The organism is Stenotrophomonas rhizophila, assembly GCF_020857975.1.
Classification (GTDB): domain Bacteria; phylum Pseudomonadota; class Gammaproteobacteria; order Xanthomonadales; family Xanthomonadaceae; genus Stenotrophomonas; species Stenotrophomonas rhizophila_C.
The window spans coordinates 282,285-339,955 of record NZ_JACWUO010000001.1; the positions used below are offsets into that span (position 1 = coordinate 282,285).

44 protein-coding genes and 1 pseudogene (2 of these 45 cut by a window edge) are annotated in these 57,671 nt (G+C 66.8%); 6 read left to right on the forward strand and 39 right to left on the reverse strand.

Going from position 1 to position 57,671, the window contains the following annotated elements:
• The 5 genes from plsB to IC535_RS01285 form a co-directional block, all read right to left on the reverse strand.
• On the reverse strand, positions 1 to 322 hold the 5' end (the start) of the coding sequence (plsB, locus tag IC535_RS01265; protein WP_228884751.1) for a glycerol-3-phosphate 1-O-acyltransferase PlsB. 2,405 nt of this gene lie to the left of the window's left edge; the window shows 322 of its 2,727 coding nt (coding positions 1-322); its start codon is at positions 320 to 322; its stop codon lies off the left edge, out of view.
• Positions 322 to 1,275 (reverse strand): hypothetical protein, encoded by a 954-nt coding sequence (locus IC535_RS01270; protein WP_228958642.1) that lies wholly within the window; start codon positions 1,273 to 1,275, stop codon positions 322 to 324. Before IC535_RS01270 ends, plsB begins: the two co-directional genes overlap by 1 nt.
• Before the next feature lie 399 nt (positions 1,276 to 1,674).
• Positions 1,675 to 2,505: a serine protease gene (locus tag IC535_RS01275; RefSeq protein WP_267472905.1), complete on the reverse strand. Its 831-nt coding sequence runs from the start codon at positions 2,503 to 2,505 to the stop codon at positions 1,675 to 1,677.
• A gap of 202 nt (positions 2,506 to 2,707) precedes the next feature.
• Positions 2,708 to 3,433: an orotidine-5'-phosphate decarboxylase gene (gene pyrF / locus IC535_RS01280; RefSeq protein WP_228884754.1), complete on the reverse strand. Its 726-nt coding sequence runs from the start codon at positions 3,431 to 3,433 to the stop codon at positions 2,708 to 2,710.
• Positions 3,430 to 4,353, reverse strand: a complete 924-nt coding sequence (locus IC535_RS01285) for a 5'-nucleotidase, lipoprotein e(P4) family (protein WP_228884755.1) — start codon at positions 4,351 to 4,353, stop codon at positions 3,430 to 3,432. The genes pyrF and IC535_RS01285 overlap by 4 nt, the downstream gene beginning before the upstream one ends.
• Before the next feature lie 111 nt (positions 4,354 to 4,464).
• Here IC535_RS01285 and IC535_RS01290 point away from each other — a divergent pair, with 111 nt between their 5' ends.
• A complete protein-coding gene (locus IC535_RS01290; RefSeq protein WP_228884756.1) occupies positions 4,465 to 5,130 on the forward strand; it encodes a YceH family protein in 666 nt (221 codons plus the stop codon).
• Positions 5,131 to 5,161: 31 nt separating this feature from the next.
• On the opposite strand, the gene IC535_RS01295 is transcribed toward IC535_RS01290, so the two are convergent.
• Both IC535_RS01295 and IC535_RS01300 read right to left on the reverse strand, forming a co-directional pair.
• Positions 5,162 to 5,692: a GNAT family N-acetyltransferase gene (locus tag IC535_RS01295; RefSeq protein ID WP_228884757.1), complete on the reverse strand. Its 531-nt coding sequence runs from the start codon at positions 5,690 to 5,692 to the stop codon at positions 5,162 to 5,164.
• Positions 5,693 to 5,806: 114 nt separating this feature from the next.
• Positions 5,807 to 7,783 (reverse strand): UvrD-helicase domain-containing protein, encoded by a 1,977-nt coding sequence (locus tag IC535_RS01300; RefSeq protein WP_228884758.1) that lies wholly within the window; start codon positions 7,781 to 7,783, stop codon positions 5,807 to 5,809.
• A gap of 130 nt (positions 7,784 to 7,913) precedes the next feature.
• Here IC535_RS01300 and IC535_RS01305 point away from each other — a divergent pair, with 130 nt between their 5' ends.
• Positions 7,914 to 8,525 (forward strand): thymidine kinase, encoded by a 612-nt coding sequence (locus tag IC535_RS01305; RefSeq protein WP_228884759.1) that lies wholly within the window; start codon positions 7,914 to 7,916, stop codon positions 8,523 to 8,525.
• Between the two features lie 167 nt (positions 8,526 to 8,692).
• On the opposite strand, the gene IC535_RS01310 is transcribed toward IC535_RS01305, so the two are convergent.
• The 16 genes and pseudogenes from IC535_RS01310 to IC535_RS01385 all read right to left on the reverse strand — a co-directional run bounded on the left by IC535_RS01310 (position 8,693) and on the right by IC535_RS01385 (position 35,930).
• On the reverse strand, positions 8,693 to 10,294 hold the full coding sequence (locus IC535_RS01310; protein WP_228884760.1) for a glucan biosynthesis protein: 1,602 nt from the start codon (positions 10,292 to 10,294) through the stop codon (positions 8,693 to 8,695).
• Positions 10,295 to 10,373: 79 nt separating this feature from the next.
• Positions 10,374 to 12,845, reverse strand: a complete 2,472-nt coding sequence (locus IC535_RS01315) for a protein kinase domain-containing protein (RefSeq protein WP_228884761.1) — start codon at positions 12,843 to 12,845, stop codon at positions 10,374 to 10,376.
• 67 nt (positions 12,846 to 12,912) lie between these two features.
• On the reverse strand, positions 12,913 to 13,479 hold the full coding sequence (locus IC535_RS01320) for an ECF-type sigma factor (protein ID WP_228884762.1): 567 nt from the start codon (positions 13,477 to 13,479) through the stop codon (positions 12,913 to 12,915).
• 65 nt (positions 13,480 to 13,544) lie between these two features.
• Positions 13,545 to 14,357 carry a bifunctional DNA-formamidopyrimidine glycosylase/DNA-(apurinic or apyrimidinic site) lyase gene (mutM, locus tag IC535_RS01325; RefSeq protein ID WP_228884763.1) on the reverse strand — a complete coding sequence of 271 codons (813 nt, stop codon included), beginning with the start codon at positions 14,355 to 14,357 and terminating at the stop codon, positions 13,545 to 13,547.
• Between the two features lie 131 nt (positions 14,358 to 14,488).
• Positions 14,489 to 14,746, reverse strand: coding sequence for a hypothetical protein (locus IC535_RS01330; protein ID WP_228884764.1), 258 nt, complete (start codon positions 14,744 to 14,746; stop codon positions 14,489 to 14,491).
• Between the two features lie 510 nt (positions 14,747 to 15,256).
• Positions 15,257 to 15,352: pseudogene (locus tag IC535_RS01335) on the reverse strand (DNA-formamidopyrimidine glycosylase); the annotation flags it as partial.
• Between the two features lie 184 nt (positions 15,353 to 15,536).
• Positions 15,537 to 16,169 (reverse strand): hypothetical protein, encoded by a 633-nt coding sequence (locus tag IC535_RS01340; RefSeq protein WP_228884765.1) that lies wholly within the window; start codon positions 16,167 to 16,169, stop codon positions 15,537 to 15,539.
• A gap of 60 nt (positions 16,170 to 16,229) precedes the next feature.
• Positions 16,230 to 16,922 carry a hypothetical protein gene (locus IC535_RS01345; RefSeq protein WP_228884766.1) on the reverse strand — a complete coding sequence of 231 codons (693 nt, stop codon included), beginning with the start codon at positions 16,920 to 16,922 and terminating at the stop codon, positions 16,230 to 16,232.
• 672 nt (positions 16,923 to 17,594) lie between these two features.
• Positions 17,595 to 17,744: a hypothetical protein gene (locus IC535_RS01350; RefSeq protein WP_228884767.1), complete on the reverse strand. Its 150-nt coding sequence runs from the start codon at positions 17,742 to 17,744 to the stop codon at positions 17,595 to 17,597.
• A gap of 130 nt (positions 17,745 to 17,874) precedes the next feature.
• Positions 17,875 to 18,627: a hypothetical protein gene (locus IC535_RS01355; protein ID WP_228884768.1), complete on the reverse strand. Its 753-nt coding sequence runs from the start codon at positions 18,625 to 18,627 to the stop codon at positions 17,875 to 17,877.
• 377 nt (positions 18,628 to 19,004) lie between these two features.
• On the reverse strand, positions 19,005 to 19,736 hold the full coding sequence (locus tag IC535_RS01360) for a hypothetical protein (protein ID WP_228884769.1): 732 nt from the start codon (positions 19,734 to 19,736) through the stop codon (positions 19,005 to 19,007).
• A gap of 322 nt (positions 19,737 to 20,058) precedes the next feature.
• Positions 20,059 to 20,580, reverse strand: coding sequence for a hypothetical protein (locus IC535_RS01365; RefSeq protein ID WP_228884770.1), 522 nt, complete (start codon positions 20,578 to 20,580; stop codon positions 20,059 to 20,061).
• Between the two features lie 2 nt (positions 20,581 to 20,582).
• Positions 20,583 to 32,189, reverse strand: coding sequence for a hemagglutinin repeat-containing protein (locus tag IC535_RS01370; RefSeq protein ID WP_228884771.1), 11,607 nt, complete (start codon positions 32,187 to 32,189; stop codon positions 20,583 to 20,585).
• A gap of 92 nt (positions 32,190 to 32,281) precedes the next feature.
• On the reverse strand, positions 32,282 to 34,006 hold the full coding sequence (locus IC535_RS01375) for a ShlB/FhaC/HecB family hemolysin secretion/activation protein (RefSeq protein WP_228884772.1): 1,725 nt from the start codon (positions 34,004 to 34,006) through the stop codon (positions 32,282 to 32,284).
• A gap of 346 nt (positions 34,007 to 34,352) precedes the next feature.
• Complete coding sequence (locus IC535_RS01380; RefSeq protein WP_228884898.1) at positions 34,353 to 34,664, reverse strand: EF-hand domain-containing protein; 312 nt, start codon at positions 34,662 to 34,664, stop codon at positions 34,353 to 34,355.
• Between the two features lie 63 nt (positions 34,665 to 34,727).
• Complete coding sequence (locus IC535_RS01385) at positions 34,728 to 35,930, reverse strand: DesA family fatty acid desaturase (protein ID WP_228884773.1); 1,203 nt, start codon at positions 35,928 to 35,930, stop codon at positions 34,728 to 34,730.
• Between the two features lie 150 nt (positions 35,931 to 36,080).
• Here IC535_RS01385 and IC535_RS01390 point away from each other — a divergent pair, with 150 nt between their 5' ends.
• Entirely contained in the window at positions 36,081 to 36,911 is an 831-nt protein-coding gene (locus IC535_RS01390) for an ABC transporter ATP-binding protein (RefSeq protein ID WP_228884774.1), read from the forward strand.
• A 43-nt stretch (positions 36,912 to 36,954) separates the two neighbouring features.
• Here the strand turns inward: IC535_RS01390 and IC535_RS01395 are convergent, their stop codons facing one another.
• A complete protein-coding gene (locus IC535_RS01395) occupies positions 36,955 to 38,163 on the reverse strand; it encodes a DUF4785 family protein (RefSeq protein WP_228884775.1) in 1,209 nt (402 codons plus the stop codon).
• A gap of 10 nt (positions 38,164 to 38,173) precedes the next feature.
• Positions 38,174 to 39,058, reverse strand: a complete 885-nt coding sequence (locus IC535_RS01400; RefSeq protein WP_429000317.1) for a hypothetical protein — start codon at positions 39,056 to 39,058, stop codon at positions 38,174 to 38,176.
• 265 nt (positions 39,059 to 39,323) lie between these two features.
• Between IC535_RS01400 and IC535_RS01405 the strand changes: the two genes are divergently transcribed.
• Positions 39,324 to 40,172: an acid phosphatase gene (locus IC535_RS01405; protein ID WP_228884776.1), complete on the forward strand. Its 849-nt coding sequence runs from the start codon at positions 39,324 to 39,326 to the stop codon at positions 40,170 to 40,172.
• A 104-nt stretch (positions 40,173 to 40,276) separates the two neighbouring features.
• Here IC535_RS01405 and IC535_RS01410 read toward each other — a convergent pair whose 3' ends face one another.
• Genes IC535_RS01410 through IC535_RS01420 form a run of 3 tightly spaced genes read right to left on the reverse strand, consistent with a single transcriptional unit; the run spans position 40,277 to position 43,851 of the window.
• Complete coding sequence (locus IC535_RS01410; protein ID WP_228884777.1) at positions 40,277 to 40,729, reverse strand: hypothetical protein; 453 nt, start codon at positions 40,727 to 40,729, stop codon at positions 40,277 to 40,279.
• 14 nt (positions 40,730 to 40,743) lie between these two features.
• Entirely contained in the window at positions 40,744 to 41,553 is an 810-nt protein-coding gene (locus tag IC535_RS01415) for a hypothetical protein (RefSeq protein WP_228884778.1), read from the reverse strand.
• Between the two features lie 30 nt (positions 41,554 to 41,583).
• Positions 41,584 to 43,851, reverse strand: a complete 2,268-nt coding sequence (locus IC535_RS01420; RefSeq protein ID WP_228884779.1) for a TonB-dependent receptor — start codon at positions 43,849 to 43,851, stop codon at positions 41,584 to 41,586.
• A gap of 245 nt (positions 43,852 to 44,096) precedes the next feature.
• On the opposite strand from IC535_RS01420, the gene IC535_RS01425 reads away from it, so the two are divergent.
• Positions 44,097 to 45,092: a patatin-like phospholipase family protein gene (locus IC535_RS01425; RefSeq protein WP_228884780.1), complete on the forward strand. Its 996-nt coding sequence runs from the start codon at positions 44,097 to 44,099 to the stop codon at positions 45,090 to 45,092.
• 44 nt (positions 45,093 to 45,136) lie between these two features.
• Here IC535_RS01425 and IC535_RS01430 read toward each other — a convergent pair whose 3' ends face one another.
• The 3 genes from IC535_RS01430 to IC535_RS01440 all read right to left on the reverse strand — a co-directional run bounded on the left by IC535_RS01430 (position 45,137) and on the right by IC535_RS01440 (position 47,955).
• Entirely contained in the window at positions 45,137 to 46,480 is a 1,344-nt protein-coding gene (locus tag IC535_RS01430) for an XVIPCD domain-containing protein (RefSeq protein WP_228884781.1), read from the reverse strand.
• Positions 46,480 to 47,340 (reverse strand): hypothetical protein, encoded by an 861-nt coding sequence (locus IC535_RS01435; RefSeq protein ID WP_228884782.1) that lies wholly within the window; start codon positions 47,338 to 47,340, stop codon positions 46,480 to 46,482. The genes IC535_RS01430 and IC535_RS01435 overlap by 1 nt, the downstream gene beginning before the upstream one ends.
• Before the next feature lie 132 nt (positions 47,341 to 47,472).
• Positions 47,473 to 47,955, reverse strand: coding sequence for an Lrp/AsnC family transcriptional regulator (locus IC535_RS01440; RefSeq protein WP_228884783.1), 483 nt, complete (start codon positions 47,953 to 47,955; stop codon positions 47,473 to 47,475).
• A gap of 127 nt (positions 47,956 to 48,082) precedes the next feature.
• Between IC535_RS01440 and phhA the strand changes: the two genes are divergently transcribed.
• Entirely contained in the window at positions 48,083 to 48,979 is an 897-nt protein-coding gene (gene phhA, locus IC535_RS01445) for a phenylalanine 4-monooxygenase (protein ID WP_228884903.1), read from the forward strand.
• 53 nt (positions 48,980 to 49,032) lie between these two features.
• On the opposite strand, the gene IC535_RS01450 is transcribed toward phhA, so the two are convergent.
• The 8 genes from IC535_RS01450 to IC535_RS01485 form a co-directional block, all read right to left on the reverse strand.
• Positions 49,033 to 50,136 (reverse strand): GDSL-type esterase/lipase family protein, encoded by a 1,104-nt coding sequence (locus IC535_RS01450; RefSeq protein WP_228884784.1) that lies wholly within the window; start codon positions 50,134 to 50,136, stop codon positions 49,033 to 49,035.
• Positions 50,137 to 50,314: 178 nt separating this feature from the next.
• Complete coding sequence (gene kduD / locus IC535_RS01455) at positions 50,315 to 51,070, reverse strand: 2-dehydro-3-deoxy-D-gluconate 5-dehydrogenase KduD (protein ID WP_228884785.1); 756 nt, start codon at positions 51,068 to 51,070, stop codon at positions 50,315 to 50,317.
• Between the two features lie 66 nt (positions 51,071 to 51,136).
• Positions 51,137 to 51,985, reverse strand: coding sequence for a 5-dehydro-4-deoxy-D-glucuronate isomerase (gene kduI, locus IC535_RS01460; RefSeq protein ID WP_228884786.1), 849 nt, complete (start codon positions 51,983 to 51,985; stop codon positions 51,137 to 51,139).
• Between the two features lie 225 nt (positions 51,986 to 52,210).
• Positions 52,211 to 53,272: a LacI family DNA-binding transcriptional regulator gene (locus IC535_RS01465; protein WP_429000318.1), complete on the reverse strand. Its 1,062-nt coding sequence runs from the start codon at positions 53,270 to 53,272 to the stop codon at positions 52,211 to 52,213.
• Positions 53,273 to 53,314: 42 nt separating this feature from the next.
• Entirely contained in the window at positions 53,315 to 54,892 is a 1,578-nt protein-coding gene (locus IC535_RS01470) for a family 43 glycosylhydrolase (protein WP_228884787.1), read from the reverse strand.
• An 85-nt stretch (positions 54,893 to 54,977) separates the two neighbouring features.
• Positions 54,978 to 56,261 carry a TRAP transporter large permease gene (locus tag IC535_RS01475; RefSeq protein ID WP_228884788.1) on the reverse strand — a complete coding sequence of 428 codons (1,284 nt, stop codon included), beginning with the start codon at positions 56,259 to 56,261 and terminating at the stop codon, positions 54,978 to 54,980.
• A 3-nt stretch (positions 56,262 to 56,264) separates the two neighbouring features.
• The gene (locus tag IC535_RS01480; protein ID WP_228884789.1) at positions 56,265 to 56,801 is read right to left on the reverse strand and encodes a TRAP transporter small permease; all 537 of its coding nucleotides are present in this window, start codon (positions 56,799 to 56,801) and stop codon (positions 56,265 to 56,267) included.
• A 12-nt stretch (positions 56,802 to 56,813) separates the two neighbouring features.
• Positions 56,814 to 57,671, reverse strand: partial view of a TRAP transporter substrate-binding protein gene (locus tag IC535_RS01485; RefSeq protein WP_228884790.1) — the 3' portion only. Its footprint extends 147 nt past the window's final position; 858 of the gene's 1,005 nt are visible here — the last part of the coding sequence; its start codon lies beyond the right edge, outside the window; it ends in the stop codon at positions 56,814 to 56,816.

Genomic DNA, 57,671 nt, shown 5'->3' on the forward strand with positions numbered 1-57,671 from the left:
TGTACTGGCCGGGGTGTTCGGGTTCGATCTTCAGCGACAGCCACGGCTCGACCAGCCGGCCCAGCAGGCGCGCCCACCACGGGCGGCGGCCCACCGGCGCACGCATGCCCGGCACGATCGCCGCCGGCGCAGCGGCGGCCGGTCCGGGGCTGGCAGGCGCGCTGTCGACGGCCTGGCCGGCCACCGGCGGCGCCTCGGCCGGGGTGCCGGCCGCGGCCGCGGTGTCAGGCGCAGTGTCGGGCGACGCGGACGGTGCGTCCGGCGTCTTGGGCGGCTCTTCGCCGGGGAAAGGCAGGGGATTCTGGTTCGGCATCGGCTTCATTATGGCTTAGCCGGTGCAGCAGCAGCGTCCTTGACCTCGACGGCGGCCTCTGCTTCAGCCGCCTGCCGGGCGTCGTGTTCAGCTTGCGCGGCGTCGGCCGCCTGCAGCAGCGCGTCGGTGTCTTCCAGGGTGCGGGCCACATACCAGCGGCCATCACGGCGGGTCATGCGCACCTGCGCCTCGATCTGCTCGCCGGCCAGCGGGTACTGCACCCGTACCACCGCGTCATTGCCCAGCTCGGACACCACTTCGCCGCGCAGGTCGGCCAGGGCGACATCCACCGACAGCCCGTAGCTGGCCAGCGCGGTCTTGAACGCCTTGAAGAACGGGCCCAGCCGGCGCAGCGATTCCTCCATGCCGGCCTCCTGCAGCTGGGTATCGGTGGACAGCCCGGTGGTGCGCGCGGTGGCGGTCAGCAGGGTGATGGTGGTCCTGGCCCGCTGTTTGTCGGTCAGCGGCGCGGCCGCGGCCCAGCGGCTGAGCGCATTGACCACCTGGGTGTAGTGGGCCCGCTCGCTGTCGCTGTACCCGTTCTGGTTGCGCAGGTACTGCGCGCCGAACACCCCGATGAAGTTCGCGGCCTGGCGCATCCCGCTGGCCTGGCCGGCAAGCTGGGTGTCGAACGCGCGTTGCAGGCGCTGCGGCGCGTCCGGCTGCGACAGCGCGGCCAGCATCGGCAGCCACTGGTCCTGCAGCGGCAGTTCGGTCAACGGCCAGCGGCTGTGGCCCTGCGCCCACGCTACCTGCAGCCGCTCGTACTGCGCCGGCGGCACCGAGGCACGGGCATAACCGAGCAGGTCGTTGTCGGCCGCATGGCGGGCCAGCTGCCGCAGCGCGGCGACCGGTTCGGGGGCCGGCGCATCCGGATCGATCCGGTCGCGCTGGCAGCCGCCCAGCAGCACCAGGCCACACAGCGACAGCGACAACACCCACTGGCGGCTACGCCCTGTCATCAACGGCATGCACATGAATTCGGACTCCCCGGGCCGGTCCGCATCTTGCGGCCTGCACCGGGAAGCGGCAAGCGGGCCCCGGCCGCGCGCGCCCCATATCCATTCAACACATTGAAATATATGGAAACATCACCTCACCAACGGGATGACGCTCCAGCCCGCCACACCGCCAACGTCGGCCGTCGCGAGCGGCCGCATGGCATCCAGGGCCAGGACCATCGCGCTGTTCGGCTGTCGCCTGCCACCTGCCACTTGCCCCCACCACCACTCAAAGCCAGCGGGGTCAGGATGCGGGGGTGGCCTGGGCATGCCAGACACGGCCGGCGGTGCGCCTGCGCCACCGGCGGAAACGACGGCACGCCGCCGGCAGCCCGGGCCCACCTGGCCGGCCAGGCCGGGTCAGTCGCGCGTCCAGGTCGTGCCGATGAAATCGCGGATGTAGCCATCGGACAGCCGCGCGTACACGCCCGGGTAGCCGGCCTGCGCGCATCCGATCCCCCAGCTGACCACCCCCAGCACGGTCCACTGGCCACGCCGCTGCACCATCAGCGGGCCGCCGGAATCGCCCTGGCAGCTGTCGATGCCCTCCTCGCCAGCGCAGAACATGTTGCCCTGTTGCAGGTCGGGGTAGGCCTGGCGGCACGTCCGGAACGCGACAAACGGGGTCTGCACGGTCTGCAGCCGGGTCGGATAGGTGGGGTCGCCCACCGCACTGGTATTGCCCCAACCGGCCACCGTGAAGCGGCGCCCGGGGCGCAGCCACGCCCCATCCCCACCCTCGAGCAACGCGATCGTGGCCACATCGACAATCGGCTCAGCCAACTGGATCAGCGCCACGTCATAGCCGTACCCGATGGAGGTATAGGCCGGGTGCACGTGGATCGCTTTTATGTTGGACGCGCGCGAGGCAGCCGTGGTGCTCAGCGTAGTCACCCCGCTGAGCACGGCATAGCCCTCCGGACGGGCACCGTCCACGCAATGCGCCGCCGTCAGCACCCAGGACGCCGACAGCAGGCTGCCGCCGCACCAGTGGCGGCCGTGGTCGGAATCACCCAGGTCCAACCGCTGCAGGCTGACGAGGAATGGATATTGCCCCGGCATGGCATCGATGCCGCCGATGATGCGGGGGGTTTGCCCATCCAATGGGGGCGGTATTGGCGCAGCGTCGGTCCGCGCGGACATTGTCAGCGCCACCAGGACGGCGGCCAGGGTTTTCCAGATGACAGACATGTTGCACCTCGCTTGGCGTGATGGGAGTCGGGCCGGCGTCATGACCTTCCAGGTCGGATGCTAGGCCCGCCAATTCCATCGCGGCGGGGCAACAGGTACTGCTTGCCAACGCACACTTCCAGTGCAATGGGGAGTTTCCCGATACGCAGACGCGGCGTAGACGCCGCTTCCTGCCATCGCCCCGCCGGGGCGGGGCCAATGCTCAGCGCGCCTGCAGCGCCGCGGCGATTTCCTGCTGGATCGCCTGGGCGGCGGCGCGCGGGTCGGTGGCCAGCCGGATCGGGCGGCCGACCACGATGGCGTCGGCGCCATCGGCAAAGGCCTGCGCCACCCCGACGGTGCGCTTCTGGTCATCGCCGACCGGGCCGCCCGGGCGGATCCCCGGGCACACGATCGAGAAGCCGGCGCCGGTGGCGGCACGGATCGGCGCGGCCTCCTGGCCGGAGGCGATCACCCCGTCGATGCCGGCGGCCTGGGCGGCCAGCGCGCGCTCGACCACCACCTCCACCGGTGCGCGGTCGATGCCCATGCCACGCAGGTCATCGTGGCCCATCGAGGTCAGTACGGTCACCGCCAGCAGGCGCATGTCGCTGCCGTTGGCGGCCGCGCAGGCCTCCATCATCGCCGGGTGCCAGCCATGGATGGTGGCGTAGCTGACCGGCCACTGCGACAGGCGCCTGATCACCGCCGCGGCGGTGGCCGGGATGTCGAAGAACTTCAGGTCGACAAACACGCGCTTGTCGCGCGCGGCCAGGGCATCGAGCACATGGAAGTAATCGCCCGACGCCAGCAGCTCCATGCCGATCTTGTAGAACGACACCGCATCGCCGAGCCGGTCCACCCAGGCCAGCGCGTCTTCGCGCGCGGGCACGTCGAGCGCGAAGATCAGCCGTTCGTCATCGCGCAGCGGCAGCGGCGCGCGGCTCACGGCGCGTAATCCAGCGCGGCACGCTTGGCGTCGTGGCGGGCCTGGCGCGACTGGCTGTAGTCGTTGTTGAACTGCGCCGGCTCGAAGCCGCCGTAGGTCGGGTTGGGCAGCATCCACCAGCGTTCGCCGAACCAGTCGTGGTACTGCTGAAGCAATGCATCGCGGCCGTCGTTGGTATTGGCGGTGACTTCCACGAAGTCGCCCAGCTGGTCGCCGAACTGCATCAGCACGCGGTACTTCTGCCCAGCCAGGAGGCGGCGGCAGTTCTTCTCGCTGCCGGCCTGCTCGCAGCCTTCCACCACCGTGCCCAGGCCCAGGAACACGCTGTCGTCGGCCACCGGCAGGCCTTCGGCGCGCAGGTTGGCCAGGGTGGCATCCTTCAGGTGCACGGCGCGGTTGGAGATGTACAACAGGGTCACGCCACGGGCGTTGGCGGCCTTGGCGAAGTCGACCACGCCGGGGATGGCCTTGGCCTTCTTCTCGGCTACCCACTGGTCCCAGGTCATCTCGTCGTATTCCTTGCCGTCGCGCACCAGGCGCGCCTGGTAGGGCGAGTTGTCCAGCACCGTCTCATCCACGTCCAGCACCACCGCCGGCTTCAGGCCCTTGGCGGCGTTGCCGCGCTCTTCGGGCACCAGCGCATCCCAGTTGGCTTCCTTCAATGCCTTGTCCAGGTGGTCGGCGGCCGCGCGGTAGGTCTGTTCGGTAACCGCCCGGTATTCCTGCGAGCGCTGCACCCACAGCACTGCGTTGAGGTTGTCGTTGGCCGCTACGGCGGCGTCGCCGCTGGCCGCCGGGGCGCTCGCAGCGGCAGCGGCCGCCGGCGGGGCCGCATCGGCCGGGGTTTCGGTGCGCTTGCAGGCACTGAGCGCCATTACGGCGCAGGCAAGCACGGACAGGGAAACAGCACTACGACGCATGGTATTCACCGGCAACAGATTCGCGCCAGTTTACCGGCTTGTCCGGCGGCATTCATGCGCCAGGCGGGGCTCGGCTATGCTGCACGCCCCTGAAACACCCCGGAGCGCCCCATGACCGACGACACCCAGACCCCTGCCCTGCCCGTGCTGAATGCAGCCCAGGCCCGTGCCCTGGGCTGCCTGATCGAGAAGGAGGCGACCACGCCGGACGCCTACCCGCTGACGGTCAACGCCGCCCAGGTGGCGGCCAACCAGAAGACCGCGCGCGAGCCGGTGATGGCGCTGTCCACCGGCGATGTGCACCACGCGCTGCGCCAGCTGGAGAGCCTGGGCCTGGCGCGCCAGCAGTTCTCCTCGCGCGCCGAACGTTACGAACACCGCGCCGGCGCCGCGCTGGACCTGACCCGGCAGCAGCTGGCGCTGCTGGGCCTGCTGCTGCTGCGCGGCCCGCAGACCCTGGGTGAACTGCTGACCCGCAGCGAGCGCCTGGTCAGCTTCCAGGACACCGAGGAACTGCGCCACCACCTGGAGCGGATGATCCAGCGCGGGCTGGCGGTGCAGCTGCCGCGCGCCAGTGGCCAGCGCGAAGACCGCTACATGCACCTGCTGGCCGGCCCGGTCGATGTGCAGGCCCTGGCCGAGCAGTACCGGTCGGCCCCATCCGCCGGCGGCGGGGCCGGCAACCCGGCGCTGGAGGCACGTGTGCAGCAGCTGGAAACCACCGTGGCCGAACTGCAGGAACAGCTGGCCGAGCTGCGCGCGCAACTGGGCGGGTGAAGCAGCCGCCGAGCATGGCTCGGCGCTACCTTCAGGGCGCCGGTGCGCCCGGCGTGGCAAACAGCAGCACCACGTCCTCGCGCGGCGGCGGCAGGCGCAGGTCGCCGCGGTCTTCCATGCCCAGCTTGCGCAGCAGCGCGGCCGAACGCAGGTTGTCCGGCGAAACGATGCCGTACAGGTCGGTGTAGCCCAGCACATCGCGGGCGTAATGCAGCACCCCGCGCGCGGCTTCGAACGCGTAGCCGTTGCCTTCGTACTGCGCCAGCAGCGCATAGCCGATATCCGGCGCGGGCAGGCCATCGCGGCGCACCAGCCCGGCATTGCCCAGCCAGGCCCCGTCCTCGCGGCGGATGATGGCGTACATGCCAAAGCCGTTGAGCGTATAGCTGCCCAGTACGCGCTCGGCGGTGTAGTCGCGGGCCTGGGCCAGGGTGCGCACGCCGCGGTCGGCGATATTGCGGATGAAACCCGGCTCGTTGAGCAGGGCCAGCATGTCGGCCGCATCGTGGTCGGGGTCGATCAGGCGCAGGTGCAGGCGGTCGGTCTGGATCAGGGCGGACATGCGGGTACCGGTGGGTGGCGATACCGCGATTGTGCCGTAACGGCGATGGGTAGATCCGACCCATGGTCGGATAGTGCCGGTGGGCATCCGACCATGGGTCGGATCTACCGATGCTCAGTCGAACAATGCCTGGATCGCCGCCAGCCCGGCGCTGGCACGCTCTTTCTTGCGCGCCGCGTCGGCGACCGGGTCGGCGCCGTCGCGCTGCATTTCCTCGGCCGGGATTTCATCGAAGAAGCGGCTGGGCTTGAGCCGCACGTGCTCGCCGAACTTGCGGGTGAGCTTGCTGTAGCTCATCCACAGCTGCACCTTGGCGCGGGTGATGCCCACGTACAGCAGGCGGCGTTCTTCCTGCAGGTTGCCCTCGTCCAGGCTGACCTGGTGCGGCAGCACGCCGTCCTCGCAGCCGATGATGAACACATAGGGGAATTCCAGACCCTTGGAGGCGTGCATGGTCATCATCCGTACCTGGTTGCCGCCATCGTCCTTGTCGTTGCGCGACAACAACGCCAGCTGCGCGGCCAGGTCGGCGGTGGAGGCGCCGCGCGGGCCGCCTTCGAACCACTGCGCCAGTTCCTCCAGGTTGCCCAGCCGGCGCTGGTACACCGATTCTTCCTTGCACGACGCACGCAGGTCCGAGACCAGCCCGGAATCCTTCACCAGCTTGCGCACCAGGTCGCCGGAGCTGAGCTTGGGCATTTCCGCGCGCAGGTCGCGCAGGATGTCGGTGAAGCGGCTCAGGCCGTTGGCCGCGCGCGGCGGCAGCTGCGACAACGCGCCGATCGCTTCGGCGGCATGCGCCATCGGCAGTTCTTTTTCCGAGGCCAGTTCGGCCAGCTTGGCCAGGGTGCCGGCGCCGACTTCGCGCTTGGGCGACTGCACCGCACGCATGAACGCGGTGTCATCGTCCGGGTTCACCAGCAGGCGCAGCCACGACAGCGTGTCCTTGACCTCCTGGCGTTCCAGGAAGGCGGTGCCGCCGGTGATGTGGTACGGCACGCGCACCAGCTGCAGGGCCTTTTCCAGCGGCCGCGACTGGAAGTTGCCGCGGAACAGGATGCAGAAATCGCTCCACGGAATCTGCTTGGAGGTGGCCAGGTAGGCGATCTCGGCGGCCACCTTCTCCGCCTCGTGCTCGCTGTTGCGGCACTCCCAGACGCGGATGCGCTCGCCGTCGGCCTGGTCGCTCCACAGCTTCTTCAGGTGTTCGTGCGGGTTGTTGGCGATCAGCGCGTTGGCCGCGCGCAGCACCCGGTTGGAGCAGCGGTAGTTCTGCTCCAGCTTGATGATTTCCAGCGCGGGATAATCGCGCGCCATCTGCTGCAGGTTTTCCGGATTCGCACCCCGCCAGGCGTAGATCGACTGATCGTCATCGCCCACGCAGGTGAAGTTGCCCTTGCTGCCGGCCAGCTGCTTGAGCAGCCGGTACTGCGCATCGTTGGTGTCCTGGCATTCGTCGACCAGCAGATACCCGATGCGTTCGCGCCAGGCGATGGCGATCTCGGGATTCTCTTCCAGCACCTGCACCGGCAGCCGGATCAGGTCATCGAAATCGACCGCATTGAACGCGGTCAGGCGCAGCTGGTAGCGCTCGTAGACGCTGGCCGCTTCCTTCTCGCGCGTGCTGCGCGCGGCCGCCATCGCCTGCTCGGGCGAGAGGCCGGCATTCTTGGCGCGCGAGATCAGGTTCTTCACGTCCTCGATGTCGTCCGGCTTGGCCCCGTACATCAGGTCCTTGACCTGCGCGGTCGAATCGTCGGCATCGAAGATCGAGAACCCGCGCTTGAGCCCCACCGCGGCGTGCTCGATCTGCAGGAACTTCAGGCCCAGCGCGTGGAAGGTACAGATCGTCACTTCATCGGCATCGTCACCGCGCAGGCGCTTGGCCACGCGCTCGCGCATTTCCTTGGCCGACTTGTTGGTGAAGGTGATCGCCGCGATCCGCCGCGCCGGGTAGCGCTTGCTGGCGATCAGCTGGCCGATCTTCTCCACGATCACGCGCGTCTTGCCGCTGCCCGCGCCCGCGAGCACCAGCAGAGGACCTTCGCAGTGCATCACTGCCGCGTGTTGGGGGGGGTTGAGACCGTGCATGCCATCTCCGGGGGAGGGGCATTGTAGCCGGCCGCCCGGCCGGGCCACAGGGTCGCCCGGGGACGGACAGCGCTGTCCGCCGGGAGCGGCCGCCAGCGACGGAAGCCGGCCGGGCGTCTAGAATTGGCCGATGGCCAAGCTCTATTTCTATTATTCGGCGATGAACGCCGGCAAGACCACCACCCTGCTGCAGTCGGCGCACAACTACCGCGAGCGCGGCATGCGCGTGGCCATCCTGACCCCGCGCCTGGACGACCGCGCCGGGCGCGGCGTGGTCGCCTCGCGGATCGGGCTGAAGGCCGACGGGGTGGCCTTCGACCGCGATACCGACCTGCAGCGGCTGATCGCCGGGGACCTCGATGCCCACGGCAAGCTCGGCTGCGTGCTGGTCGACGAGGCGCAGTTCCTGAGCCGCAGCCAGGTCTGGCAGCTCAGCGAGGTGGTCGACCAGCTGCGCATCCCGGTGCTGTGCTACGGCCTGCGCACCGACTTCCGCGGCGAACTGTTCGAAGGCAGCCAGTACCTGCTGGCCTGGGCCGACGAGATGCAGGAGATCAAGACCATCTGCCACAGCGGCAAGAAGGCCACCATGACCGTGCGCGTGGACGAACACGGCCACGCGGTACAGGACGGCCCGCAGGTGGAGATCGGCGGCAACGAGCGCTATGTGTCGGTCAGCCGCGCCGAGTTCAAGAAGATCACCCGCGGCGAAGGAAAGATCGACCCCGCCCAAGCGGTTTGAACCCGCATTCGCGTGTTCACCCCACGATTTGCGTTGCAAATCGTGGGCCCCGCCTCACCATCATCCTTATCCCCGCGCCTGTCGGCGCGCCCCCTTGAACAACAAGGGGGCTTGTTCCATCCGGAGGATGTCAGCCCGGATAATATGAGTCGGCGGTTGCCAGCGCCTTAATACAACGTGCGTTCCGGCGCGCCCTTCGGCGGCGGACTGTACTGGTACAGCCAGGTTTCGGTCAGGGTCTTGCCGCCACTGCGCAGGTACAGGCGGATGTCGATCTGCTCGGTGGAATCTTCCGGCGGCACCAGGTCGAACATGGCGCGGTAGCCCTTGATCTCGCGCAGCGGGCGCGCCGAGACTATTTCGACCCGGCCGCGGCTGGCCTGCACCACCGCTTCGACCTCGCCCTTGTCGATCAGCGCGGCCAGTTCGCCGCCTTCGAAATCGACCGCAAAGCGCCAGGAGAAATACCCGCGCTTCTTGCCGATCACACCCCCCAGGCCGGTGCGGCTGGCCACGCACTGCGCCAGCGGCGGGCGCGCCGGGGGCTGGGCGCCCCAGTACAGGCGGTAGCCGAGCAGTACTTCCTGGCCCGGCTGCGGCTTGGCCTCGGGGTTCCAGAACGCCACGATGTTGTCGAAGGTCTCATCCACGGTGGGAATCTCGACCAGCTGCACCGAGCCCTTGCCCCACTGCCCCTTCGGTTCCACCCACAGGCACGGGCGCTTCTCGTAGAACACCCCGTCGTCCTGGTAATGGTCGAAGTTGCGGTCGCGCTGCAGCAGGCCGAAGCCGCGCGGGTTGTTGTCCACGAACATGTTGAAGCGCAGGTTGTGCGGGTTGCACAACGGGCGCCAGATCCATTCGCCGCTGCCGGTCCACATCGACAGGCCGTCGGTATCGTGGATTTCCGGGCGCCAGTCCCAGGCCATGCGGCGGTCGTTCTCGCCGACCTGGTACATGCTGGTGCACGGGGCGATGCCCAGCCGTTCGATCGCCTTGCGCGGGTAAAGCGCGCAGTCGATGTCCATCAGCAGCACATCGCCGTTGGTGATGGCGAACCGGTAGGCGCCGGCCACGCTGGGCGAGTCCAGCAGCGCATACACCACCAGGGTGTTGGAATCGGCCGCCGGCTGTTCCAGGTAATAGGCGATGAAGTCCGGGAATTCCTCCGGGCGGCCCATCCCGGTGTCGATCGCCAGGCCGCGCGCGGACTGGCCGTACTGGCCTTCCTTGCCGACCGCGCGGAAATAGCTGGCGCCCAGGAACGCGGCGAAATCGCGGTTGGTGTCCTGGCGGGTGTTGAGGCGGAACCCGGCAAAGCCCAGGTCGGCCGGCAGGTGGCTGCCCTTCAGGCCGCTCTTGCCGTAGTCGAAGGCGGCCGGGTCGTAGGCCAGTTCCTGCGCGGTGCCGTCGACCACGTCGTACATGCGCACCGGGGAATGGAAGTACAGCCCCAGGTGGAAGAACTTGGCCTGGTACTTGCCGGGCTTGTCGGCCCACAGCGCGTGGTCCTGGCGGTAGCCGATGGATTGGTACTGGTCCCAGTCCAACGCCTCCAGCGGACCGGGCAGGGTGCGCTTGTGGCTCTGGTAGGCGGCCTGCGACAGCGCGCGCGCCTGGCCCTTGAGGGTGGCGAAATCGAACGGCTGCGGCTGGCCGAGCCGGCGCAGGCCGACCTGGGTGCCCTGTGCGGCACAGGCCGGCAAGGCGGGCAGGCCGATCGCGGCCAGGGCCAGGGAAGCAGTACGGATGAAGTCGCGTCGTTGCATGCAGGCGGCGGTGGCAGGAAAGGGCCGGCCATCATAGGCAGGTCAACGTTAAATCGCCGAGGTGGTGGCGGCGCGTCGTTCAGAAAGGCGCCGGCTGCGCCTCGCGGTAGGCCTTGTCGACCTCGGCGATCCGGCGGTCGGCCTGCTGCACCGCCGGATCCCGGTCGCCGCGCTGTGCGGCCTGCCACTGGCGCCCTTCGTGCAAGGCCGCCAGCGCCTCCTGCCAGCGCCCTTGCTGTGCCAGCGCGTTGCCGTAGTCGTACAGGCCCTGCGGCAGCAGGCCGATGCAGTCCGGCTGGCGCCAGATCGCCACGGCGCGCTGGAAGTCGGCCACGGCCTGGTGGCTGTCGCCACGCTGCAGCGCCAGCCGGCCCAGCGCATGCCAGCTGGAACCGGTGTCGCGGTGCTGCTCGCCCAGGGCTTGGCGGGTGCGCTGGTGGACCTGGTGCAGCATCGTCCCGGCCTGGGCCAGTTCGCCGCGCTGCAGGGCCAGTACGCCGCGCAGGCGCTGGATCGTTACGGTCTCCGGATGGTCCGGGCCATACAGGCGCTCGGCATCGGCCCAGGCGCTGTGCAGGGCCTGCCCGGCCCCCACCAGGTCGCCGTGCGCGGCCAGGGCCTGGCCCAGCTGGCGGTGCAGCGCGATGCGCTGCGGGCGGTACTCGGCGGCGCGGCCCTGCAGCAGCTGCAGGGCCTGCCGGTAGGCGGCCAGCGCGGCCTGCGGGCGGCCGTCGTCGCTGTCCAGCGCGGCCAGATCGGCCAGGCTTTCGGCGGTGCCGGGCAGGTCGTGGGCGAGGTCGCGGCGCAACGCCAGGGCCAGCGCGAACGCCGCGCGCGCATCACTGCGGTAGCCCAGGGCCTGCTGGCAACGGCCGAGCTGGGCCTGGTATTGGGCCACCAGGCCGGGCAAGGCCCCCTGCTGCCGGCCGGCCAGGGCCTGCATCGGCGCCATGTGGGCCACGCAGTCGCGCGAGCGGCCCAGCATGCGCAGCGCGCGGCCGCGCTGGGTGACCGCCTCCAACTGCAGCGCGGGCGGCACCTGGCCGACCTGTTCGAGCAGCGCGCGCTGGTGGTCCAGGGTCTGCAGCGCCAGCTGGTAGTCGCCCATGCCGATCCGCAGCCGCCCGATCACGCCTTCCAGCTCGGCCAGCGCCAACGGCTGGTCGGCCAGTTCGGCCTCGCCACGCTGCTGGCCGGTGGCCAACAGCTGGCGCATGTCGAAGCTGCCATGGCGTACCCCGGCAGCGCGATCGAACAGCCCCACGGTGAAATCCTGCATGGCCTGCGCGCGCGCGACCTCGCGCCGCGCCTGTTGCATCTGCCACAGCGCCACCGCCGCCAGCGCGGCCAGGGCCAGTACCGCCAGTGCGCCCAGCGCCACGCCCCAGCGATGCCGGCCGATGTAGCAGCGCAGGCGGTACAGGCTGTGCTGCGGCCGGGCCTGGATCGTGCGTCCTTCGAGGAAGCGCTGCAGGTCCTGGGACAGTGCCTCGACCGAAGCGTAGCGCTGCGCCGGCGGCTTCTCCAGCGCCTTGCGCAGCACGATGTCCAGGTCGCCGCGCAGCCGTCGCGCCAGCCGCCGGGTGGCCGCGTCGGGTGCCGCCGCCGGGCCGTCGGCGCGCAGCACCGCGGCGGACGCGCGCGGCACCTCGGCCTCCTGCACCGCACGTTCCCATTCGGCATCGCTGTCGCGGCGCAGGCGGTACGGCTTGCGGCCGGTCACCACTTCAAACAGCACCACGCCCAGCGAATACACATCGGTCAAGGTGGTGACCGGTTCGCCGCGCACCTGTTCCGGAGCGGCGTAGTGCAGGGTGAAGGCGCGCACATCCGCCGGTGGATGCAACAGGCTGCCCTGTGCGGTGTCGTCGTCGAGCAGCTTGGCGATGCCGAAATCCAGCAGCTTCACCTCGCCCTGCGCGGTGACCAGGATGTTGGACGGCTTCAGATCACGGTGCACGACCAGGTTGGCATGGGCGTGGCTGACCACCGCGCATACCTGCCGCATCAACTGCAGGCGCCGCTCCAGCGGCAGTTGCAGGCGTTGGCAGTAGGCGGTGATCGGCTCGCCTTCGACATAGGCCAGGGCCAGGTAGGGCTGGCCCTGCTGGTCCACCCCGGCATCCAGCAGCTGGGCCAGGTGGGGGTGCTCCAGGCGCGCCAGGATCTCGCGTTCGCGGCTGAAGCGCTGGCGCAGCCCCGGGTCGGCGTAGCCGCTGCGCAGCAGCTTCAGCGCGACCTGGCGCTGGTACAGGCCATCGGCGCGTTCGGCCAGCCAGACCTCGCCCATGCCGCCTTCGCCCAGCGCGCGCAGCAGCCGGTAGGGGCCGACCACGCTGCCGACCCGGCTGTCCTGCGGTGCGGCGGTCCACAGCGGTTGGGCCAGGAACTCCTCGCTGGCGCGCTCCTGCGCAAGCAGCCGCTGCACCTGCCCGGCCAGGTCCGGATCGGCGGCGCGCAGCTGCGCCAACCGCAGCTCGCGCTGCGCTGCCGGCAGTTCCAGCATCTGGTCCAGCAGCCGGGACAACTGCTGCCAGCGCACTGCTTCCATCGACCCGCTCCCCGAACGATGTACCGCCGCCCACGCCGCCACGCAGGGCCCTTGAACCGCCCCCGGATCAGTCCTCGCGCACCGACGCCAGCAGGAACATGCGTGCCTTCTGCCAGTCGCGGCGGATGCTGCGCTCGGAGCGATGGCACAACTCGGCGATTTCCTGCTCGGACAACCCGGCGAAATAACGCAGTTCGACCACCTTGGCCAGGTGCCCGTCCACGGCCTGCAGCCGCGCCAGCGCGGTATCCAGCGCCAGCAGGTCTTCGTCCAGACGTACCCCGCTGCTGCTGTTCTCCGGAATCTCGGCGACCCGCTTGAGATCGCCGCCGCGCTTGCGCGCCAGCCGGTTGCGCGCGTAATCCACCACCACGCTGCGCATCGCCGAGGCGGCGTAGGCGAAGAAGTGGGCGCGGTCTTCGAAGCGGGCGCTACCGCGGGCACCGAGCAGTTTCAGATAGGACTCGTGCACCAGCGAGGTGGCATCCAGGGTACGGCCCTGCTGCCCGGCCAGCTGGCGCCGGGCCATGGTATGCAGTTCCTGGTAGAGCAGGGTCAGCACCCGGTCCAGCGCGGCGCGGTCGCCCGCACGGGCCGAATCCAGCCATACGGTGATATCCGGGCCATCGTCCATCGCACACCCCTGCCGGTGACGTTGGGCGGACTATACCGCCGGCAGGGCGACGGGCGTGCGACGGTTCAGCGCTGGCAGTGCCCGCACCAGACGCTGGCGCGCTGGCCGATGGTGGCGTGCCGCAGTGGCCGGCCGCATTGCCGGCAGGGCTGGCCTTCACGCCCGTAGACCAGCAGTTCCTGCTCGAAGTAGCCCGGCGCCCCGTCGGGACTGATGAAATCGCGCAGGGTGGTGCCGCCGCGGGTGATGGCGTGGCCGAGGATCTGCTTCACCGCCGCGGCCAGCCGCAGGTACCGCCCGCGCGAGATCCTGCCGGCCTCGCGCAGCGGGTTGATTCCGGCCATGAACAGGCTTTCGGCCGCATAGATGTTGCCCACCCCGACCACGATGCCCTGGTCCATCAGGAAGGTCTTCACCGAGGCGCTGCGGCCGCGGCTGCGGGCGAACAGGTAGTCGCCGTCGAAGTCGTCATCCAGCGGCTCCGGGCCCAGCCCGGCCAGCAGCTCATGGGTTGCCCCGGCCGGCTGCCAGAGCAGGCTGCCGAACCGGCGAGGATCGTTGAAGCGCAGCAGGCGGCCGTTGTCCAGGCTGATGTCGACGTGGTCGTGGGCACGCACCGGGGTATCGCCGGGCAGCACCCGCAGGCTGCCGGACATGCCCAGGTGCAGCAGCGCGCTGCCGATGGCGGTATCCAGCAGCAGGTACTTGGCACGGCGGCGCACGCCCTGGATCGCCTGGCCGGGCAGCAGCGCGCCGATCTCGTCGGGAATCGGCCAGCGCAGGTCCGGCCGGCGCAGGATCACGCCATGCACGCGGCGGCCTTCCAGGTGCGGGGCCAGGCCACGGCGGGTGGTTTCTACTTCGGGGAGTTCGGGCATGGGGAGATTCTAAGGCGTCGCCTGATGAATCGCGTAGAGCGGGGCTCTGCCCCGCTGCACGGACATCAGGCAGCGGGGCAGAGCCCCGCTCTACGCCTGTGGCGAGAGCCGCGCCCCTCCGCAATCCCGCGTCACTTCGCTGCCTTGCAGGTGTACGGACTTTCCGAGCGGAGCTCTTCACCCGTCTGCAGGTCCTTGATGTGCACCACGGCACCAGGGTGGGCCGAGCACAGCGCGTTCCGCGCGGTGTAGATGCGGCTGCCATCGGCCGTCATGCGCAGGTTGGACGACAGATCTCGACCCTCGGCATCGGTGGCCGATACGACATAGGTACCGGTCAACGTAACGCAGCCGGACAGACCACAGAGGGCCATGGCAGCGATGGCCATGCGTATGCAGCGATCTGGACGGACAATTGGCACCAGGGAACTCCTTGATTTACGGGAATGGGCGCGGATCGGGGGCTCGGCGAATCATACTCGGCGTGCCGATCAGGGGGCACATGCCCTCGACTTGGGGTACTTCTTGCAGTAGCCGCCGTTCAACCGCCTTTGGGGATCGGGTGCCGGAATATCTCTACCCAACAGGCACGCATCTGTCGACTTCCAGCCACTGATGCGACAAATCGGAGTGTCACGTCCTCCATAGGAATGGATATAGCCGAGCTGCTCCATGCAGATCATGGTCCCTGCAAGCTGGCTGAGCGTTCTTGACACGTCAACCTCCACCCGCGCGCCGCTGAAGGGGCTGTCATAGCCGCAGTCCAGCATGTCCTTCCATAGCACCACGTCTTCGGCACCTGGCTTCTTCCACATCTCCCAGTCGTCAGGCGGCGGCGCGAATGCGTTTTTTGGCAGGCATCCCGCCGTGACCAGTAGTGTAAGAGCCAATAGAGCGATCAAGTTGGGGCTGCGCAGGATCACGCCTTGCACGCGGCGGCCTTCAAGGAGCGAGGCCAGATCGCGGCGGGTGGTTTCTTCGGGGAGTTCGGGCATAAGGGAATTCTAAGACGTTCGTCGATAAAGTGCGGTAGAGCGGGCTCTTCCCCCTGCAAGGTGCGTGCAGCGGGCAGAGCCCCATCCAGGAGTGTCCGACTTCCTGGTACAGCACTCGCGCGCCCAATCGATGGACGGCATTTCGACCTGATCGAGGAGAGTCGGCGCACGCTAGATGAAGCCATCACCACTGGGCGAGGCGCGCCATCAAGAGTTCTTCTTCCGTCAGGACAGATTGTCCACCCAGGCGCCAAAGGTCGAAGTAGATCGAAAAATCCAGCGACAATTCGATCAGTGGCTGCAGCACGTACCAGGCAAGATAGTAGTCGGCCGCAATTCCGTAAAGGGCTTCTGACAATCCATATATGCTCGGAGATGTGATGGTGTAGGCATCGCGCACTTCGTCGCCGATTAGCTCAGCCAACCATGAATTCGGGACGTCGCCCAGCAATGCGTGGTGCAGCTCCTCGCGGGATACAGAGACAACCTTCGCCCTCGTTGCGATCTGGTAGAGCTCGTCGTTGCCAACCTCTTTGCAAAATTGCGCCTGCGCCTGAAGCCATGCGCTTGCTGCGGAGACAACCTCTTCGTCACTTCCACGTTCCCGCGGCAGAACATAGAAATGGTTGCCCAAAGTTCCTGCTTCGAGCACACGCGTTACACGGGCCTGAATTTCCGCGGCTGCAGGGAGGTGCTTGAGCACCAAACTGAGTTCTTGCGAGCTCAACCCAGACTTGAAGAGCCCAAGGAAATGCGAGGGGTCCGCTTCAGACTTTCCTGTGCAGTACTCGTGCCACTCCTCAAGAATGTTGGTCATTGGCCAACTAGTTCAACGTCGGAAGGGGAGGCAGTAGGTTGGGATCAATCTTCTACCGGCTCACGGCTCAGGCTTCAGGTGGGTCGCTGCATCCACAGGATAGCCATGCTGGTCTACTGCCCCCCCATCACTCTCCACAAGTAGCACTAAGGCATCTTCCGTCAGCACTGGTCGGGCGCCTTGACTCCAGAGGGAGAAGTACGGATCAAAGTTCAGCGAAAGCGGAATCATGGGCATCATTACGTACCAACAGAGATAGTAGTCAGCCGCAATTCCGTAAAGCGCCTCCATAAGACCATCAATTACTGTATCTACATCCCCAAGAGCATAATCAACTTCATCGCCTACAAATGAGAGCATCCATCCGGCTGGCGTGTCCGAACTTGTAGGCATCTGGAATGATTTACGATCCTGGACGACAACACGTGAGCCTGCCACGATCCCGTGAAGCTTTGCATTCCGCCGTTCGACGCAGAACCTGGATAGCTCCTCCAACCATGTCTTGGCGGCAGACACCATAAGTAGACGATCGCCGTCGCTCTTGGGCTGGAAGTAGAGGTTGTTGCCCAGACCGGAAGCATCCAGAACACTCTTGGTTCTCTGGCGCAGCCTTTCCCCAGATGGGATACCAGCGAAGACAGAATGCAACTGTTCTTCATCAAGCTGATTCTTGAGCAATCCAAGGAAGTGCGACTTTTCGAAGTCGCGCTCCCCTTTGGAAAATAGAATCCAATCTTCCAGCACATCGTTCATCTCAGGCACCGGTTTCAATCAACACTCCAGCTCCGCAACCCGTCAAATCCAAAGTGCCGCGCGAAGTCCAGATCGGCTATCACTATTGGCGGTATATGCCAGGCCAGATTGGACTCATCACACTCGCTGTTTGGCAAGCAAAGTTCAACCTGCCGGACTTCACTCAGTTTTGATCACACAAGCCGCAAGTTGAAATACTGACCCATCCGATACAACGAATCTATCTCCTTCAATCTTGCCAAGCAGGATGCCAATTTCGCGCGTACTGCTAACAATATCGTCTCGCCAACCATCAACGTCGCCGTGATACGAGGCCGCACGGAACAACCTTCCATCGGGCACAACGATGGTACACGGGTCTGACATCAGCCCTCCGCTCTTAGCGCTGGGCGTGCGTACGCCGTCCAACAGCATCCAGAACAGCTTTCGCGCTGTAGTTCTTCCCTCATCCTGGTAGTAGACGATCTCAAGCCCCTCCCTGGGGCTGAGACCGGGGATATCGCGCTCCCCCTTCCGAGTGAGTCGCCCGCCCAGTGCCTTCTCGAGATCGCTATGTTCGCTTGTCATGCCTAGAACGGTGGTAATTGCTTTGGGACAGATGCAACGCTGCGCGCTTTGCCCTGCTGCTATTGATCCGTCCGTGGTCGGAGTCAAGAAGTCAGAATAGCCGCGCTACTGGTCGTGCGCCACGATTGGAAGTCGCTCTGCCAGGGCCGAGTAGACCTTTCCGCCGGCTGCATCGATCTCACCGACCGCTCTTCCCAGCTCGACCTGCTTGAGCGCGTAGGCGATCTGCGCTTCGGTAGATCGTGACCTGTTCATCGCGAGAATCCTCCTTGCCACGGCAGTCTATATGGGCGAGATGTCCACTTTATGCTGCACCGGTTTTCAGGGGGTGGGTCACTTCCGTCAGCTCCCATGCGCACGCTGGAGGCGATTCGGCAGGCACCTTCTACATTGAGCCGTCAAGCGCAGGCTCTTCTTCGATGCGGAAAAGGCCTTTTCTATACATCGCCTTCAGCTTTGCTCGACGAAGCGAGAATCCTGCGAAGTTCGTTTCCAGATCTTGTAGATCATCAGTGACCTTCACCATATAACCGTTGGCGAAATCGTCCACCCTGTACCCTGCGTCCCGGAGCTCCTCCCGGTTGCCCTCGATGGCGAACTCGTCGCCGAAGTAGGTAGCCCAGGCAAGATTGGGAAGCTGGGGCGATAGAGATGCCCCTAACGATCCAGCCTCAAACGACGCCCAAGCCGCACTCTTCACGCTTTCCGGTGCCGTGAAAAGGTGGAGCATGGCAAGTTGCGCCGGGAACAACGTCAGAATGGAGCGGAACAAGCGCTCCCATGCGACTGACTTGTTCCAGGGAGCAGTGATGACAATCGCCGCAGGCACCTGCGTTCCAGCATCGTTGACGATGCCGTGCCGCACGTATCCGCTTGACTTGACTACCGTCCTTCTCCGCCATGCGAATCTCCGGGGCGATTGGTATGTGCGCCCTCGTGCGCTGATGGTTGCCATCTCCGCCCAGTGCGCGGCGATGCTTGCCTCTCCATCAAAGCTCTCTGCGAATCGATCGGAACTGTGAGACACCTGTTGAGGAGCCATGCCTTCAGCGGCAAGGGCAGAGATCAACGCCCTACCCTGTGCCAGATTAGTTGTTTCCGCGCGAGAGCGGATGGCTATTACAACGAACTTTCTCATTCGAACTCCGTAAGAACTCCAGTCTTTGGATCGTAACGGTGGATCTTGCCTCCAGTGTTCTCGACAGCTCCTTGAGCGCCTTTGACACAGTCCGATTAGTGCTATCGCCGTAACCGGACAGGGTAGGCCTAGCACAACGCGTTTCGCGCGGTGTAGATGCGGCTTCCATCGCCGGTCATGCGCAGGTTGGGAGACAGATCTCGACCCTCAGCATCGATGCGCGCACGACCTTGCTCCCTCGCGATATGCATAACCAAGTCGCTCCATGCAGACCATGGAGCCGACGAACTCATCAATGGCGCGCTGCTCGCCCTCGAACCCATGGGTCATCATTTCATCTCGCCGTTCCGCCAGCCGCACATCATGTTGCGCGGGCGTCAGCCCCCACTGGGCTCTTCGTCTATCCTAAACATGCCGGGCCTGTACAAGCTTTTGAGCATGGCTCTTCTGGTCGAAAAATTCTCAAAGTCCTTGCCTACATCTCCAAGCTCACCGGTCAACTCAATCAGATATCCATCAAGGAGCTCATCAACCTTGAATCCGGCATCTCGAATCTGATCACGGTTACCCTCTTTCGAAAACTTCTCCCCGAAGAACATTGACCAAGCAAGGTTGGGGGGCTGGGGATCGAGAGCCGCTCCAAAAGAGCCGATCTCAAAGGATGACCAGGGGCCACGTCTTCCAAGCTCCGAACTTGTGAAAAGGTGAAGCATCGCGATCTGTGGGGGAAAGATGTTGATTAGCTCTCGAAAGACAGACCGCCAATCGACGCGACTGTCCCACTGCGCAGTGACACCAACATCCGCGGGTACCAACTCGCCAGCATCATTCAAAACCCTATGCGTAACATAACCGCTTGACTTGACGACCTTCTTCCTTCGCCAAGCGAAGGACATCGGTGATTCATATGTCCTGCCACGAGACCTGACGGTGGCCATAGCGGCCCACCATTTTTCCAAGGCAGCCTCGCCATCGTATTCTTCCTTGAACCTGTCAGGATTGAATGACACCTGCTCAGGCGCTAGTCCGTGGCGTGAAAGAATGGCAATCATCGCTTGCCCGCGAGTAAGCTCGGTCGAGTCAGTGCTCGTCCGGATCGCTATTTTCACGTAACTTCTCATAAACACTCTGTAAGCGCCCTGCCTTCCTTATTGAAGGCTTGCTCTCTTTCCGCAATCCAGCACCTCTCATGCGGATCCTCCCAATTAAGGATGGAATTGCAGAAGTCCAACCATCGCTGTAGATCGACGATCAGTCCAAGCGCCAGTGGCAATAACAGGAGATCCATGTAGTCGGTCGAGAACTCATTGTCCCGGATAGTGAACGCACAATAGTCCGTCATGACCTTGAGCTTGGTCGGACCACGAGCCTCGGCAACCCCCTGCTTCACATCACCACTGCAGGTGCATGAACTCTCGAAACAGTGAATCTTTATCGATTCGACTTGAGCCAAAACGGATCCCCATCCAGTTCGTCGTATGCTGACAATGGAATCTGCTTATCAATCATGAAGGCTGGCAGCTGGCTGCGAATAATCAGAAGTGGCTCGTAACTGTATGGATTGACGGCATCCAAGCTGAATTTCGCGAAATTCACCTCGGCGGAATGCATGCACTCGAAGGCCGCCTCGAAATACCTCGCGAACGTCTTATCTAGAGTAGACGCCTCCAGATCAAGACCACCACAGGCGAGGGCGTCCACATCAAAAAAAGAATGGAGCTCAGTTGAGTTGATCTTAGAGAACAGCTCGCTGACTTCGATCAGTAGTTCTCTGGTAAGTGCAACGTCTTCCTGGCGGACATATCGCCGATAAAGCCGGTCCGTAACTAGGCTCCAATCCCTGTCAGGAAATGGCTTCGTGTATGCGCGAATCAGGGAAAAGAAGGCGGCGACGGCCTGCGCGCATCCCAGGTTGAACAGTGTGCTCCCGCCATTGAATCCAACCTTGCTCATTTCTACTCCTTCATGAATTGAATGGATTCGCGTTTGATCGCGCCTTTTGAATTGGCAAAGATCGCCTCGCGGATCGCAGCTTGTTGCTCAACTGGTACTGCCTGACCCCGTATATCAATCACCAAGAGCTGCTGCATGCCCTCCGGCAAGTGTTTCACTCTTTCGATTGCCTGCCGGGAAATGTCGCGGATGAGCCCAGAGGTATTCAGCGTTAGATTGTAGTTCTTGACCTCAATACTGCACACCCCATCGATACAGTAGTCCGGGCGCACGCTACCGGGCGTATTCGGCGACACCTCCTTACCATCCTTGAAGGCTACCTGAGGTCTGGCACCAGTCCCCTCCAGATCCCTTCCGTAGTCGGCGTCTGTCTGTTGCCCCTTGGTTGCATTGTCTTTGCCGACGTTCTGATTTGGAGAAAGGGTAGCTTTCCGACCATCCTCCAACGTGTAGTACTTGCCGCTGGAGTCGCTGTAGACCTGACGACCAAGCGAATCGTAATGGCCGGTGGATTTGTAGACGCCGCCTTGTGGCCCGGTGACTGTAGCGATCCCATCCGCTTCCACTTTTACAGTGTACCCTTGTGGAACATTGAACTCCGGCTTCGCGAGACGGAGGGTATTTGCGGCGTTCTGAACGACTTCTTCTTTCAATTCATGTCGAATTTCGTTTCGTACGGTGTTCTCGATGGTTCCCTTGGAACCGGCGCCAAGCACGCCGCCGGGCATGAAGAGGCCTACTAGGCTGAGAAGCATCCCGTCACGCTGCTGGTTCGGATCCAACGACTCCCCAGTGAAGTAGTTGTTGCCACTGATCCATGAACCGTATGTTTCGCCCGCGCTTTCAAGAATGCCGATTCCAACCGGCGTGGTGTCCGCGAAAATCGGGAAAGGAGCGTACTTGTTCGCAAGCTTCAGCAGCTGCCCTTGCAACTTCAGGGAGTCGATAAGGCCCTGCCCAGCCGTTGGATATGTGCGGCTGAACACGGCGCCGGGATATGCAGCATCACGGCCCAGCATGTCGTAACTCGCCCAGTAGCCTGCGGTCTGACGGTCAAACTCCTCTAGGGAAAGCGTGATTCCTTTCTCTTTCGCCTCCGCCCTTACCTTTGCCGCATATGCAGCGTACTCCGCATCGCGCGATGCGCTTAGACCACGGAGCTCTTCAGCCAAAGCGCATGCTTGCTGATTAGCCTGACTGCATGCCTTGGCCGCCTCTTCAAGCTGCTCAGCCTCGTAGTGTTTCAGCCAGTTGTTCTGCGTAGCGCTTGAAGCGACTGCACCGCCGGTCTGGCCGCCAACCGCCGTACCAGTGGCAAAGCTGCCAGCCTCCATCAATGAGGCAAACAAGGGGCTCGTCGGGTCCAGTCCCATGTTCTCCGTCAGGTACGAGTACATGGCCTTGAATGCCAACTGGTTTGCAACGGCGCCGCTGAGTCCGTCGAGGGCATTGCCCCCGCCGAGGGCAGCCATAGCAGCACCTACAACTCCGTGAAGAGCCGTTCGCTCAGCGCTGCCCTCCTCCCAACCGTTGGCCGCAGCAATATCTCCCGCCGCGCGGAACCCTATCTCCCCAGCGATCCTGCCTGCCTCCAAGTTGCGGTTGATTGCTTCCGCATCGAACTTGTTTGCCAAACCCTCGTTCTGTAGTTCGGTCGCGATCCGTTCCAATCCATCCAGCGCGGAGGTATCGCCGTTGCGAACCACCACCGTGCCAGCGGAGATATCGCTGCGGGTGACGCTGGTGGCCGAATCGCCCTGCGGAACCCCCAGGCTGGGGCTGGCGCCAGGCCGGTTCCATTGGGTCCCGGTGGGTGCACCGGGGTTGGCCCCCCCATTGCTCTGATCGCCGATCGAACCGCTGAAACCGGCCGACCCACCGAAGCTCGTACCGCTGTAGTTGGCTTGGTTGGACAGATCGGTAACAGCCAGGCTCTCGGTGGACAGCAGGTTCTTCGACGGATCGGCGGTACTGGCGATGACCGCGCCGTCCAGCTGGGTGTGGTTGCCGACGTTGATCTGATAGCCGCCGCCGCCGGCAGCAATGCCGGTCTGCTGGGTGGTGCTGTTGTAGTTGTTGTTGATGTCGGTCTGGCCGTAGCTGACGCTGCCGCTGCTGGCACCGAAGCACAGTGGCGGAATGCACAGCGAGACGCCGAAGCCGCCGGTCTGGTCCTTCTGGTCGTAGAACTGGCGGTCCTGGCTGCTGGTCAGCGTGAGGTCGCGGCCGATGGCGGCCAGCACGGCGTCGCCCATCGCCTGGGCGCCCTGCAGGGTGGTGTCGCGGCCGCTGGTCAGCGACAGCTGGTTGCCCGCCTCCACCTGGGTGGCCTGGTGGGTGGTGCCATTGCCCTGCATCTCACCGCGTGCGGCAGAGGCGGCCAATTCAATGGTGAAACCGTTCTGCGAGCCGCCCAGGCCGAAGCCCACGCCCACGCTGCCGCTGCCGCTCTTGCTGGTGCCGTCCTGCTGGTTGCTGCTCTGGCTGGACAGGAGGTTGATGTCGCGCGCAGCGTCGAAGCTGGCGTTGTTGCCGGCGCTGATCTGCGCACCGCGCAGGGTGATGTCGCCGTTCGTCGCGTAGCCATCGGCACCGGTGGTGCCGTCGCCGGTGGCAACGACGGTGACGTTGCGCCCGGCCGAGACCGTGCTGCCCTGCTCGATGGACTGGTGCAGGGTGCCGCTGCTGGAGGCGCTGCTGCTGCCCACGCTGGCGGTGACCTTCACCGCGGCGCCGGTGCCCTGCATGGCGTCCTTGACGGCGTAGCCGGCCTGCGCGCCATACAGCGCTGCCATGCGGTCATCGCCCGCCTCGGACGCACGCTGCACCGCTTCGGCCGCCTGCACGGCCTGCACGCCGTAGCCGGACAGGGCGATGGTGCCCCCGGCCTGGCTGACCCGGTGGCGCTCGGCCTGGGTCAGGGTGTCGGTCGCCGCATCCAGGACGACATTGCGGCCGACCAGGGTGACGTCGTTGCCGGCGGCGATATCCGCACCGCGGGCGACCAGGTCTTCCTTGGCCACCAGGCTGATGTCGCCCTTGTTGCTGGTCAGGCTGGTACGGACGCTGTTCTGCTCGGACTGGCGACCGTTGACGTCGTGCAGCTCGTTGCGCACACCGGTGCTGCCGGTATAGCCGTCGCCACCGAGGTCGCCGATCTGCTTGCTGCGCTGGGTCTCCTGCCAGGTCCGGGTGATCTCACCGGGCAGCAGTTCGATGCCGCCCTTCTGCGCCAGTACGTTGAGCGCGTTTTCGGCGGCTACCTGCGCACCTTGCAGGGTGATGTCGCCTTCGCGGCTGACCAGGTTGATCCGGTCGGCATTGATGCTGCTGCCGGTCTGGCCGATCACCTGCTGGCTGCTGCTGCCATCGCTGTTGTCGCTGTTGTACGGCGAGGTGCGCACGCCGCTGCTGTTCGGCCCGCCCTGGACGTGGCGGATCATGTCTCCGGGCGAGATCGAGCTGGCGCCGTACTGTTTGGTGCTGGAACTACCGCTCTGGTCGTTGGACCGGGTGTCGGTGCTGGTGAGCAGCATCACGTGGCGTTGTGCATCGAGCGTGGCGGTGCCGCCGGCGGCGATCGAGCTGCCGACCACGGTGATGTCGCCCTCGGTTGCACGGATGCTGACGTTGCCGGCGGCGTTGAGGCTGCTGCCGCGCTGCGTGGTGGTGTCCACCGCGACGCTGCCCTGGCTCTTGCTGCTGCCGTAACCCACGTTGATGCCGGGCAGGGTCAGCGCGGCCGCGCCCAGTTCCTTGATGTAGCCACCGGCCTTGTCCGCGCTGCTGCCCGAGCCGTTGCTGACCTGCTGCAGGTTGCGCAGGGTGTCGACGGGCGTGCCGGTAAGCGTGGCGGACAGGCCGCTGCGGCGGCGGCTCTGGCTGGCCTGGTAATGCTCGGTTGCCTCGGCCGGGTTGAGGGTGACGTTCCTGCCCTGGATGGCGATGTTGCCGCCCAGGCCCAGCACGTCGTCGGCCGCGCGGCCGGCCAGCACGTCGCTGCCGCTCACGGTGACGTCGCCACCGGCGATCATGCTGACGTTGCCTTCCAGGCTGCCGATCATGCTGCCCGAGCGGGTGGTCTGCTCCAACGAGGTGGACGTGCTGCCCTTCTGGCTGCCGGCGGTGATGCCGATGCCGCCGAAACCGCTGGCGCCGCCGCCACCGAACACGCCCGACTTTTTCCTGCTCTGGTCGAACGATTCGCTGTGGTGCTCGGTGGCCGCCTCCACGGTGATATTGCGGTCGGCGGCCAGCAGCACGTCGCCGGTGGCGCCGATCTGCACGCCGGTAGCGCTGATGTCGCGACCCGCGGCGATCTGCACGCCTTCGCCGCTGAGCGTGGTGCCCACCGCGTAGGTGTCCGAAGAAGTTTCGCGCGTGGTGGTGGTCGTGCTGGAGAAGGTCTTCTTTTTCTTGCTCCAGGTGTCCTGCTCGAAGGTGTGGTCTTCATCGGCAGTAGCCAGCACCACGTCGCGCCCGGCGGACACGGCAACGGTGCCGCCGTCGCTGTACACGCCGGCGGCGGTGAGCGTTGCGTCCTGGCCGGCGATCAAGGCGATGTCGCCGCCGGCCTTGATCGTGCTGCCGTGAACGGTCTGGTCCAGCGTTTCAGTCTGCTGGGAATAGCGTTTGCGGCGGATATCGGTCGAGCTGGTGTCGGTGGTGGTGACCTCGCCCACGTTGAGGTCGCGCCCGGCCACCACGGCCAGCGCGTTGCCGGCGGTCAGGCTGGCCGCATTGAGGTTGACGTCCTGGCCGGCCTGCAGCGCCATGCTGCCGCCCGCTTCCAGGCCACTGGTCTGGAGGGTCTGGCGGGTGCTGTTGGTATTCCCGTAGCGGCTGCTCTGCTCGGTGCCGAGCACGTTGAGGTTGATGTCGTTGCCGGCCACGGCGCTGAGGCCGTTGCCGGCCTTCACCTGTACGGCGGTCAGCGTAAGGTCGTTGCCGGCCTGCAGGCCGAGGCTGCCGCCCACATCCAGCGTGGTGCGGTTGAAGCTCTGCCCGGAAGCGCCGCTCTGCTGCGTGGTCAGGTTGAGGTCGCGCCCGGCCTGCAGGGCGGCATTGCCCTTGGCGCTGGTCTGCGCGCCGACCAGTGACAGGTCGCGGCCGGCGACCAGCTCCAGGCCACCGGTGGATTCGATCCGGGCCACGCCCAGGCTGGCCACGCTCTGCAGGTCGCGGCCGGCCACCAGGCTGATGCTGCCGCCCTGGATCAGGCCGTCCCTGTTGATGATGTCTTCAACCGCCGACACCCGCAGGCTGCCGCCGGAGCTCATCGCGCCGCGATCATTGAGCAGGCTGCCGGCGTCGATCGACAGGCGGCTGTCGGCGCTGATCATGCCCTGGTTGTTGACGTTGTTTGCGCGGATATCCACGCTTTCACCGGCGATCGCCGCGCCGCCCAGCTGCAGGCGGTCGGCGGTGGCCTGGCTCAGGTACACCACCGGCACCAGCACCTGCTGGCCGCCCACGTCCTGGGCCACCATCCACACGATGTCCTCGTCCAGCGCGGCCATCTGCTCGGCCGACAGGGCGATGCCCACGGTGAGCTGCAGGCGGCCGGCTTCGGCCACGCCGCCGTCCATCATGCTGCGGTACTGGTCCATGCCGTTGTCGAGGTCGGCATCGAGGTATTTGCGGCCGGTCAGGCCGGTGATCTGTTCCAGCACCAGGCGCTGTTCGTAGAAATCGTCGCCCAGGCGCTTGAGGCGCTGATCCGGGTTGAGGTTGAGCTTGTCGAACATGTAGTCCGAGCCCAGCCACTGGCCGTAGTTGGCAAAGCGCGGATCGGTTTCCACCAGCCAGCGCTGGTTGCCCGGTTCCACGGTATACAGACCGCTGTTCGGCGGCAGCAGGCCGGGCAACGGGTTCTGCGCGGTGCCCACCACCTGCGGCGGCTTGACCGCGCCGCTGATGCCCGGTGCCGGCGCGCCGACCTTCGGGCCCTGGCCGTTGCCGCCGACGGTGCCGGTGGCCGGGCCGGTGGCGATGCCGGTCACCGGATCCGGTGCGCCGGCGCTGCCGGTGGCCGCGCCGGCCTGGCTGCCGTTGCCGAGGTTGGGCACATAGGCGCCCACCCCGTTCCAACCCCCGACGTCCGCCGCTGCGCCGCCGTTGCCGGTACCGACCACGGTGTTGTTGACGTCGCGCGCTTCGATGGTGACGTTGCGGCCGGCGGTGATGCTGGTGTTGCCGCCCGGCAGCGCGACTTCCTTGGTGACCGTGGTGGTACCCAGTACGCCCCTGGCCCAGCGCGGCTCTTCCTGGCAGGTCAGCCCGCTCCGGCAGGTCTGGTATTCCACTTCATATTCGGAGACGCGCTGGATGGTCTTGGTCGCGGTCAGGCCCACGTTGTTGACCACGCCCGCCCAGTCGGCAGGGTTGTCGCTGCTGGACGAACCGCGACCATTGATGGTCAGGTTGGTGCCCGCCGCGATGGCGGAGTAAATGTTGTCCACGCTGCCGCCGCCGATCAGCATGTCGCGGCCGGACAGGAACTGGCTGGCCGCGCTGGCGGCGGTGACGCGCGTGCCTTCCAGCACGGTGTCGGTGTTGGTGACGCCGTGGTCGCGCCAGATAAAGCACGGCGACTGTGAACTGCTGCCGCAGTAGCGCTGGTAGATCTCGTAGGGAGTGCCGCCGCCACCGAACCGCCCGGCGTCCGGATCGCCCGCCTGGTCCGCGGCGGTGTAGGTCTTCTGTTCGTACTGCAGCACACGCCGCTCATTGCGCACGCCCAGCGCCAGCAGCACCAGGTCGCGCTCGGCCTGGATGCGGCCGGAGCGGTTGACGATCTGCTGCGCATTGCCACCCCAGCGCCCGCCGATGCGGATGTCGCCGATGCTGTACAGCTCGCCGTCGAGATTGTGGAAGGCGTCCGCGTTGATGGCCAAGGTACCGGTGGTGGCGATCAGGCCTTCGTTGTAATCGCGCACGGGCACGGTGCTGCCCAGTTCGCGTCCGTTGGTGACGGTGCCGGCGGTCAGCGTGACCTGGTCGCCCATCAGCGTGCCGGTATTGGTGGTCCAGGCGCTGTCGGCCTGCACGCGGTCGCCGTCGATGCGGCCGAGGTTGTCGATGCCCTGGTTGGCGGCGAGTGTCGCGCTGGCGGTGCCTGCGCCGTTGCCGGCACTGATGCTGCCTGCGGCGGTATTGTTGATCTGGTTGGCGCGCAGCTCCAGCGCGCCGCTGGTTTCAATGCGGCCCTGGTTGGTCAGCGTGCCGGCAACGTTCAGCGCCAGGCGACCGTTGCTCTGCAGCTGCTGGCCGGCCTGGTGCAGGTAGTCACCGGCCAGGTGCAGTTCCAGTTCGGCGCCGCCGAACAGGCGGCCGTTGCCCTGGAAGGCCTGCAGCTGCGCCCACAGTTGCTGGTAGGCGCTGATTTCGCCATTGCTATTGCCCAGCGCGCCCAGGTACAGGCGGCTGCTGCGGGTGACCAGGCGGCCACCGCTGTTGTCCAGGCTGGCCGCGCGCAGGGTGAACAGGTTGCCGGCGGAGAGTTCGCCGCCGCCGTTGAGTACGGTGGCCGACGCGTTGTCCAGGATCAGGTCGGCGCCGGCATGGATGCGGCCGCTGCGGTTGTCCAGCTGGGCGGTCTGCAGCACGGCATTCTGGCCGGCGACCAGCTTGCCGCGCTGGTTGGTGATGTTGCCGGCGGTGAGCGCGATGTTGCCTTGGGTGCTGCCGAGCACGCCGTCGCTGTTGTCCAGCGCACCGCCGGTGCTGACGGTCAGGGTGTTGCTGCCATCCACCACCAGGCGTCCGCTGCGGTTGTCGACCGAGCCGGCCATGATGCCGGCGGCGGCATAGGCTTCGATGCTGCCACCCTGGTTGTCGAGCACGCCGTCGGTGTCGAGCTGCAGCTGGCCGCCTGCGTACAGCAGGCCGCCGGCATTGCGCAGGTCACCGTTGATATCCAGGGTCAGGTTCTGCCTGGCATACAGGTTGCCGCCCTGGTTGCCCAGGCTGGCCGTGGTGACGCCGGCACTGCCCTCGGCGCCGATCAGGCCGGTGCGGTTGTCCACGCTGGCCGCCTGGATCTGCAGGGTGCCGGCCTGGCGCTGGGCCACAGTGCCGGCGAGGTTCTGCAGGGCCTCGGTGGCGCGCAGCTGCAGGTTGCCGACGGCGTCGATGCGGCCGCCGTTGTTGGTGATCCGGCGTGCGCGGATATCCGCGCCGCGCCCGGCACTGATCTGGCTGCCATTGGTATTGGTCAGGCCATCGGCGACGTCGACCACCAGGACGCCATTGCCGACGATCAGGCCGACGTTGGTATTGCCCAGCTGGCCCGCGCGCACGGTCGCGGCGCCGGTGCCGGCGTGCTCGATGCGGCCGGCGTCGTTGTAGAGCGCCGCCACGTCCACGGTGAGGTCGGTGGCATTGGCGGCGATGCGGCCGCCGTCGTTGCGCAGCGCACCGCTGAAGGCCAGCGTCAACGCGTCGTTACCGGTCTGGATCAGCTCACCGGCGCGGTTGTCCAGCGCGGCGGCCACAAGGCCAAGGCGCGCGGCCTGCAGCGAGCCGCCCTGGTTGACCAGTTCGCCGCTGCTCTCAAGCTGCAGGGTGCCGGTGGCAACGAGCGTGCCGTTGCGGTTGTCGAGCATGCCGGCGGTGGCGCGCGCCACCAGTTCGCCACCCGACCACGCCAGGCCGTTGCGCAGGTCCAGCCCGCTCCCCTGCAGGGCCACGCGCTGGCCGGCGTGCACCTTGCCGGACTGCAGCAGCAGGTTGCGGGCGGTCAGCGTCACCTCGCCGCTGCTGCCCAGCGCACCGTTGGCGGCCAGGCCGCCCACGATCTGGCCACTGTTGTCCACCGCGTCAGCGGTGACGGTAACGTTGCCGCTGGCCAACAGCCGGCCACGGTTCTCCACGCTGCCGCCCTGCAGCGCAATGTTGGCGGCCTGGACGCTGCCGCTATTGCGCAGCACCGTACCGGCCTCTGCCATGACGCCGCCGGCGGCATACACGTCGCCATCGCTGGTCAGTGCCTGGCCGGCCTGCAGGGTGATGCCCGCGCTGCTGTCCAGGTTGCCGGCCAGCTGCAGGTCGCGCTCGGCGCGCAGGGTCACGCCGGTCGCGGCGTAGGCCTTGCCGCTCTGGCGCAACGTACCACCGGCCTGGGCACTGAGCTGCCCGGCGGCAATGGTCTTGCCGGTGAGGGTCAGGTCACCGCTGGTGCCCAGACCGACGTCGGCCTGCTCGCTGCCCAGGTCGCCGCTGCTGTCCAGCGAACCGGCCTGTACGTCCAGCGACTGCACGGAGACCAGGCTGCCCTGGTTGGTGAGCGAGCCGGCGGCGGCCAGCTCGGCACGGCCGGCGCTGTACACCGCGCCGCGGTTGTCGAACTGCGTGGCGCGCAGCGCCAGCGCGCGTTGCGCGTACAGGTTGCCGGCGTTGCTGGCCGCCTGCAGCACCTCGATGTCGAGCAGGTCGGCGCTGGAAATGTCGCCGTTGGCCAGGTTCTGCAGCGCCTGTGCGCGCAGCCGGACCGTCGCGTCGCTGGCGATGATGCCGGCATTGCGCAGCGTGCCGCTGCTGTCCAGTCGCAGTTCGCTGGCGCTGTAGACCGTGCCGGTATTGTCCAGGGCCTGCGCATCGAGCGCCATGCGCCCGGTGGCGTGCAGGCGGCCGGCGTTGTCGAGCTGGCCGGTGGCGGTGACGTCCAGCTGGCGGGCCAGTGCCAGGCCATCGCGGCTCTGGGTGAGGGTGCGCGCCTCGAGCCGCAGCTGCTGCGCCGCTTCCAGGCGCTGCCGGTTGACGATGTCATCGGCACGGATGCGCAGATCGCCATCACTGATGATCTCACCGGCATTGTCCAGCTGCGCGGCATGCAGGTTGATCGCCTGGCCTGCGCGCAGGCGCGCGGCAGCGCCATTGTCGATGCGGCGCGATGCGTCGATATCCAGCGTGTCCGAACCCAGTACGACGCCGCGGTTGTCGAGTGCACCGACGGTCAGGCGGGTATCGCGGGCAGCGGTGGTGCCGGTGTTGGCCAGGTGGTCTGCCCGTACGCTCAGGCTGCGCTCGGCGATCAGCTGGCCGGCGTTGACCAGCTCGCCGCCGACCTCCAGGGCGACGTCATTTCCGGCCGAGAGCTCTGCCGAAGCGGCCTGCTGCAGCTCACCGGCGTTCACCGCCAGGTTCTGCGCGGCGCCGACCAGCCCGCTGTTGTCGATCCGGCCCGCCACCACCAGTGCGGTATCGCGCTGGCTGTAGAGCTGTCCCCGGTTGGCAAGGCTGCCTGCCTCGATGCGGGTGCCGGTGCCGCCGATCGCCACGCCGGCATTGTCGATATGGCCATCGGCCTGCAGTTGCAGCGCACCCTGCGCCGCCAGACGTGCGCCCTGCTGCTGGACGATGCGCGCCGCGCGCGCCTGCAGCTCGTTGGCGGCGATCACCTGCGCGGCGTTCTCCAACTGCCCGCCGGCGCGCAGCGCGATGTCGCCGCGGCTTTCCACCTGGCCGGCCAGGCGCAGGTTGCCGTCGGCGCCCAGCTGCAGGCGCCCGGCCAGCACATTGCCCGATGCATCCAGGTTGCCGGAGGCGCGCGCATCCAGCGTACCTGCGGCATAAGTGGTGCCGGCCAGCCGTACGTCGCGGCCGGTCAGCCGCAGGTCCGCGCCGGCCTGGGTCGTCCCGCTGCCGGCGAGGGTTCCGGCGCTTTCCACGACGAGGTTGCCTGCGGCGGCGGTACGCCCGGTCAGCTGGACGTCGCCATTGCTGGTGAGCACGAAGTCGCCGCTTGTTGCGACCAGCGCGCCATCGCTGCGCACGCCGACGCCGGCTTCGGTCCCCACCAGGCGGATCTTGCCGGCATACATGCCGCCGAGCGCGGCCACGTCCAGGCCGAAGCCGGTGGTGGCGCCATCGCCCTGGATCGCGCGCGCGGCCAGGCTTTCATAGTCGATGTGGTTGGCCCCCACCACCACGTTGGCCTCCCTGGCCCACAGCCCGGCATTGATTTCCACCGCGCGCGCCAGCAGGTCGATGCGCTGCAGGTTGTCCGCATCCAGGCCCGCGCCTTCGATGCGGATGCTGCCGCGGCCCACCTGGAAGGCCGACAGGCTGCCATCGCCGCCGAACAGCGGCGTGCCGGTGGTGAGTACGCCACGGGTGGTGTTGATGAAGCCGCAGCCGTCGCAGGTGATGCCGTTCGGGTTGGCGATGATCACCTGCGCGGCCGCGCCGGCCACTTCCACATGGCCCTGCAGCAGCGAACGGTTGCTGGACGTCACTTCGTTGAGGATCAGGCGCGCCGATTGCGCCGGCTGCAGGTTGGCGTTGCCCTGGATGTAGCCGGCCAGCTGGGTCTGGGTGGTGGCCGCGCTGTTGTTGAGGACCTGGCCCTGCCGCCCGACGTTGTACTGGTCGTATTGGTTGTGCGACACACCGGCGGCGTTGGGTGCGGCGATCTGCACCACCGGCACGCCATTGGCCGCCGGCTCCTGACGGGCCTGGCTGCCGGCCTGCGGCTGCACCTGCGCGAACAAACTGAAGGGCCCGCCGAAAACAGCGGTCACAACCGCGGCCAGGAGGCCGATCCGCCAGCGGGAGCCGGAGATCGGGCGGGCAACAGTGCGACGGGCGTCAACGCGGCGGGTCTTCATGACAGGTCATCCATGTGTGGCATGTGTGGGGCGTGGTACGTGGTTTTCAGCGGGCATCAAGGCCGCCCGCTGCACTACGGTGGTGCAGCCGGTCAGAACTGTGTTGCGAGCCGGAACCCGACTACCCGCGCTTCGCGCTGCGCGCGGATCGCACGTGGCGCGTCCAGCGGAAAACCGACAAAGGCGTCCCAGTCCAGGCTGAGCGCCTGGCCGCGTGCGCCTATGTGGGCACCGACCATGTCGCCACCCGCGATGCCCTGCACGGCATTGCTGGCGATATGGCCCACGTCCACGCCCAGGTAAGGCGAGAAACGACGATGCAGGCTGAAGGCGAGGCTGTTGCGCCAGTAGCCGCCGGTCGTACCGCCCAGCATCACTTCGCCGTCGAAACCGTTGACGGTGTAGCGGCCGCCGATGCTGATGAACTCCGAGCCGTACAGCGGGTCGGAGCTCCACTGGTAGCGCAGCGCGCTGTTCCAGTAGATCGGCCGCGGCCCCTGCAACACCGGCGCGCCGATGCCGATATCGAGCGTGGTGATGCCGTAGCCGAAGGTGGGCGCCTGGTCATCGCGTCCAGCGGCGTCGTCATCGCCGCCCAGCCACGGCAGGCCGCGTCGGTGGGCCAGGCGCAGGTCGGCCTGCAGGCTGCCCAGGTACTGGCGATGCAGCAGGGCCAGTTCGGCCGAGGTGGTCCGGCGGCGCTGGCCACGCAGTTCGACGCCTTCGACGAAGCTGCGCGAGTGGCGCTGGGCCAGGCGCATTTCCATGGCGGTGCGATAGCTCTGGCCGCGCGCCAGCAGACGCTCCACGGTCAGGTCCAGGCTGCGCGAGCGGCCGGTGCTGCTGAAGTCTTCATTGGTGCCGCGGATGATCTGCGCATAGCGCGAGCCGTAGGTGCTGGTGGAGAACCGCCAGTTGCCTAGCGGCGCGCTCCACGAGGCGTTGTAGCCGTGGGTGCCCTTGCCGCGCTCGGCGCTGCCGTCGCTGTTGATGCCCACGCTCAGCAGGTCATTGATGCCCAGCAGGTTGTCGGCCCACGCGGTGGCCCCGGCCTGCTGCCTGCCGGTGCCTTCGCTGCCACCGTCGTCCAGCGACAACGCGCCGCGCCAGCGCCGCGCAGCCTTCAGGGTGATCACTACATCCGACTGGCCCGGCTGCGTGCCCGGTACCAGTTCCATCTCCACGTCCTGGGAAGGCACCCGCTTGAGCTGCTCCAGGCCTTGTTCCAGCGCGCGCAGGTTGAGTACCTCGCCGGGGCGCGCCGGGAACGCGCTTTTCCACATGGCGTGGCGGGGAAGGTCATCGGCGAAACGGATCTGGCCGATGGTGCCCGCTACCAGCTGCAGGCGCAGGGTGCCGGCACCCAGGTTCTGCTCGGGCAGGCCGATGCGGGTGGTGACATAGCCCTTGGCCAGGACCAGGTCCGAGGCCCGGCGCACCATGAGGGCAATTCCTTCCTGGCCAATGCAGCGTCCCCGGTACTGGTCCAGGTAGCGTTGGGCAAAGCCGAACCGGTCGCGGTGCGCGCCGTCGAGCACGATGGCATTGATGACGAAGCACGGCGATTCGTCGGGCAGGTCGGTGGAACGGTGGTCGGCCGCGGTCAGCGCGGCAGGGCCCGCAACTTCAGGGATGGCTTGCCGTTCGGCGCGCTCGCGGGCTTCACGCTCGGCGCGATCGCGCAGTTCCTGCTGATCGGCAAGCGTCGGCTGGCCCTGCTGGGCCCACGCGCTACCCGGGCCTGCCAGGCATGTACCTACGGCGATCACTGCACCACCCAACAGGCGCCACGGCACTACGGCTACTACTGCGTCCATTCAACCCGCCCGTCCAGAGCCCCGGCCTTCCTGGCCATCGGGTGTACCGCATCCCTTACTGGTACTTGCCACGGTCCATCGTGGCGTCCATGCCGAGCTTGCAATACGACCCGATCAACCGCCTTGGCGGCCGGGACCGTGATATTTCAACCGCCGGGTGGGCAGCACGATGGTGTGCCCGTCCGGTCAGTTCCCTGTTTCAAACGACATCCACGGGCACGCAAAGGCGCCCAGCGGTCATCGCCTGCCTTCCCTTATCGGCAGATCAATTTCTTTCTGAAGGCACTTTAGAAAAGTTAAAAATTTGTGAAAACCCGGCGACTGGCGCCACCGTCCACGCGTCGCCTCAGCGCGGCGGTGCCGCCAGTTCCTTCGCGCTCAGATACCCATCGCCGTTGGCATCCTGCTTGTGGAACCGCTGGGTCAGGGTCTGCCGCTGCTGTTCGCGGGTGATCGCCGGGCCCTTGCCGCCGGGCAGTTCATCGGCGCTGAGCACGCCATCGCCATTACGGTCCATGCGCTCGAACGCGTACAGCATCCACTGCAGGTATTCCTCCACGCTGACCCGGCCATCGCCGTCGCTGTCCATGCGCTGCAGGTAGCTGCCGGTGTCGGCCACCTGGGCCTGCGCGACAGTGCCGACGAGCAGCAGGACCAGGCAGGAAAAACGCCGCGCAAGGCGGCGTTTTCCGGAGGCGTTGGCCGCTTGCCGGCGCACCGCTCAGTGCGCCGTCAGTGCGTAGCCCTTGAGGCGTGCAGCGTAGGCCTGCAGCGCGGCGATGCCGCTGGCTTCGGCCTCGTGGCACCAGGCCTGGAGCAGCTTCAGGCGTTCGGCGGCATCGTTGCCGCGGGCCTCCAGCAGCGCGGCCAGGCGCGCGCGGTGTTCGACCAGCACGCGGATGCGCGGGCGCTGTTCCACCCAGGTGCTGAGCTGGGCGCGGCAATCGGGCTGGAGCCAGCGGCCGTCGTTGACCAGGCCACGGCGCATCCGCCGCGGCAGCAGCTTGCGCAGCTTGGCGCCGGCCATCGCGGCCTCTTCGCGCAGGGCCGGCACGAACACATTGCGCTGGTAGTCGGTCATCGCCTGGAAGCGGTGCGACAGCAACGCCTTGAGGGTTTCGGCATCGGGCACGGCGATGTTCGGGCGCACGTCCATGCTCGGCGCCACGCGCAGCACCTTGGCCAGGCGCAGCGCCTGCAGGCCGCGGATGGCGGCCCAGCCGATGTCGAACTCCCAGCGGCGCATCGAGAACCGCGCCGAACTCGGGAAGGCGTGGTGGTTGTTGTGCAGTTCTTCACCTCCCACCCAGAACGCCCACGGGGTCAGGTTGGTGGAGGTGTCGGCCGACTCGAAGTTGCGGTAGCCCCACCAGTGGCCCAGGCCATTGATGACACCGGCCGCCCAGAACGGGATCCACGCCATCTGGATCGCCCACAGGGCCACGCCGGGCAGGCCGAACAGCACGCTGTTGATGGCCAGCAGCGCGACCGGGCCGAGGTTGGCGTGCGGGGTGTACAGGTGCCGCTCGATCCAGTCGTCCGGGGCGCCGCGGCCGTACTGCTCGATGTCCGCGCGCATCGCGCGGGCTTCGCGGTACAGTTCCACGCCGCGCCAGAACACCATGCCGATGCCCTTGGTGACCGGGCTGTGCGGGTCTTCGTCGGTTTCCACCTTGGCGTGGTGCTTGCGATGGATCGCCACCCACTCCTTGGTGATCATCGAGGTGGTCAGCCAGGTCCAGAAGCGGAAGAAGTGCGCGATCACCGGATGGAAATCCACCCCGCGGTGTGCCTGGCTGCGATGCAGGTACAAGGTGACGGCGAAGATGGTGGCCTGGGTGAACACCAGCAGCACCAGCGCCATGCCCCACCAGCCGAGGCCGACAACACCGCCGGACAGGAAGTTGAGGAGCGTATCGAACATCGCAGGACTCCGGGCCGTGGTCGGCCAGCAAGGAAACAGGAACACCTGGGGCCCATGATGAGGCCTGACGTTGCAAACTTCACCCATCTGATGCGATTTTTGCCGGGTCGTTCAGTTGATTCCCCCCTTCGTGAGCATGCCATCGCATTCATGACAGTTGCCGCCTCCCTGCCGGCCACGGCCGCCACCGCTCCCCTGATCGAGCTCGACCGCGCCTGCGTCGTCCGCGGCCAGGTCCGGGTCCTTCACAACCTCAGCCTGCGTATCGCCCAGGGCCAGCACACCGCGCTGCTGGGCCCCAACGGCTGCGGCAAATCCTCCTTCATCAAGCTGATCACCCGCGAGCTGTACCCGCTGGCGCATGCCGACGGCAGCGTGGCGGTGCGCGTGCTCGGGCAGAACCGCTGGCAGGTGGACCGGCTGCGCGCGCAGCTGGGCATCGTTACCGGCGACCTCAGCAGCAACCTGGCCGACATGCCCGGGCTGACCGTGGAAGAGGCGGTGCTGTCGGGTTTCTTCGCCAGCTTCGTGGTGCCGGCCTTCCGCGAAGTGACCGCGGACATGCGCGCGCGGGTGCGTGAAACCCTGGCCATGACCGGCGCCCTGCCGCTGCTGTCGCGCGGCTATGCCGAGCTGTCGGCCGGCGAGACCCGCCGCGTGCTGATCGCCCGCGCCCTGGTCAACCGCCCACAGGCACTGCTGCTGGACGAACCCTCCACCGGGCTGGACCTGGTCGCGCGCCAGCACCTGATCGCCACCATGCGCGCGCTGGCCGCCCAGGGCATCACCCTGGTGCTGGTCACCCACCACATCGAGGAGATCATTCCGGAGATCGAGCGGGTGGTGCTGCTGCGCGCCGGCAAGATCGTCGCCGACGGCAGCCGCGCCGAGCTGCTGCGCGATGGGCCGCTGTCGGAGGTGTTCGGCGGGCCGATCCAGGTGGTGGAGCAGGATGGGCGCCTGAGCGCCTTCGCCGGGTAGGCGAAGCGCAGGGACGGAGGCCATGCCTCCGCCCCTGCCTGGCTCAGAACGTCAGCGCCAGCGCACGCGATTCGATCGGCGCCATCCGGCTCTGGTCCTGCAGTTGCAGGTCGCGCAGTTCGAACGGTGCGGCATAGCCGCGCGGCAGTGCTACGCCGGCGAACCGCAGCGGCAGTTCACCGGCGCCGGCACGGTCGAACCATGCCGCGCTGTGCGCCTGGGCCACCGGCCGCAGCCGGCCGTCCGGGCCGGTGGCATACAGCGTGCCACGCACTTCATAACGCCCGGCCGCACCGATCTGCAGCGGCAGGCGGACCGTGCGGCTGGCCGCATCGACCTCGGCCTGGCCGCCCAGGCGGGCGGTCGGCCGGGCCACCGCGAAGGCCACCTTGGCATCGCGCTGCACGCCGTTGGCACTGACGAAGGCCTGCAGTTCCCACAGACCCTGCACCGTGCCGACATCGTTGGGAATGGTCACCTGCGCGCGCAACCCGTCCTTGCCGGCCACCAGCGGTACCGGCCAGCTGCGGCCGTCCGGGGCCACCAGCAGCGCCTCGCCGCCGGCCGGCAACGCACGCGCCACCGATCGGCCCGCCGCCAGCGCCGCGCGGCCGCCGTCGTCCTGCAGGCGGGCCTGCAGCACCACGCTGCCACCGGCCAGTACCTGCTGGCGGTCGGCCTGCAGCCGCAATGCGATCGGGCTGTTGGGCTCCAGCACCTGCACCACGTAGCGGCCCTGCGCCTGCGCGCTTTGCAGCCGGTAGGTGCCGGCCGTTGCCGCCGCGCCGGTACGCACCATCGCCGTGCCCGGCCCGACCGTCATGCCGGCCGCGCGCAGCTGCTGGGCGTCCACCACCTTGTCCACCGCCAGCGCACCGGCCGGGTCGCGTACCTGCCATTGTTGCGGGGCCAGCGGCCGGGCGCCCTGCACCGGGCTGACCTGGATCACCGCATCGGGGGCGGTCAGCGGCAGGTCCATGCCGCGCTGCAGGGTGGCCGCGTCCACGGTGTCCCAGTAGCTGCGGCTGATGGCCGCCTGCGGGGCCGGGGCCGCCAGGGCCTGGGCCGGGTCCAGCGCCCAGGCGAAACTCAACGGGGCCCGTTCACTCGGCGTGGCCGGCAGCGGCGCGCGTTCCACCCGCGGCGCCACCTGGTCGGTGGCACGGGCCGACAGCAATGGCTGCGCGGCCTGCAGCGGCAGCGCAGTCACGGCCGTGGCCACGGCCAGCGCAATCGTCAGTCTTGAAGTCATGGCGTGTTCCTCACAGGGTCAGGTCGTTGCGCAGGAGCGTGCCCAGGCCGAAGCAGTCGCGCCGGCTCTGGTTGTGGCTGAGCGGTTCGGCGCCCTTGGTGCGCGCCTTGTCGGTGAACCACAGGGTGCCGGCCGCCTTCTGGCTGCTGCACTCCAGGAACCCGTCCGAGCAGCTGTCCAACCAGTTCTGGGTGAACTCCAGGCCCACGTTCTGCGCATAGCCGCCGCAGTAGCTGTTGTTGTCCCATACCGCCGATTCCACGTCCGAACCGACCACCACGCGGAACGGCCGGGGCAAGGCCGGGCGCCCCACCGTGCCGTACAGGTTCTGCGCGTTGTAGGTGGCCATATGGCTCACCTGCTGTTGGCGCACCGCATCGCTCTTGTAGCCCAGCAGCCAGCCCACCGAGGATTCGAAGGCATTGCCGTTGAGCGCGGCATCGGCCAGCGGCGTGCCGGCCGAGGACGGGGCCAGCGCGGTGACCTTGCTGATGGTCTGGATCAACCGCGGATAGCGGCTGTCATAGGTGGGATTGGACAGGATCCAGCGCAGCACGTTGCCGCCGTTGGAATGGGTGATCACCACCAGCTTGGTGATGCCACGGCTGTCGATGAAGCCGGTCAGCTGCCCGGCCAGGCAGCCGGCGGTCTCCGGTTTCCACATGTACTGCTCGAAATCGCAGTTGATGACCGTGTAGTTGCTGCTGTTGGGCAAGCCGGCGCGCACCGTATCGATGATCCCCGGTTGCCAGTATTCGGTACGTGCATCGGTCTGTTTGCCGGTGCCGTGCACGAACGCCACCCCCACCACGTCGGCGGCGTGCACGCTTCCACACGCCAGCATCATCACGCCCAGGGCCAGCCCCCGGCCCGTCCTTCCCGCATTGCTTCGCATCCGCTGTCTCCATTGCAGGTGATCCCCCTGATGACTGGCGCTGCCGCATGGCCGTGGATGCCATCGTTCCCCATCTGCATGACAAGGCGGCGCCAACCCCGACGCTATGCCGGTCGAAGATCCCGTTCCGTGAACCAGTAGATGGTTTTGGCCATCGAGCGTGCCTTTTGCGACGCACCATGCCGGATCTGGCCACATGACCCAACGGCGCCCGCCGGCCCCCGGGAAGCTGCGATCATCGGTTTTTCCGTCCAGAGAGCCGCCGATGCCGTCCTTCACCGCCCCTGACGCCCTGCGCCCGTTGTTGAGCGCCGCCCTGCTGGTGGCCTTGGCCGGTTGCTCCACGGCGGCCGCTCCGCCTGCCACGGCGGTGGAAGCCTCGGTCACCACCAAGGCGGTCGGCTATCTGGCCGCCGACGCCGTGCCGGCCAGCCTGGCCCTGGTACCGGCGCCGCCGGCGGCCGGGTCGGCCGGCTTCGCGCTGGACGAGCAGGTCAGTGGTGAAGCCCGCCGCCTGCGCGGCAGCCCGCGTTTCGCCCAGGCGCACCGGGACGCCGAACTGGGCTTCCCGGCCGGCGCCAACCAGTTTTCATGCGCGATCGACGTGGACGTGGACGCGGTGCAGACGCCGGCGCTGTACCGCCTGCTCGAACGCAGCCGGGCCGATGCCAGCGCGGCCACGCGCACCGCCAAGAAGCACTACCAGCGTGCGCGCCCGTTCATGCTCAACGGCGAACCGACCTGCACGCCGGAAGACGAGCAGGAACTGCGCGGCAACGGCTCCTACCCCTCCGGCCACACCTCGATCGGCTGGGCCTGGGCGCTGATCCTGGCAGAGATCGCCCCCGACCGCGCCGATGCGATCCAGGCACGCGGCCGCAACTACGGCGAAAGCCGCCTGGTCTGCAATGTGCACTGGCAGAGCGACATCCTCGAAGGCCGCTTCATGGGCGCGGCCGCGGTGGCGCGGCTGCATGACGATGCGGCCTTCAACAAGGACCTGCTGGCCGCGCGCAAGGAAATCGCCGCGGCGCGCAAGGCCGGGCGGCATTCCAGCCGCGACTGCGCGGCCGAGGAAGCGGTATTGAAGGTGCGTCCGGCGAGCGCGCTGTAAACCGAGCGCGGCGCGGTAGTGCCGGCCGCTGGCCGGCTCGTCGATGGTCGATGAGATGCGGCGGCGCCGGGCTTGTGGTCCCGGCGTGAGGTAGGCAGTGACTCCTATTGAAGATCGACCTTTTGTGCCTTGGCAATCAACACCCAGTGCCCATTCCCGCCCCTCACATAGAAGTAGCAATCGGTGCAGACGTAATAGCTGAGACACTCAACGCGTTGACTCCCTCTCCTCCACTCGATGTGCTCACGCCCTCGTTCACTGTTGTTGAACACGGGCTCCGCACGAAGTAACCGCGTGATCTCCGCCTCTGTTTTCCCAACGAAGGAAGCCGGATTGGCAGCATGCAGATCCAAGGCAAATGGCCTGGCAAGCAGCCGAGCCCAGCGAGCTTCGATCTTGTACCCCTGACGGAAAGGGACAGCGCGTAGTACGCGGACGAGCATTCGCCTGCTTCGCATCGATTGCAACGCACCAGATCGGGCCAGCAGTTTGAGAAACATGCTGACGAGACGCGAGATGGCGTCCAGCGGAAGTTCGAAGAGAAGGATCCAGACCATCTCAACAATTTCTCTCAAGTACCGCATTCTGAGCCCCTCTTAGCGTTGATACTGGCAGGAGGGACAGGGCGGCACGCTCGACGCAGCATCCCCAATTTCAGCGACTCTACGAGCAGCAGCAGGCACCCGCTCAACACCAACAGGGTGGTTGGGGCGATATCCAGATGGCGGACCAGCATCAGCGCAAACGGCACAGATGGCATCAACAGCATCAGCCGCAGCGGTATCTGCACGTATGCAAGATAGACACCGAGCCTGCTGCGCCATAGCAGCAACGCGCAGGAAGCGAAAAGACTCGCCTGCAATACCCAACTTGGCGCAAGGAACGTCAGTGCCATCCATCCATGGCTGTCCAGCACCGCGATCGAACCAGCGATGTCGTGGAGGTACGGCGTGCGGTCGTGCCGAAGCGCGGATGCCACGTAGATGAGTATCTGGGCCGCATCCATGCGGCCCCACAGCACCAGTGCCCAGCCATGTTCCGATGGTTTGCGTTGGGTAGGTTCCATCGTTCCAGCGGCCTCTGGGAAAGGCGCGCTGTGCCGCACCCGGTATTTGATGCGCCAGTATGCCGAGCGTAGGACGGTGCCGGGAATGCAATAACTTGCAAAGCGGGGCCCGGCATCACCGTAGTGCCGGCCGCTGGCCGGCTCTGCATCCTGTTGATCGGCACCGCGAGGAGCCGGCCAGCGGCCGGCACTACCGATATGGCGGTACCGATTGGCGGTCGGCGGTCGGCGGTCGGCGGTCGGCACCACGATGAAGGTACGAACAGAAAACGGCGCGGATTTCTCCGCGCCGTTCCTGTTTCGCAGCGTACCCACCAACGGTGGGTGCCTACCGCATCAGGTGCATCAGAACTTGGCGGTGAACTCCACGCCGAACGTACGCGGCTCGTTGAGGAAGCCGGTCAGGTTGTTGAAGTCGATCGCACCGACCACCCGCACCTGATCGGTCAGGTTGCGCCCGTACACGGCCACATCGTACTGGCCGTAATCCCAGTTGTAGCCCAGCCGCAGGCCGCCTTCCAGCGACGAACGGCTGCGGAACTCCGGCGACTCGTACAGGAAGAAGTTGACTGCGCTGCGATAGGCCCAATCGGTGTAGACGTACAGCTCGCTGCCGTCGGTGACCGGGAAACCGGCACGCAGGGTCAGGTTGTGGATCCACTTGGGCGCCTGCGGCAGCGCATTGCCGTTGACCAGCGCATAGGTGGCCCCATCGATGACCGTGGTCGGGTCGGTGATGGTGCAGCCGCCGCCACAGATCGCCACCGCCAGGTCCTTGTCCTTGATCTCGGTGTCGTTGTAGCTGCTGCCCAGGGTCAGCAGCACGTGGTCGGTCAGGTAGGCCTCGAAGTCCAGCTCGGCGCCCTGGCCGATGCTCTTGTCGGCGTTGAGCAGGGTGGCGGTGTTGTTGCTGCCGCCCACCGCGATCAGCTGCTGGCCATCCACGTTGTAGCGGAACACGTTGAAGCCCAGGCGTGCGCGACGGTCGAACAGGTCCGCCTTGATGCCGGCCTCATAGGAGATCACCTTCTCCGAATCGGCCTGCGATACGCCACCGAAGGCCAGCCGGCCCTGGATCGACGGCGCGCGGAAGCCCTTGGCCACGCGCGCGTACGCGTTGAGGTTGTCGGTGATCTGGTACACACCGCTCAGGTCCCAGCTGACGTCGTTGACGTCGGTCTTGGCGATGTACGGGCCGCTGACCGGGGTGCCGAACAGCACGGCCTGCAGCACGCTGGCGCTGAAGTCCTTCTTGTCCTGCGTGTAACGCACGCCACCGCGCAGCTTGAAGCGCTCGGTCACGTCGAAATCGCCGGAGGCGAACGCGGCCCAGGCCTTGTTGCGCTGCTGCTGGACCGCATGGCCGGTCTGCGGGTTGCCCGGGGTCAGCGAGTCGTAGTTGAAGCTGTCGATGGTGACGTCTTCATCGAAGTAGAACACCCCGGCCTGCCAGTCGAAGCGGCCCCACTCATTGGATTCCACGCGGAATTCCTGGGTCCACTGGCGGTGGCTGGGCAGGCCGTCGGCCGACTCCGAGGCGAACGGGATGAAACCCGGGCCGGAGTTGCCGGCGCCCAGGAAGCTGGCGCCGTAGCCGCCGTCGATGTCGCCATGGTTGAGCGATTCGGCGGTTTCATAGCCGGTGATCGAGTGCAGGGTGACCCGGCCCAGGTTCCACTGCAGGCGCGCGCTGCCGCCCCAGGTTTCCAGCTCGGAGAAGTTCTGGCCGTCGACCGAAACCTCGTCGCGGTCGAAGTTCTCGACCAGCTGGTTGGTGCCCGGCTTGAGGATGTTGGCGCGGAACAGACGCGCGGTGCCGTTGAGCTTGCGCTTGTGCAGGTTGAACAGGGCTTCGAAGTCATCGCCTTCGTACAGGAACTGCACGCGACCGGCCGCTTCGTCATAGCCTTCAAAGCCCTGGGCCGGCGCATTGGCGCGGGTATTGGTGACCCAGTTGTCGCGGCGCTGGTACAGCGCCGACACGCGTGCCGACCAGCGGTCGGTCAGCGGGCCACCATAGGCGGCCTGGGTGTTCCAGGTGTCGTAGCTGCCGTAGGCGACCTTGATGTAACCGTCGGCATCCTGCGAGGGACGCGCCGAATCGAACTTGACCACGCCGGCCGGGGTGTTGCGCCCGAACAGGGTGCCCTGCGGGCCGCGCAGCACTTCCACACCGGCCAGGTCGAACAGCGGGAAGCCCTTCAGCAGCGGGCTTTCCTGCACCACATCGTCATACACCAGCGAGACCGGCTGCGAGGCATTGAGATCGAAGTCGGTATTGCCCAGGCCGCGGATGTAGAAGCGCGGGAAGGCACGACCGTAGGACGATTCGATGTTCAGGCTGGGCACGCGCGCGGACAGGAAGCGGATGTCGTCGCCGGCCGAACCGAGCACATCGAGCTTTTCGCCCTGGATGGCCGAGATCGATACCGGTACGTCCTTGGCGTTTTCTACACGGCGCTGTGCCGTGACCTGCAGGGTGTCGAGGGCAACCGGATCCTTGGCGGCCGGGGCGTCCTGGGCTGCGGCCGTCAACGGCAGCAGGGCGGCGAGGGCGATGACGAGCGGGTGCACGGACGGAAACCGGCCGTGGGCAGTGCGGTTCGGGAACATGGCGATTAGGCTGTGTTGGGAGGGGTGGTGGACCGGCGCTACCAGACAATTGTTGCAGTACAACAACATGGCCGCAAATTGCGGTCATTCATTAGCAGACTCCGGCCAGGCACGGTGGGACACGCTTCCCGGTTTCGAACGCCGCCGGCCCAGCGGCTGAACATCGATCGCCCCGCCCTGCCCCGCCCTGCGGCCGCTTCGGTATGCTGGCGCCCTTCGATGCCTATTCACCTGCAGACACCCTGATGAAATCACTGCGCCGTACCCGCCTGACGCTGTCCGTTGCCCTGCTCGGCCTGCTGGCCGGCTGCGGCGGCGACCCCGTGCGCCCGACCCCGCCGCCGGCGGCCACCCCGGTGGCGCAGGCCAAGCCGGTCAGGATCGGCATCGCCCTGGGCGGCGGCGCGGCCAAGGGTTTTGCCCATATCGGGGTGATCAAGATGCTCGAGGCCAACGGCTTCGAACCGGTGGTGGTGTCCGGCACCAGCGCCGGCAGCGTAGTCGGGGCGTTGTATGCCAGTGGCATGGATGCCTTCCAGATGCAGTCCAAGGCGGTGGCGCTGGACGAAGCCAGCATCCGCGACGTGCGCCTGTTCTCCGGCGGCCTGGTGCAGGGCCAGAAGCTGCAGGACTACGTCAATACGCAGGTCGGCAACCGCCCGATCGAGAAGTTCAGCAAGCCGTTCGCCGCGGTGGCCACCCAGCTGGAAACCGGCGACCGCGCGATCTTCGTGCGCGGCAATGCCGGCCAGGCGGTACGTGCGTCCAGCAGCATCCCCGGCGTGTTCGAGCCGGTGAAGATCGGCAAGGGCAACTATATCGACGGTGGCGTGGTCAGCCCGGTGCCGGTGGACGCCGCGCGCCAGCTCGGCGCCGACTTCGTGATCGCCGTGGATATCTCCAGCAAGGCCAGCGGCAAGGCGCCGACCGGCATGCTGGGCATCGTCAACCAGTCGATCTCGATCATGGGCCAGCGCCTGGGCGAGCAGGAACTAGCGCGCGCGGACATCATCGTCCGCCCCAAGGTGCTGGACATCGGCGCGGCCGATTTCAGCCAGCGCAACAACGCCATCCTGGAAGGCGAGAAGGCCGCGATGGCGGTGATGCCGCAGATCCGCGCCAAGGTGCAGCAGTTGCAGCGGGCCCGCGCCGCCGCCCTGGCCCCGCCGCCCAAGCCCAAGTGCGAAGAACCGTCGCGCGTGGGCAGGCTGATGGGCCGCAAGGAGAAGTGCGAGGGGTGAGCGCCGGGTAGTGCCGACACTCGGTCGGCCCTGCCCCGGCATCCTCAGATGTGCATCGACGGCGCGGCGCGCACAGCGTTGTCCTGCTCGCGCTGTACCTGCTGGGCCTGCTCGCGTGCGCGCTGCTGATCCACCACCGCCAACTGCTGGAAGGACTGCTCCGGCGGCGTGGCGGTCGCCTGTTCGGTCGGCATGTGCGCGCGTTGATGCGCCGGGTCGCCCGGATCGCCCGGATCGCCCTGCACCACGAATACCCGCTGGCCGGGCGCGGTGTCGCTGCCCTGCACGCTCAACAGCACATGGTCCACGCGCTCCAGGCCGCTGCTGGCGGCCAGCGTGGTCAGGCTGGCGGCCATGCAGGCGCTGTGCGCATCCGGCGCCCGGCCCAGGCGTGCATCCAGCGCGTGCACGCCCTCGACGCACTGCTGGTACAGCGCGTGCTGCGGATGCCCGGCCTGGGTAGGATCGGTTGGCGCCGTGGCGCGGGCCTGCAGTGCCTGATTCGAGGCTTCCTGCGCAGGGCCGGCATCGGTGAACAGCCACGGGCTGGCCTGGATCGGGCGGTCGCGGTACGGGTCGTCCGGGTGGAACTGCGTGCGCAGCTGCTCGCGCTCCTGGCGCAGTGCGCGGCTGTCGTTGAGAACGTCGACCAGCGCCGGGTCGGTCACCGGCACCTTGACCGGTATGCGCGACTCGATCGGCGCCGGCCCGCGCCACGTGCCGGACTCGGTGTGGAAACTGTAGGTCTTGCCGTCGCGGTCGATCAGGTCCGGATCGGAATTGGGCGTGGGAAACAGGCCTGCGTTGGTCCGGGCCAGGCCCATCGCCGCCACATACGCGGTGGCGTCCAGTTTTTCATCGTTGTAGCGGTAGGCGAGGTTCTCGGTGGTGCTTGCGCCACGGGTGAGCCCCAGCAACTGGTTGTCCAGCATCATCGACCAGACTTTTTCCGCCTCGGGCTCGCCGCCATGGCGGCGGGCGGCTTCGAGAAGTTGGCGTGGGGTCCAGGCTTCGTTCTTGATGTCGTTGAGCGCAAAGGTTCGGTCATGGGCAAGCTGCACATCACGAACTGGAAGATTCAATGCCAGATCTGGACGTTGATTGTTGAAATGGCCTTCTCGAAGGATGAGATCCTGCTCGATGAGATCTTCTCCCACTTTCTGCCAGCCTCTCTCTCCAAGATGTAGCGCTTTCTCGCCTCCCTGCGCTTGGGCGAAGTGGTTCGCCGTCGCGCCTGGCGCGTTGTCGTTCCTTACAACACCAAGGGCAAGGGTGCCGTAGCCATCATTACCCTCCATCTGTGCAAGGTAGTTGAAGTAGAGCTCCCGGTTATCGGTCCCGACGTAGTACCTGAGCATTTCCAAATCGTGTTTGGCGAAGTCAGCCATCAGTGCGATTCCTTTCGTTCTTCAACGTTGAACTTCGTCAGCATATCTCGAGCACGCCGCTCGATCTCCTTCCAGTGGTCTAGTCCTTCCCGCGGGTAATCGACGAGAACCAAGGTACTCAGCGGCGCGATCATGAACGTGTGGCTGCACTTCGCGAATCCATAACCTCTGCTCTTGACCAGCTTCCCGTCATGGTATTCAACTCCAGATGACGTTACTTCGCGGGAAGTACATTTGATGACTGTCTGTACTTTGCCCGCATCATCTTTTTTTATGTACCAGTCCGTGTGCCTGTCGGGCGACATGACGCGTGCATCCTCGTTGTACCCTCTGCTCCTGTAGTACGCACGCACCAGATCCATGTTCACGAAGTAGGGACTCAAGTCGTAGAGCTTCTCGCCCGCGATGCGCGTCTCAAGATTCTCTTGCGGTTCGTCCTTTTTGTAGTCCATCGGAATGTAGCTGCGCCGCATGGCTTCGCTCAGTTCAATTCGATCGATGTACCTGTAGTCAATTGTGACCGTGCGGATGGACACATCCGTGGTCAATCCCATTCGCTCTCCCGGCTTGAACGGCTCCAGCGACGGGTACTCCAACGCCAGCGCGTAGCTGCCATCGTGCTCGGTGCCGATCTGGTTGTAGAAGTAGTTCTGCGGGATCTCCAGCAGATGCGGCCCCAGACAGGCCTGCTTGAGCGGCGCGGGGTTGGCGAACGGATCCTGCGGGCCGATGCTGCGCTGGCGGGTGCAGCCCTGCTCGTTGGTCTGGGTACGTTCTACCGGCTTGGGTTCAGGCTGCCGCGCACAGGCAGCCAGCGGCAGCAGTAACGCGATGAGCAGGCGGTGTGCAGGTAACGCCATGCGAGGGCATCCTCCGATGATGCGTGGTGCGTACAACTCTAGTCGATCGTGGCCTGGACTACCCGGGACTGGCGTCGCAGATGCGGGCAGTGCCGAAGGCCACAGCCCGCTACAGCGCCTATCACGTCAAGCTCATTCCAGCTGCGACAGTGGCAGCGCGCGGAATTCCTTCACGGTGCGCAGCACGAAACTGGAATTGACGTCGGCCACGCCGGCGGCGTTGAGCAGCTTGTCGAGCAGGAAGCGCGAGAAGTGTTCCAGGTCGCGCACGTAGATCTGCAGCAGGTAATCCATGTCGCCGGTCAGCGCATGGCAGGCCACCACTTCATCCCATGCCACCACGCTCTGGGCGAACACGCCGATGGCATGCTGGTCGTGCTTTTCCAGCTGCACGCGGACGAAGGCCTGCAGGCCCAGCCCGATCCGGCGCGGTTCCAGCCGCGCGCCGTACCCGGCGATCACCCCTTCGCTTTCCAGCCGCTGCACGCGGCGCAGGCAGGCCGAGGGGGACAGGTTCACCCTGCCGGCCAACTCGGCGTTGGTGGCGCGGCCATGCTGCTGGATTTCCGCCAGCAGGCGCAGATCCGTGCGGTCGAACTGGGTATCTCCGGCCATTGCTGCCCCGCAACATTAGGTGGACGCAATGATTTTGCGCCAGAAGCGCATATCCGCGCAACTTTGCAAACCTGTTGCGTGCGCCCTGCCCTAGCATCGACGGATGACTTCCCAGGAGACCGCCACGATGGAAACCGCCACCGCCCCCCGCCGCGTCGAACACCAGCAGACCGACAAGGGTTACGTGCCGGTGTACACCACCGCGGTGGTGGAACAGCCCTGGGACAGCTACAGCGCCGACGACCATGCCACCTGGAGCACGCTGTACCAGCGCCAGCGCGCGCTGCTGGAGGGCCGGGCCAGCCGGGAGTTCCTGCAGGCGCAGGACGAGATGGGCATGAATGCACACATGATTCCGCGCTTCGACCAGCTCAACGAGGTGCTGGGCGCGGCCACCGGCTGGACCCTGGTCGGGGTGGAGGGCCTGCTGCCGGAGCTGGATTTCTTCGACCACCTGGCCAACCGCCGCTTCCCGGTCACCTGGTGGATCCGCCGCCCGGACCAGATCGACTACATCGCCGAACCGGACATGTTCCACGACCTGTTCGGTCACGTACCGCTGCTGATGAACCCGGTGTTCGCCGACTACATGGCCGCCTACGGCCGCGGCGGCGTCAAGGCGCATGCGATCGGCCCGGAAGCGCTGCAGCACCTGACCCGGCTGTACTGGTACACGGTGGAATTCGGCCTGATCAATACCGATGAAGGCCTGCGCATCTACGGCGCCGGCATCGTTTCGTCCAAGGGCGAATCGCTGTACTCGCTGGAATCGGCCGCGCCGAACCGGATTGGCTTCGACCTGGAGCGGATCATGCGTACCCGCTACCGGATCGACACCTTCCAGAAGACCTACTTCGTGATCGACAGCTACGAGCAGCTGATGCAGGCCACCGCACCGGACTTCACCCCGATCTATGCCGCACTGGAACCGCAGGAGCACCTGCCTGCCGGCCAGGTGCAGGACGGCGACCGCGTATTCCACCAGGGCACCGGCGAAGGCTGGGCGGACGGCGGCGATGTGTGAGGTTTCCGGTCACGACCAACGGTCGTGACCTACCGTTGGCCGGTAATGCCCGGTCAACGCGGGTAGGCGAGCAGCACGACCAGATCCTCATCGCCTACCTGCTGCAGCGCGTGCGAACTGCCGCTGCGGGTGAGCAGCGCGTCGCCCGCACCAACGTCGTACTGCTTGCCGTCCAGCACATAGCTGCCCCGCCCGCTGACGATGTAATAGATCTCGTCCTTGTGCTGCGGGTGCAGGCCGATGCCGGCGCCCTTGTGCAATACGCGCTTGCGCAGCACGAACGGCAGGTCGGTGGCATCGGCGAAGAACGGGTACGCCGTGGTCGGTCCCGCACCGCCGTGCGGGCCGCGTTGGGACACGGCGACATCGCGCTCGTGCACGACCCACGAAGGTTTGCCCGGCGCGGTGCCCTGCCCTGCGCTGCGCACCTCGCAATCGATGTCGCGTTTCAGCGCCTGCTTTAGGTCGGGCGTCAGCGCGACCCAATCGCGCATCAGCAGGCACGCCACCGCGTTGGCGCCGGCCATGCTGAAATGGGTGCCGTCGGCCTTGTTCTGCTCGGGCACGAACAGGAAATAGGGCTTGGCGCCCTGCTCGCCCAACGCGCGTATCCAGCGCATGGAGCTGTCGTTGAGGTCGATCAGCGCGACCTGTTCGCGCTGGGCGAGTTGCTTCATCGCCTGGGTGTACAGCGCGTGCGTGTCCAGCAGCGAACCGAAGTCATACAGCAGCCGGGCCACCGGGGTGACCAGTACCGGCGTGGCGCCCTTGTCGCGGGCCAGCTGCACATAGCGCAGCAGGTACTGCGGGTAGGCGGTGGCCGGTTCGGTGTAGCGCGTGGGGGCTTCGCGCTTGGCGTCGTTGTGGCCGAACTGGATCAGCAGCACGTCGCCGCGCTGGAGCTCGGCGGCGATCGCGTCCAGGCGCTTTTCGTCGATGAAGCTGCGCGTGCTGCGGCCGCCCTTGGCGTGGTTGCGCACCTCCCACGCGGCCGGATCGAGATAGCTCTGCAGCGCCTGGCCCCAGCCGGCCTGCGGCGCGCGCTCGGGGCCGTACTCGGCGGCGGTGGAATCGCCGGCGATGAAAACGCGATGCGGGGCGCAGAGCGCGCCGGGCGCTGCAATCAGCAGGGACAGGGACAGCAGCAAACGCAGCATGGTCGTGCTCCTGGGTGGAGAGCTGCCGGCCAGCGGCCGGCACTACCGGGGTGCATCTGGGGGAAAGCCCCCTGTGCCAAGGGGCGATCGCGAAGCGGTGGGGGTTTGCAGGTAAAGGTCGCGCGGGCCCCACGGTCTGCAGCGCAAACCGTGGGAGCGCCAGCGCGCAGCGATGGCGTTACCGCGCCAGCCAACCGCCATCGACCGGCAATACCGCGCCGTTGACGTAGTCCGATGCGCTGGATGCCAGGAACACCGCCGTGCCGCCCAGGTCTTCGGGGGTGCCCCAGCGGGCCGCAGGAATGCGGTCGAGGATGGACTTGTTGCGGTCCTGGTCGGCACGCAGCGCGGCGGTGTTGTCGGTGGCCATGTAGCCCGGGGCGATCGCGTTGACGTTGATGCCCTTGCTGGCCCACTCGTTGGCCAGCAGGCGGGTGATGCCGGCGATGCCGCTCTTGCTGGCGGTGTAGGACGGCACGCGGATGCCGCCCTGGAAGGACAGCATCGAGGCGATGTTGATGATCTTGCCGCGGCCCTGGGCGATGAAATGCCGGCCGGCGGCCTGGGAGATGAAGAACGCGGACTTGATGTTGACGTTCATCACGTCGTCCCAGTCCTGCTCGCTGAAGTCCACCGCATCGGCGCGGCGGATCAGGCCGGCGTTGTTGACCAGGATGTCCAGGCCGCCCAGGCCGTCGATGGTTTCGCGGATGACCCGCTCCACCGGCTCGATGCTGATCAGGTTGGCTTCGATGGCCAGGCAGCGGCGGCCCAGCGCGGTGATGGCGGCGATGGTCTCGGTGGGCGGCTGGATGCCGGCCACGGCGACGTCGGCACCGGCCTGCGCCAATGCCACGGCGATGCCCTGCCCCAGGCCGGTATTGCCCCCGGTGACCAGGGCGACCTTGCCTTCCAGACTGAACGGATTAGCCATTGCGTATGTGGTCCTTGTCCAATGCGTAACAGACGCCGCCGGCGCTATGCCGGCGGCGCGCGGAGGTCACTTGAGCTGGCAGATGTCCAGCACGTGCATGTCGGTGTAATCCAGGTTTTCGCCGCCCATCGCCCAGATGAAGGCGTAGTTGCTGGTGCCGGCGCCCATGTGGATCGACCACGGCGGCGACACGACGGCTTCGTTGTTCTGGATGACGATATGGCGCTGCGCGTCCGGTTCGCCCATGAAGTGGTAGACGCGGTCGTTGGCGCCCAGGTCGAAATAGAAATAAACCTCGCTGCGGCGGTCGTGCAGGTGCGGCGGCATGGTGTTCCAGACGCTGCCCGGCTTGAGCACGGTCAGGCCCAGCAGCAGCTGCGAGGACTGGCAGGTGGCCGGCACGATGTACTGGTAGATGGTGCGCTCGTTGCTGGTTTCCAGCGCGCCGCGATCCAGCGCCACGGCGTCCTTGATCGACAGCTGCTTGGTTTCAAAGCGCGCATGCGCCGGCGTGGAAGCCAGGTAGAACTGCGCCGGGGTGGCGGCGTCATCGGAGGCGAACACCACGTCCACGCTGCCCATGGCCACGTACAGGCCGTCCTTCGGGCCGAGCTGGAACACGGTGCCGTCCACGGTGACGGTGCCGCTGCCGGCGCCGACGTTGATGATGCCCAGCTCGCGACGCTCCAGGAACGGATGGCCGGCGGCCGAGGCCGGCTCGGTCTGCTTCGGGAGCGACAGCGGGCCGTTGACCGGGGCCGCACCGCCGAGCACGAAGCGCTCGTAGTGGGTGTACTTCAGCGTCACCGCATCGGCGTTGAACAGGCCGTCGAGCAGGTACAGCTCACGCAGGTCGTCATTGCTGGCGCCCTTGATGGCGTCGGGATGGGTGGCGTAGTGGGTCTTGCAGTACATGGCGTCTCCAGAGCAGGGGTGGGGCGATGGATCGGCCCCGGCGCGATTGAAGCGGATTGTAGCCCGCTTGGTAACCGGTGTCATTTTGCAGCGCACGATAGGCCGGGTGGTCCGGGGGCGGGTCAGGGCGGGGGCGACACGACCGGGGAGGCGACACCACAGAACAAGGGGGAAGAAGCGTCACGACCAACGGTCGTGATCTACAGAGGATTGACGCCCGGGGCGTCAATCCTCGGGGGGTTGGCAGGAATCGCGCACGATCAGGTGCGGGCGCACGCTGGCGATCTGCATCACCGCCTGGCCGTCGGGCTGGATCAGCATGGCCGCCGCGGTGCGGCCGGTGTCGCGGGTATGCCGGCGCACCGAGGTCAGCGACGGCCACAGGCGCGAGGCCAGCGGGCTGTCGTCGTAGCCGATGATCGACAGCTGGCGCGGGATGTTGATGCCCGCGCGCAGGGCCACCTTGTAGATGCCGGCGGCCATTTCGTCGTTGCCGGTGAAGATCGCGGTCGGGCGCTGCTTGCCCAGCAGCAGCTTCTCGGCGGCGGCCACGCCCGATTCGAAGGTGTAGCCGGCCTCGACGATGCGCGCCGGCGGCAGTTCGATGCCGCGCTGGGCCAGGGCGTCGATGAAGCCGGCGGTGCGCTCGTGCGCCGAACGGTAGGCGCTGGGCCCGGTGACCAGGGCGATATCGCGGTGGCCCAGCGACAGCAGGTAGTCGGCCGCTTCGGCGGCGCCGTCGCGGTCGTGGGTGACCACCATCTGCGAGGTGTCGTCCAGCGGCAGCGAGGCGATGCGGGTGAAGCGGACACCGATCTCATCGAGCATGTCCACCAGCGCCTGGTCTTCCGACGCACGCGGCACCAGGATCACGCCGTGCAGCTTCTGCTGCTGCACGAAGCGGCGCACGCCATCGATGTAGCCGGGGCTGCGCGAGTCGCAGGGGTGTACCACCAGCTCGAAACTGGAGCCGCGCAGCGCATCCAGCGCGCCGTACTGCATGTCCACGATGTACTGGGCGGTGGGGTTGTCGTAGACCATCCCGATCAGGAACGAGCGCCGGAACGCCAGCCCGCGGGCCAGCGGATCGGGCGTATAGCCCACCTCGCGCATCAGTGCTTCGACCTTCTCGCGCGTGTCCTTGCGCACCAGCGGGGAGTTGTTGATGATCCGCGAGACGGTCTTCTTGGATACCCCGGACAACCGCGCGATGTCGTTGATCGTGGCGGCCTTGCCCTTGGTCAATCCATGCGGTGGCATCGGATCGGATTTGCTGCGCAATGACATGTCGTTCGAACCGGGATGAGTCGGAAGAGTCTACCGGGCCGCTCAGTCGAGGGCGCGGTAGCGGAAGTTGCGGAAACGTACCGTGCCGGTGCCGGCCGCGTACAGGGCAGGCTTGAGGGCGAGGAACTTCCCGGCCACATTGTGATGGTAGCCGGAGACTTCCATCTGAACCGGGTACTTCTGCCAGGTTTGGCCATCGCTGCTGGTGTGCAGGGTGACGATGTGGCGGTTGTTGGTTACCCGCAGCCACAGCGTGCCGCCGCTGGCGCTGGGCGCCAGCCGGGTGGGGCGCTCCTCGCCGTAGCGGTGCATGACGGTCTTCTCGCCATTGCTGCCCAGGCCCACGTACAGGCGGTCGCTGTAGAACAGCAGCGCCCCGCCCACTGCGCCGGGGGCGATCTGCATCTGCACCTCGAACTGGTAGGCCTGGTCGCCGGCGATGGCGGTCAGCGGCGAGGCGTCGCGCGGGGTCTGGCCCTTGCCCTGCAGGGCCAGCCCGTCACCGCTGAAGTCCAGCCGCCGGTACTCGTCCGGGCCGGGGTTGAAGAACGACCATTGCGCGCCCAGCGTGGGGCCGGCGAAATCATCGGACAGGGCCATGCCGTGCGCGCCGACCGAGGCGCCCGAGGGTTTGGCCAGCGGCTGGCCCAGGTCGCCACCCTTGGCCACGAACCAGCCGTCATCGGTCCATTCGATCGGCTCCAGCAGGGCCTGGCGGCCCAGCGTCCAGTAACCGTTCTCGTAGCCGTGGTACATCATCCACCAGCGCCCGTCGGTGCCTTCGACCACGGTGGCATGCCCGCGCGACCACCACGGTTCGGCCGCCGAGCGGGTACGGGTGATCGGGTTGTTCGGGGCGTTCACCCACGGGCCGTGGATCGAACGCGAGCGTGCGGTGATCACCATGTGCCCGGTGGGCGGGCCGGCGGTTCCGCCCACCGCGGTGGTCATGTAGTACCAACCGTTGCGGAAGTTGATCTTCGGGCCTTCCTGCGCATAGGCCTCCACGTCCCAGCTTTCCGGGTATTTCCAGCCGTCGTAGACATGCTTGGGGGTACCGGCCACGCTCAGGCCGTCGTCGGCCAGCTGCACATAGGCCCCGCCACTGAGGAACAGATAGCGTTTGCCGTCCTCGCCCACCGCGTGGCCCGGATCGATGTAGCCGCCCAGGCCGATGTCGATCGGTTCGCTCCACGGGCCGCGGATGTTGTCGGCCCAGACCACGAAGTTGCTGCGCGTTTCCCCGGTGCGGGCCGGGAAGTAGATGTAATAGCGGCTGCCGTGCTTGACGATGTCCGGGGCCCAGATCGCGCCGACGTTGCGGGTGATCGCATGGCCCAGCGGCTGCCAGTTGACCAGGTCGCGCGAATGCCAGATCGGCAGGCCGGGGTAGGCGTCGAACGAGGACAGGGTCAGGTAGTAGTCCTGGCCGTCCTTGAGCACCGACGGGTCGGGGCGGTCGCCGGCCAGCACCGGGTTGAGGAAGGTGCCGTTGCCGAGGTCGGCCTGGCGCTGGTTCTCGATGCCGCGCTTCCACGGGGTGGGCGGGGCGGCCAGCACCGGGATGGCCAGCAACAGGCAGGCGGTGGCGATGGCGGCCAGGATCGTGTTCAAGCGCATCGGGTTTCTCCGGAATCCAACGGGGGACGCGCGCGTGCAGGCCGCGTCCCGGCGGTGCGCTGCAGCCAGCGCAGGGGAATCAGGCTCAGGCACGCAGCAATGCCGGTAGCCACAACGACAGGGCAGGGAAGAAGGTGACCACCAGCAGCACCCCCAACGCGGCGAACCAGAACGGCCAGATCGAGCGCATGCTCTCGCCGACGCTGATCTTGCCGATCGCCGTGCCGATGAACAGCACCGAGCCCACCGGCGGGGTGACCAGGCCCAGGCCGCCGGCCAGCACCAGCACCAGGCCGAAGTGGATCGGCTCGATGCCATAGGCCTTGGCCACCGGCAGGAAGATCGGCGTGCAGATCAGGATCATCGGCGCCAGGTCCATGAAGGTACCCAGCAGCAGCAACATCACCACGATCATCAACAACACCATGAACTGGCTGTGCGCGAACGAGCGCAGGAACTCCACCGCCGCGGCCGGCACTTCCAGGTAGGCCAGCAGCCAGCCGAACACCGCCGCGGTGGCGATCACGAACAGGATCACCCCGGTGCTGCGCGCGGCATGGATGACCGTGCCGAGGAACTCGCGCCAGTTGAGCTGGCGGTACAGCACGGTGGTCACCAGCAGGGCGTAGACCACGGCGATCGCCGCGCTTTCCACCGCGGTGAAGATGCCGGCGCGGATGCCGATGAAGATCAGCGCGACCAGGCCCAGGCCGGGCAGGGCCGAGACCAGCCGCAGCAGCACCGCGCGCCAGCCGGGGAACACTTCCACCCCGTAGCCACGGCGACGGGCGACCACATAGCCGGTGATCATCAGGGCCACGGTCATCAGCAGTGCCGGAACGATGCCGGCGGCGAACAGGTCGGCGATCGACAGCCCGCCACCGGCCGCGGCCGAGAACAGGATCAGGTTGTGCGAGGGCGGCACCAGCAGCGCCACCAGCGCGGCGGTGATGCTGACGTTGACCGCGAAGTCGCGGTCGTAACCGCGCTTGACCATCTGCGGAATCATGGTGCCGCCCACCGCCGATACATCGGCGATGGCCGAGCCGGACACACCGCCGAAGAACAGCGAGGACAGGATCGAGACCTGGCCCAGCCCGCCGCGCAGCCGCCCTACCAGCGAGGAGGCCAGCGAAATCAGGCGTTCGGAGATGCCGCCGCGCATCATGATTTCACCGGCGAAGATGAACAATGGAATGGCGATCAGCGACGCCGAGCCGGTGCCGGCGGAAATCTGCTGCACCAGCACCAGGGTCGGCAGGTCCAGGTACCACAGCGTAGCCAGGGCGGCGGCGGCCAGGGCATAGGCCACCGGCACGCCGAGCAGCAGCAGTACCGCGAAAACGGTAAACAGGATCGTGATACCCATGGCTCAGCGGTCTCCCTCGGCAACGGTTGCGGCGTCGGCGGGTCGCACGGCCTGCACCATCTGGTTCACGGCGAAGATCGCCATCAGCGCGCCGCCAACGGACAGCGGCAGGTAGTTGATGCTCTGCGGCAGGTTGGCGCCGGCGGCCTTGATGTCCAGCCCGTCCAGCAGCAGCACCGCCGCCCACCAGGCGATCACCCCGCCAAGCACGGCCACCACCAGCGCGGAAAAGACCTCCACCGCGCGGCGCAGGCCCGGGCGCATATGCGCGGCCAGCAGGAAGAAGCCGAAGTGGCGGCGGGTGTGCACGCCGGTGGCCGCGCCCAGGCTCATCGCGGTGGCCAGCAGCAGCAGGGTGACCGGCTCGGTCCAGCTGGGCGAATCGTTGATGACGTAGCGGGCGAACACCTGCCAGCCCTGCACCACCACCAGCCCGAGCAGGGCCAGGACAGCGATGTGGATGGCCACCTCGGCGATGCCGTTGAGCAGGCGCTGCGGTGCGTTGGGGGCGGTGACGGTTTCGGAAGTCGGTTCGGACATCGCGGCGGGGCCTCAGGCGAAGTCGCGGATGCGACGGGTCAGGGCGGCCAGCGCCGGCTGCTGCAGGTAGCGCTGCAGCAGCGGATCGGCGGCCTTGCGGAAGGCCGGCATGTCGACCTCGTTGAATGTGATGCCGAAATCGGCGACGGCCTGGCGGGCGCTGCTTTCCGAGGCATCCCACTGCTGGCGCATCACCTGCACCGATTCGCGCGCGGTTTCGATCACCAGGCTGCGATCGGCCGGGCTCAGCGCATCGAAGCTCTGCCGCGACATCAGCAGCACGTCCGGCGCATAGGAATGCTCGCTCTGCGACCAGTAACGCGCCGCCTCGAAGTGACGGCTGGAATGGAAGCTGCGCATATTGTTCTCGGCGCCGTCGATCATGTGGGTTTCCATTCCCGAGAACGTATCGCCCAGCGACATCGGGGTCGGGTTGGCGCCGAGCAGGCGCATCAGCTGGATGAAGATGTCCGAGGACGCCACCCGCAGCTTCAGGCCATGCAGATCGCGCGGTTCCACGATCGGGTGCTTGGTGTTGTAGAAGCAGCGCGCGCCGGAGTCGTAGATCGCCAGACCGACCAGGTCGCGGCTTTCAAAACCCTGCAGGACGGCGTCGGCGACGCCGCCATCGAGCGCGCGGCGCATGTGCGCCACCGACTCGAACACATACGGCAGGCACAGTGCCTGGGTCAGCGGGAAGGCGTTGTTGAGCGCGCCGGAATAGACCCGGGTGATGTCGATCGCGCCGAAGCGCGCCATGTCGATCGCCTCGGACTCGCGGCCGAGCTGGCCGGAGTGGTACTGGCGCAGCTTCAGGCGGCCGCCGGTCCTGTGCTCCAGCTGTTGGCCGATCCACTTCACCGCGGTCAC

What these genes read in the sequence shown, in the direction of transcription:
- IC535_RS01270 (WP_228958642.1), bottom strand. Translation starts at nt 1,275, where the DNA reads ATGACAGGGCGTAGCCGCCAGTGGGTGTTGTCGCTGTCGCTGTGTGGC.
- IC535_RS01275 (WP_267472905.1), bottom strand. Translation starts at nt 2,505, where the DNA reads ATGTCTGTCATCTGGAAAACCCTGGCCGCCGTCCTGGTGGCGCTGACA.
- IC535_RS01285 (WP_228884755.1), bottom strand. Translation starts at nt 4,353, where the DNA reads ATGCGTCGTAGTGCTGTTTCCCTGTCCGTGCTTGCCTGCGCCGTAATG.
- IC535_RS01290 (WP_228884756.1), top strand. Translation starts at nt 4,465, where the DNA reads ATGACCGACGACACCCAGACCCCTGCCCTGCCCGTGCTGAATGCAGCC.
- IC535_RS01295 (WP_228884757.1), bottom strand. Translation starts at nt 5,692, where the DNA reads ATGTCCGCCCTGATCCAGACCGACCGCCTGCACCTGCGCCTGATCGAC.
- IC535_RS01300 (WP_228884758.1), bottom strand. Translation starts at nt 7,783, where the DNA reads ATGCACGGTCTCAACCCCCCCCAACACGCGGCAGTGATGCACTGCGAA.
- IC535_RS01305 (WP_228884759.1), top strand. Translation starts at nt 7,914, where the DNA reads ATGGCCAAGCTCTATTTCTATTATTCGGCGATGAACGCCGGCAAGACC.
- IC535_RS01310 (WP_228884760.1), bottom strand. Translation starts at nt 10,294, where the DNA reads ATGCAACGACGCGACTTCATCCGTACTGCTTCCCTGGCCCTGGCCGCG.
- IC535_RS01315 (WP_228884761.1), bottom strand. Translation starts at nt 12,845, where the DNA reads ATGGAAGCAGTGCGCTGGCAGCAGTTGTCCCGGCTGCTGGACCAGATG.
- IC535_RS01320 (WP_228884762.1), bottom strand. Translation starts at nt 13,479, where the DNA reads ATGGACGATGGCCCGGATATCACCGTATGGCTGGATTCGGCCCGTGCG.
- mutM (WP_228884763.1), bottom strand. Translation starts at nt 14,357, where the DNA reads ATGCCCGAACTCCCCGAAGTAGAAACCACCCGCCGTGGCCTGGCCCCG.
- IC535_RS01330 (WP_228884764.1), bottom strand. Translation starts at nt 14,746, where the DNA reads ATGGCCATCGCTGCCATGGCCCTCTGTGGTCTGTCCGGCTGCGTTACG.
- IC535_RS01340 (WP_228884765.1), bottom strand. Translation starts at nt 16,169, where the DNA reads ATGACCAACATTCTTGAGGAGTGGCACGAGTACTGCACAGGAAAGTCT.
- IC535_RS01345 (WP_228884766.1), bottom strand. Translation starts at nt 16,922, where the DNA reads ATGAACGATGTGCTGGAAGATTGGATTCTATTTTCCAAAGGGGAGCGC.
- IC535_RS01350 (WP_228884767.1), bottom strand. Translation starts at nt 17,744, where the DNA reads ATGAACAGGTCACGATCTACCGAAGCGCAGATCGCCTACGCGCTCAAG.
- IC535_RS01355 (WP_228884768.1), bottom strand. Translation starts at nt 18,627, where the DNA reads ATGAGAAAGTTCGTTGTAATAGCCATCCGCTCTCGCGCGGAAACAACT.
- IC535_RS01365 (WP_228884770.1), bottom strand. Translation starts at nt 20,580, where the DNA reads ATGAGCAAGGTTGGATTCAATGGCGGGAGCACACTGTTCAACCTGGGA.
- IC535_RS01370 (WP_228884771.1), bottom strand. Translation starts at nt 32,189, where the DNA reads ATGAAGACCCGCCGCGTTGACGCCCGTCGCACTGTTGCCCGCCCGATC.
- IC535_RS01375 (WP_228884772.1), bottom strand. Translation starts at nt 34,006, where the DNA reads ATGGACGCAGTAGTAGCCGTAGTGCCGTGGCGCCTGTTGGGTGGTGCA.
- IC535_RS01385 (WP_228884773.1), bottom strand. Translation starts at nt 35,930, where the DNA reads ATGTTCGATACGCTCCTCAACTTCCTGTCCGGCGGTGTTGTCGGCCTC.
- IC535_RS01390 (WP_228884774.1), top strand. Translation starts at nt 36,081, where the DNA reads ATGACAGTTGCCGCCTCCCTGCCGGCCACGGCCGCCACCGCTCCCCTG.
- IC535_RS01395 (WP_228884775.1), bottom strand. Translation starts at nt 38,163, where the DNA reads ATGACTTCAAGACTGACGATTGCGCTGGCCGTGGCCACGGCCGTGACT.
- IC535_RS01400 (WP_429000317.1), bottom strand. Translation starts at nt 39,058, where the DNA reads ATGCGAAGCAATGCGGGAAGGACGGGCCGGGGGCTGGCCCTGGGCGTG.
- IC535_RS01405 (WP_228884776.1), top strand. Translation starts at nt 39,324, where the DNA reads ATGCCGTCCTTCACCGCCCCTGACGCCCTGCGCCCGTTGTTGAGCGCC.
- IC535_RS01410 (WP_228884777.1), bottom strand. Translation starts at nt 40,729, where the DNA reads ATGGTCTGGATCCTTCTCTTCGAACTTCCGCTGGACGCCATCTCGCGT.
- IC535_RS01420 (WP_228884779.1), bottom strand. Translation starts at nt 43,851, where the DNA reads ATGTTCCCGAACCGCACTGCCCACGGCCGGTTTCCGTCCGTGCACCCG.
- IC535_RS01425 (WP_228884780.1), top strand. Translation starts at nt 44,097, where the DNA reads ATGAAATCACTGCGCCGTACCCGCCTGACGCTGTCCGTTGCCCTGCTC.
- IC535_RS01430 (WP_228884781.1), bottom strand. Translation starts at nt 46,480, where the DNA reads ATGGCTGACTTCGCCAAACACGATTTGGAAATGCTCAGGTACTACGTC.
- IC535_RS01435 (WP_228884782.1), bottom strand. Translation starts at nt 47,340, where the DNA reads ATGGCGTTACCTGCACACCGCCTGCTCATCGCGTTACTGCTGCCGCTG.
- IC535_RS01440 (WP_228884783.1), bottom strand. Translation starts at nt 47,955, where the DNA reads ATGGCCGGAGATACCCAGTTCGACCGCACGGATCTGCGCCTGCTGGCG.
- phhA (WP_228884903.1), top strand. Translation starts at nt 48,083, where the DNA reads ATGGAAACCGCCACCGCCCCCCGCCGCGTCGAACACCAGCAGACCGAC.
- IC535_RS01450 (WP_228884784.1), bottom strand. Translation starts at nt 50,136, where the DNA reads ATGCTGCGTTTGCTGCTGTCCCTGTCCCTGCTGATTGCAGCGCCCGGC.
- kduD (WP_228884785.1), bottom strand. Translation starts at nt 51,070, where the DNA reads ATGGCTAATCCGTTCAGTCTGGAAGGCAAGGTCGCCCTGGTCACCGGG.
- kduI (WP_228884786.1), bottom strand. Translation starts at nt 51,985, where the DNA reads ATGTACTGCAAGACCCACTACGCCACCCATCCCGACGCCATCAAGGGC.
- IC535_RS01465 (WP_429000318.1), bottom strand. Translation starts at nt 53,272, where the DNA reads ATGTCATTGCGCAGCAAATCCGATCCGATGCCACCGCATGGATTGACC.
- IC535_RS01470 (WP_228884787.1), bottom strand. Translation starts at nt 54,892, where the DNA reads ATGCGCTTGAACACGATCCTGGCCGCCATCGCCACCGCCTGCCTGTTG.
- IC535_RS01475 (WP_228884788.1), bottom strand. Translation starts at nt 56,261, where the DNA reads ATGGGTATCACGATCCTGTTTACCGTTTTCGCGGTACTGCTGCTGCTC.
- IC535_RS01480 (WP_228884789.1), bottom strand. Translation starts at nt 56,801, where the DNA reads ATGTCCGAACCGACTTCCGAAACCGTCACCGCCCCCAACGCACCGCAG.